Origin of the sequence: Streptomyces roseicoloratus (assembly GCF_004117935.1) — a bacterium.
GTDB classification, from domain to species: Bacteria; Actinomycetota; Actinomycetes; order Streptomycetales; family Streptomycetaceae; genus Streptomyces; species Streptomyces roseicoloratus.
Window position 1 is genome coordinate 100,477 of the sequence record NZ_SDOY01000175.1, and the last position, 57,671, is coordinate 158,147.

Genomic DNA, 57,671 nt, shown 5'->3' on the forward strand with positions numbered 1-57,671 from the left:
GGCCAGGGTCTCGCGCCAGTAGGCGAGCTGGCGTGCGGCGAGGCTGTCGGGGTCGGCCTCGTCGCCGAGGAGTTCGCGCTGCCAGAGCGCGTAGTCGGCGTACTGCACCGGCAGCGGCTGCCAGTCGGGCGTCCGGCCGTCGCGGCGGGCTCCGTAGGCGGTGGCCAGGTCCCGCAGCAGCGGGCCCATCGACCAGCCGTCGCCGGCGATGTGGTGCAGGGCGACGACCAGGACGTGCTCCTCGGGGGCGACTTCGAGCAGGGTGACCCGTACGGGAGGCTCGGCGGCGAGGTCGAAGGGGCGGCGGGCGGCTTGGTCGATGGCGGCGTCCACCGACTCGGGGGCGCAGTCGACCGGGTGCACGGGGAGCGGGGCGTCGGCAGGGGCGAGGATCAGCTGCCGGGGTTCGCCGTCGTGCTCGGCGACGACGGTGCGCAGGATCTCGTGGCGGGCGACCAGGTCGCCGAGGGCGAGCTCCAGGGCGGCCGGGTCGAGCGGGCCGGTGAGACGCAGCGCGAGCGGCATGTTGTAGAGGGCGCCGGGTCCTTCCATGCGGTCGATCAGCCAGAGGCGCCGCTGGGCGGAGGAGAGCGGGAGCCGTTCGGGGCGGTCGCCGGCGGTGAGCGCGAGCCGGGTGCCGCCGCCGTCCAGGCGCTGGGCGAGACCGGCCACCGTCGGCGCCTCGAACACGTCGCGGATGCCGAGCTCGGCGCCGAGCGCCGCACGTACCCGGCTGAGCAGCCTGGTGGCGAGCAGCGAGTGCCCGCCGAGGGCGAAGAAGTCGTCGTCGGCCGAGACCTGGCCGGTCAGGCCGAGCACCTCGGCGAACAGGCCGCAGAGGATCTCCTCGGAGGCCGTACGGGCGGTCCGGCCGCCGGCGGTCACCGCGAAGTCGGGGGCGGGCAGGGCGGAGCGGTCGAGCTTGCCGTTGACGGTGAGCGGCAGCGCGTCGAGCGTCACGAAGGCCGCCGGGACCATGTGGTCGGGCAGTGCGGCGGCCGCGTGGGCGCGCAGCGCGGCCGGGTCGAGCGGGGTGCGCGTGACGACGTGGGCGGCGAGGCGGGTGCCGGCCGCGCTGTCCGCGCCGTCGGTGTAGGGCAGCACCGCGGCCTGGAGGACGTCGGGGTGGGCGGTGAGGACGGTCTCGATCTCGCCGGGTTCGATCCGGAAGCCGCGCACCTTGACCTGGTGGTCGGTGCGGCCGAGGTACTCGATGCGTCCGTCGGGGCGGCGCCGGACGAGGTCGCCGGTGCGGTACATCCGCTCCCCCGGCGCGAACGGGTCGGCGACGAAGCGTTCGGCGGTCAGCGCGGGGCGGCCGAGGTAGCCGCGGGCCAGACCGTCGCCGCTCAGGTACAGCTCGCCGGGGACGCCGGGCGGCACGGGTCGCAGTCCGGCGTCCAGGACGTGGGCGCGGAGGTTGGGCAGCGGGCGGCCGATCAGGGGGCGCGGGTCGGCGTCGAGGCGGTGGTGGACGGCGTCGACGGTGCACTCGGTGGGGCCGTACATGTTGAGCACGACGGTGCCGGGGGCGGCGGCGAGGGTGGTCCACAGGCTCTGGCCGAGGGCCTCGCCGCCGACCATGAGGAGGGCGGGCGGACAGCGGTCGAGCAGGCCTTCCTCGACGAGGCGCTGGGCCTGGCCGGGGGTGGCGTCGACGACGTCGGTGCCGGTGGTCTCGGCGTGGCGGACGATCGCGGCGGCGTCGCGGCGCACGTCGTCGTCGAGCAGGTGGAGTTCGTGTCCCGCGACCATCCACAGCAGTGCTTCGAGGGCGGTGTCGAAGGACAGCGAGGCGATGGCGGCGAACCGGAACCTGCGGCCGGGGTGGGACTCCTGAGCGGCGGCGATGGTGACGTCGCGGTGGAAGGCGAGCAGGTTGGCGAGGCCGCCGTGGCGGACCACCACGCCCTTGGGCAGGCCGGTGGAGCCGGAGGTGTAGATGACGTACGCGGCGTGGGACGCCGTGAGGCGGACGGGCGGGGCGGTGGCGGGCCGGGCCGGGTCGTCCTCGGCGGCGTCGAGGACGGTGAGGCCGTCGAGGACGTCGGGCAGCGGCCAGCCGGCGGTGGTGAGCACGGCCGCCGGGCGGGCGTCGGCCAGCATGTGGGCGATCCGCTCCCGCGGGTACTCGGCGTCCAGCGGAAGGAACGCCGCACCCGCCTTGAGCACGGCGAGCAACGCGACCACGGACTCCGCCGAACGGGGCACGGCGAGCGCCACCACGTCCTCCGGACCGACACCGGAGGCGGTCAGACCGTGGGCCAGACGGTTGGCGCGGGCGTCGAGCTCGGCATAGGTCAGCCGGGTGTCCCCGAAGACCAGGGCGGTGTCGTCCGGGGTCGCGGCCGCCTGGGCGGCGAAGGCGTCCGGGACGAGGGTGCCGGTGCCGGGCCGGGTGGTGTCGTGCCAGGCGGCGAGCTCGGCGCGGCCGGTGTCGCCGAGGACGTCGAGTTCGGCGACGGGACGGTGCGGGTCGTCGGCGGCCTGGGCGAGGAGGCGGGTCAGGGCTTCGGCGAGCCGTTCGGCGGTGGTGCGGTCGAACAGGTCGGTGGCGAACTCGAGGCCGCCCTCCAGCCCGGCCGGGCTGCCGTCCGGGTGGTGGCGCTCGGAGAGGTTGAGGGTCAGGTCGAAGGCGGTGCTGGGCAGGCCGAGCGGCTCGTAGGAGGTGCGCGTGCCGGGGAACTCGGGGCCGCCGCCCGCGGTGTTGTCGAACGCGATCATGACCTGGAACAGCGGGTGCCTTGCCAGGGTGCGGACCGGGTTGAGTTCCTCGACGAGACGCTCGAACGGCACGTCCTGGTGCGCGTAGGCGGCGAGGGCGGACTCCCTCACCCGGGTGAGCAGTTCGGCGAAGGTGGGCCGGCCGCCGAGGTCGGTGCGCAGCACCAGGGTGCCGGCGAAGAAGCCGACGAGCTCGTCGAGGGCGGGGTCCAGGCGGCCGGCCAGCGGGGTGCCGACGGGCAGGTCGTCGCCGGCGCCGAAGCGGTGCAGGAGGGTGGCGTAGGCGGCCTGGAGCACCATGAAGAGGGTGACTCCGTGCGCGGCGGCCAGTCCGGCGAGCCGTGCGTGCAGTTCGGGGTCGAGCTCCAGTGGTACGACGTCGCCGCGGTGGCTCGCGACCGCCGGGCGCGGCCGGTCGAGCGGCAGCGGCAGCTCGTCCGGGAGGCCGGACAGGGCCTCGCGCCAGTAGGCGAGTTGGCGGGAGAGCGGAGATGCGGGGTCGGTGTCGTCGCCGAGCGTCCGGTACTGCCAGAGGGTGTAGTCGGCGTACTGGACGGGCAGCGGCTCCCAGGCCGGCGCCTCGCCACCGAGACGGGCGGTGTAGGCCTCGGCGAGGTCGCGGAAGAGCGGGCGCAGCGACCAGCCGTCGCTGGCGATGTGGTGCATGACCAGCAGGAGGACGTGCTCGCCGGGTGCGTCGGCCGATGCCGGCGCCTCGTGCCGCAGATAGGCGTGCAGCGGGATGTCGGCGGCGAGGTCGAAGGTGTGGCCGACGAGCTCCGGCAGCGGGCGGTCGGTGACGGTGAGCAGCGGGCCGGGGGCGGCGGGCAGGACGCGCTGGTACGGGATGCCGTCGTGGGCTCCGAAGACGGTGCGGAGCGCTTCGTGGCGGCCGACGACGTCGTGCAGCGCGTTCTCCAGGGCGGCCGGGTCGACCGGGCCGGTGAGCCGGAGGGCGAGGGTGACGTTGTAGGTGGTGGCGGGGCCCTCGGCCTGGCCGAGGAACCACAGCCGGCGCTGGGCGAAGGAGACCGGAAGCCGCTCGGGCCGGGGTTCCGGGCGCAGGGCGGGGCGGGCCGGTTCGGTGGCGAGCCGGGCGGCGAGGGCGGCGACGGTCGGGGCCTGGAAGAGGTCGCCGATGGCGAGTTCGGCGCCGAGTTCGGCGCGCGCCCGGCCGATGAGGCGGGTGGCGAGGAGGGAGTGGCCGCCGAGTTCGAAGAAGTCGTCGTCGATGGTGATGTCGTCGATGCCGAGGATCTCGCCGAAGAGTGCGCACAGGGTGTGCTCGCGTTCGTCGCGCGGGGCGCGGCCCGCGGTGTCGGCGGCGAGTTCGGGGGCGGGCAGGGCGCGCCGGTCGACCTTGCCGTTGGCGTTGAGCGGCAGGGCGGGCAGGACGACGACGGCCGAGGGGACCATGTAGCCGGGGAGTGTCGCGGCGGCGAACGCCTTGAGCTCGGCGTCGAGTTCGGTGTTCGCGTCGGACGCGGACTCGGGGACGGCGCAGTAGCCGACGAGGCGGATGTCGCCGGGGCGGTCCTCGCGCGGGACGACGATGACCTGGCGGACGGCCGGGTGGCGGGAGAGGACGGCCTCGATCTCGCCGGGTTCGATCCGGAAGCCGCGCAGCTTGACCTGGCCGTCGATCCTGCCGAGGAACTCGATCGCCCCGTCGGTCCGGCGGCGCACCAGGTCGCCCGTGCGGTACATCCGCTCCCCCGGCGCCGAGGGGTCCGCGACGAAGCGTTCGGCGGTGAGCGCGGGCCGGTTCCAGTAGCCGCGGGCCAGGCCGGCTCCCGCCACGTACAGCTCGCCGGGGACGCCGGGCGGTACGGGCCGGAGCCGGGCGTCGAGGACGTGGGCGCGCATGTTGTCGAGCGGGGCGCCGATCGGCGGCCGCGGGCCGGTCAGGTCGGCGGGCGTCAGCCGGTGGTGGGTGGCGAAGGTGGTGGCCTCGGTGGGCCCGTAGACGTGGGCGAGGAGCAGGTCGGGGCAGTGGTCGAGGACCCGCCGCATCAGGGTGCCGGAGGCCGCCTCGCCGCCGGTGCAGACGGTGCGCAGGGCGCGGAAGGTCTCGGGGGCCTGCTCGGCGACCAGGTCGAAGAGGGCCTTGGTGAGGAAGACGGCGGTGACCTGGTGCCGGGTGACGACGGCGTGCAGGGCGGCGGCGTCCGGGCTGCCGGGCGGGGCGACGACGACGGTGCCGCCGGACAGCAGCGGGGTCCACAGTTCGTAGGTGGCGGCGTCGAAGGCGTGCGGGGAGTGCAGCAGGATCCGGCGGTGCCGGCCGTCCTGCCAGCGGCGGTCGGCGGCGAGGTCGACGACGTCGCGGTGGCGGACGGCGACGCCCTTGGGCGTGCCGGTGGAGCCGGAGGTGAACATCACGTAGGCGAGCCGGTCCGGGTGGACGTCGATGCCCGGGTCGTGGTCGGGCGCGGCCGTCTCGTCGCCGGGCCGGACCACGGTGGCGGTGTGCGGGAAGCCGGGGTCGGCGCGGTCGGTGAGCAGGACGGGGGCGGCGGTGTCGGCGAGCAGTGCGGCCATCCGCTCCGGGGGCAGGCTCGCGTGCATCGGGACGTAGCAGCCGCCGGCCTTGAGGACGGCCAGGGTGGCGACGACCAGGTCGACGGAGCGTTCCATCAGGAGCGCGACCGGGGACTCCGGGCCGACGCCGGAGGCGATCAGGTGGTGGGCGAGCCGGTTGGCGCGGGCGTCCAGCTCGGCGTAGGTGACGGTGCCGCCGTCGTGGGCGAGGGCCGTGGCGGCCGGGGTGCGGGCGGCCTGGGCGGCGAACAGCTCGGGCAGCGAGCCGTGCGGGACGGGCGCGGCGGTGGCGTTCCAGTCCTCGCGGAGTCGGTCGTGCTCCTCGGGCGCGAGGACGTCGAGGGTGCCGATGGGCGCCTCGGGGTCGGCGGCCGCGGCGGCGAGGAGCCGGCCGAGGCGCTCGAAGAGGGTGGTGACGGTGGCGCGGTCGTAGAGGTCGGCAGCGTACTCGACGGAGCCGCTGAGGCCGGCCGGGGCGCCGTCGGCGGTGCGCCGTTCGGTGATGCCGATGTTGAGGTCGAACTTGGCGACGCGCAGGCCGAGCGGCTCGGGCTCCGTCTCCAGGCCGGGCAGGCCGAGTTCGCCCTCCTCGTGGTTCTGCAGGACGAGCAGGGTCTGGAACAGCGGGTGGCGGCCGAGGGCCCGGACCGGGTTGACCTCCTCGACGAGCCGCTCGAACGGCACGTCCTGGTGGGCGAAGGCGTCGAGCTGGGACTCCCGTACGCGGCGGAGGAGTTCGGCGAAGGCCGGGTCGCCGGAGGTGTCGGTGCGCAGCACCAGGGTGTTGACGAAGAAGCCGACCAGGTCGTCGAGCGCCTCGTCGGAGCGGCCGGCGACGCCGGTGCCGAGCGGGATGTCGGTGCCGGCACCGAGCCGGGTGAACAGCGCGGCCAGACCGGCCTGGAGGACGGAGAACAGGGTGGTGCGGTGCCGGCGGGCGAGCTCGGTGAGGGCGGCGTGCAGCTCGGGGCCGTAGTGGAACGGCACGGCGTCCGCGGCGCCGGTCGGCGCGGGCGGCCGGGGCCGGTCGACGGGCAGCTCCAGCTCCTCCGGCAGGCCGGACAGGGCTCCCCTCCAGTAGTCGAGCTGACGGCTCATCAGACTGTCGGGGTCGGTCTCGTCGCCGAGGAGGTCACGCTGCCAGAGCGCGTAGTCGGCGTACTGCACCGGCAGCGGCTCCCAGTCGGGGGCGCGGCCGCCGAGGCGGGCGGAGTAGGCGGTGGCGAGGTCGCGCAGCAGGGGGCCGAGCGACCAGCCGTCACCGGCGATGTGGTGGAGCACGACGAGCAGCACGTGCTCCGCGGGCTCGGCGGGCTCGGTCGGGTGCGGGCAGGGTCCGCCGGCGGTGGCGACGGCGGGTGTGGCGGTGGCCGTGGCGGCCGGTGTGAGCGAGAAGACCGTGACCCGGATGGGCAGTTCGGTGGCCAGGTCGAAGGTGCGGGCGGCGGCCCGGTCCCGCAGGTCCGGGTAGTCGCCGGCCGTGCAGCGGACCGGCGTGAAGGCGATCTCCGCCTCCGCGGACGGCAGGATCCGCTGCACCGGCACGCCGTCGGCCACCGGGAACACGGTGCGCAGGGCCTCGTGCCGGGCGACCACGTCGGCCGTGGCCGCGCGCAGCGCGTCGAGGTCGAGCGCGCCGCGCAGGCGGACCGCGAACGGCAGGTTGTAGAGCGCGGTCGGCCCTTCGATCTGGTCGATCAGCCAGAGACGCTGTTGTGCGTACGAAACCGGGATCACGGTGCTTCCTCTGCTCACGTCACGGCGTGGTGGGTGGTCGGATCGCCTCAGGCGGGGACTGCGGTCGGCGCGGTGGACGGGCCCGCCGTGCGCGCGGCGGTGGGGTCCACCGTGGGCCGGCAGTCCAGGAGGTCCACGGGGCGGCCCATCGCGACGGCGATCTTCCGGTCGCCGCGGTACGGGTCGCGGCCGTGCGCGCAGAGCACGTTGTCGACCAGCATCACGTCGCCGACCTGCCAGGTCTCGCGGACGGTGGCGGCGTCGTAGGCCGCGTTGAGGGCGTCCACGTCCTCCCGGGACAGCGGCTCGCCGTCGCCGAAGCCGGTGTTGAACGGCAGGCCGTCCGGGCCGAACTCGTCGACCATGGCCTCCCGGATGTCCGGGTCGAGCGACCACTCGTTCCAGAACGCCAGGTGGTTGAACCAGACCTCCTCGCCGGTGTGCGGGTGGTGGATCGTGGCCGAACGCAGCTGGCTCGTGCGGAGGTTGCCGTCGGTCTGCCACTCCCAGGAGATGCCGTTCTCCCGGCAGTACGCCTCGACGTCGGCGCGGTCCTCGGTGGCGAAGGCGGTGCGCCAGCCGAGGGAGACGTAGTCCGAGTAGGTGCGGGTGAGCGTCCAGCCGGAGCTCCGGCCGCGGGCCGCCAGGTGGTCGGGAAGCCCGGCGAGGACCTTGCGGACGTCGGCGGTCGGGGTGGCGCCGCCGCTCTCGGGCGCGGTGAGGCAGGCGAAGAGCAGCCGTCCGGGGAAGGTCAGCGTGTAGCTGTTCTCGTTGTGCATCCGGATCGGCTGGGCGGGAGGCAGGTCGGTGGACGAGAAGACACCGTCACCGAAGTCGCTGCGCGGGGTGGCCTTCTCCCGGTACGGGGTGGGCTCGGGTATCAGCACGTCGCGGACGGCGGCGACGTCGGCGGGCTGCGCGACCGGCAGGCCGCGGAGGAAGATCGTGCCGTGCTCGTGCAGGGCGGCGGTGAGCGCGGTCTCGTTCTCGCGCAGCCAGGCGCAGGCCTCGGCGAGGCCGGCGGTGGGCGGCACGTGGGCGAGGGCCGGGCGGCCGGGGTTCAGCTCCCAGGTCGGCATGGCGGCGCTCACCGCTGGTCGAGGGTGGCGAGCAGGCTCGCGGGGCGGATGTCGGTCCAGTTGGCCTCGATCCAGTCCAGGCACTCCTGGCGCGGGGCCTCGCCGTGGACGGTGGTCCAGCCGGCGGGCACGTCGATCCAGACCGGCCAGAGCGAGTGCTGGTTCTCGTCGTTGACCAGGACCAGGTAGCCGGCGTTGTCGTCCTCGAACGGGTTGCTCATGGTGGTCTCCGTAGGGTGATCGGTGATCCGGGGTGCGATTCGAAGGTAGGTGTGCCGGGGCGGCGGGAGCGGCACAAGCTCCGGCAGGTGAGCGGCAGTTGGCCCACTGCCGGAGGGTCCGGCGGGTGGGTCGTCCGCGGGGCGGGCGGCGTGGCCGGCGCACCGCTCGCGGGGCGGCCGGGCGGGCGGCACGTCGAGCGGCGGCTCCCCGGCGGAGGGCTCCCCGGCGGAGTGCTCATCGAGGGACGGCACGTCGACGGGCGGCTCCCCGGCGTGCGGCTCATCGAGGGACGGCTCATCGGCTGACGAGGCGCACCGGGAAGCGGTCGAGACCGAAGTTGATGATCGAGTGGTTGTGCTCGACCGGCCCGGTCGGCTCGATGCGGACGGTCTTCTCCAGGGCGGCCGTGTACAGGGCGCTGAGCTCGGCCTTGGCCAGCGGGGCGCCGATGCAGTAGTGGGCGCCGAGGCCGAGCGCCAGGTGCTTGTTGGGCGAGCGGTCGAGCAGGATCTCCTCGGGCCGTTCGAAGGCCTCCGGGTCACGGTTGGCGGACCACACCCACACCGCGACCCGGTCGCCGCGCCGGATCCGCCGGCCGCCCAGTTCGATGTCGCGGGTGGCGGTGCGCAGGGTGTGCAGGCCGACCGAGGTCCAGCGCAGCAGCTCGTCCACGGCGGAGTCCATGGACACCTCGCCCTGCTGGAGCTTCCGCCACAGGTCGGGGCGCTGGACGAGGGTGTACAGGCCCATCGCGGCGGTGTGGCGGACCGTCTGGACGCCGCCCACGACGATGTTGTCCAGGTTGAGCACGACGTCCTCGACCGGCAGGAGCCGTCCGCCGACCTTGTACGTGGCCATCATGGAGATCAGGTCGTCGCGGGGGTCGGAGCGGCGCAGCATCACCTGGTGCAGGAGGTACGGGATCAACTGCTGGTGGCCGGCCCGGCGTTCCTCGGGCGTGCGGCCGAGGAAGGCGACGTCGCAGACCCGTACCACCATGTCGCGGTCCTTCTCGGGCACGTCGAGCAGGTCGCACATGACGGCGAGCGGCAGCGCGGAGACCACGTCGACGAGGTCGGCCTCGCCCTGCTCGACGGCCCGGTCGAAGAGCTCACCGGCCCGCTCGGTGATGGAGCGGGCGGCGCCCCGCACCCCGTTCTTGGAGAAGAACGGATTGGCGGGGGCGCGCAGTTCGCGGTGGCGGGGCGGGTCGGTGAGGGCCATCATCCGGCCCGATCCGACGGGCACGTTGCCCTCGCCTGCGCCGAGGAGCGAGCCGGACTCCGAGCTGAACGCGGCGGCGTTGCGGAGCACGTCCGCCGACTCCTTGTAGGTGAGCACCGACCAGACGGGCCCGTCGTCGACGGTGTCGGTGAGGTGGACGGGTGCCTCGCGGCGCAGCTCGGCGACGAGTTCCGGGGTGTCGGGCCGGGCCCACAGGGCCGGGTCGGTGAGGTCGACGGCGGTGGTGGCGGTGAGGGTCGGCATCAGTGCTCCCTGGGGGCGGTGGCGCACGGGGCGGGGGTGGCGGACGGGGCGGGGGTGGAGGTGGTGGCAGGGCCTGCGGTGTTCTCGGAGCCGTGGGCGGCGGCGGGCGGCGCGGCGGCCGGGCGGGAGGTGGCCGCCGCCGGTGCGGAGGCCTGCCGGCGCGTCAGGAGTGAGGTCAGGAGGTCGACCGGTCCCGGTCGGTCGACGGTGGCGAGCAGGTGCCCGCCGGGTACGACGCGGTGGCCGAAGGCGCCTTGGGTGTGGGCGGCCCAGCCGGTGAGGCCGGTGGTGGCGAGCATCGGGTCGTCGGCGCCGGCCAGGGCGTGGAGGGCGGAGCGGAGCGGCGCGTGCGGGCGGTGCCGGTAGGTGGCGCTGACGGCGAGGTCGGTGCGGATGGTGCCGAGGGCGAGTTCGGCCAGGTCGGGATCGGCGCCGACCAGCTCGTCCAGGCCGGTGAGCCGGAGGAGTTCGGCCGCGTCCAGGCTGCCGGTCTCGCGTTCCTCCCACTCGGCGGGACTCGGCGCGCCGGCCACGACGACCAGCTCGGGGCGGCGGTCGGCGGGCAGGGCGCGGGCGACCTCGTAGGCGAGCAGGGCGCCGAAGCTCTGCCCGTAGAAGGCGAACCTGCCGCCCTCGCCGCCGGTCAGGTGCGGGGCCAGCGCCTCGGTGACGGCGGCCACCAGGGCGTCGAAGTCGGGCGGCATCGGGTGCCGGCTGCGGCCGCCCCTGGCCGGCGGGCGCAGCGCCCACACCTCGGCGGCGGGGGCGAGGGCGCGGGCCAGCGGGGTGTACGCGGTGGCGTCGCCACCGGCGTGCGGGAAGCAGAACAGGCGGACGGGGCGGTGCTGCTGGGGCGCGGGCACCAGCAGCCAGTCGCCCTCGACGCGGGGGCGGGCGGTCCGGGGAGCCGGCGTGCCGAACGCGGTCGTCAGGGTGGTCATCGGACGGCCGCCCGGCGGGCGGTGAGCGCGGGGCGCGCGGCGGCGGGACCGGCCGCGGCGGCGCGGCGGACGGCGGCGGTGAAGTCGGCGAGGTCGACGGCGTCGAGGAGGTGCCGGAGCTGGAGCTCCACGCCGAGCTTGCGGCGCAGGAGGTGGACGACGCGGAGGGCGGCGAGCGAGTGCCCGCCGAGGGAGAGGAAGTCGTCGGTCGGCTCGACGGCGGGCACGCCGAGCACGGTGCGCCAGACCTCGGCGACCTGCTCGTCCACCGCCCCGGGCGTGTCCGGTGCGGCGGCGTTCTCCGCGAGGGCGTCGGAGGGGGCGGGCAGGGCGCGGTGGTCGACCTTGCCGTTCGGGGTGAGCGGCAGGGCGTCGAGCACGGTCAGGGTGGACGGCACCAGGTGGGCGGGCAGGGTGCGGCGGAGCTCGGCCAGCAGGTCGGAGGGGCGGCGGGCCGCGACCGCCTGCTCCCCGCCCGCGGCGCCGGTGACGTAGCCGGCCAGGCGCAGGTCGCCGGGCGCGGCCTCGTGCACGGTGACCGCGGCGGCCGTGACGCCGCCGAGGGCGGCGAGCGCGTGCTCGACCTCGCCCAGCTCGATCCGGAAGCCGCGCAGCTTGACCTGGCGGTCCACCCGGCCGACGTACTCCAGCAGTCCGTCGGCGGAGCGGCGGGCCTGGTCGCCGGTGCGGTACATCCGCGCACCGGGCTCCGGGGCGAACGGGTCCGCGACGAACCGGCCAGCCGTCAGACCCGCGTGGCCGGGGTATCCGTGGGCGAGGCCGGGTCCGGCCAGGTACAGCTCGCCGACCGCACCGGCGGCCGTCACCGGCCTGAGCCGGTCGTCGAGGAGGTGCGCGCGGACGCCGGGCAGCGGCTCGCCCAGGTGCGGGCCGGGACCGGAGATGGGCGTGGTGATCGCGTCGACGGTGCACTCCGTGGGGCCGTACAGGTTGAGCGCGTCGATCCCGCCGTCGGCCAGCTCGCGCCAGGTGCGGGCGGGGACGGGCTCGCCGCCCATGAAGAGGCGCGGCACCCGGGCGCCGGCCAGCGGCTCCCGGAGCAGCTGCCAGTGCGAGGGCGTCAGGTCGAGGTCGGTGACGCCGTTCTCGGCGAGCAGCCGTACGAGAAGGGCGGGTTCGGCGCGCCGGGCGTCGTCGATCACCACGAGGGTGTCGCCGCGGCAGATGCGGATCCACTGCTGGACGGAGGCGTCGAAGGAGACGCTGGCGTTCCAGGCGACGACGCCCGGCTCCGGCCGGTAGGCCCCGCTGCCCTCCAGGGCGGCGGCGAGGTCCGCGACGGCGCCGTGCGACACCTCGACTCCCTTGGGGCGGCCGGTGGAGCCGGACGTGTAGATGACGTACGCGGAGTCGAGCGGGTGCGGCGTGAAGGCCGCCGCCGGTGCGCCCGCCGCGTCCGGCCGGATCACCGGGACGCCCTCCGGTACGGGCGGCGCGGCGTCGGCGCTGACCACGGCGGCGAGCCGCGCGTCGGCGGCCATGAAGCCGATCCGCTCGGCCGGATAGGCGGGATCGAGCGGCACGTACGCCGCGCCCGCCCGCCAGACGGCGAGCAGCGCGACGGGCAGGTCGGAGGTACGGCCGAGGTGCACCCCGACCCGGTCCCCGCGCCGCACTCCGGCGGCTCGCAGGGCGCCGGCCAGCGCGGCGGTGCGACGGTCCAGCGCGGCGAAGTCGAGGTCGCCGTCGACGGCGTGCACGGCGGGCCGCGCGGGATGCGCGGCGACCGCGTCACGGAGCCGGGCCAGCAGGTCGGGGGCGGTGGTGTCGGCGGCGGACACGGCGGCCGCGGCGGTGGCAGGCTCGGCGTAGGTGGTCATGCGAGGGCACTCCTTGGTGGTCGGTGCTGAGAGGTGAATGAGCGCGGAGGGAGGGACGTGGGTTGTTCGCGCGGGTGGACCCAGGGCCGGGTGGACCCAGGGCCGGGCGGTCCCAGGGCGGGCGGCTCGAGGGCCGGGCGTCCCGGAATCGGGGGCCCGGGGGCCGGGTGGCCGCCCTGGAGCGGGCCGCCGCGGGACCGGGCCGCCCCGGGACCGGGCGGTGCGCCCGGGATCAGGTGGCCCGGGGGCCCGGGGCCCCGGGATCGGGCGGACCGCCCGGGATCAGGTGACCCCGAGGGCCGGTGGACCCGTCGGGTCAGACGTCGTCCGCCAGGCGCCGTAGCGCTTCCTCGTACGCGTCCATGAACTCCTCCGCCGTCGTGTCGTCCACCACCGCGCGCTGGTGGTCGACGGCGAGCAGGACGCGGTCCGAGACGGGGTCCTGGATCAGGGAGGCGCCGAAGGCGAAGCTGTTCGGCTCGTGGCGGAGGGTGGGTTCGCAGCCGATGCGGGCGTCCTCGATGCGGGCGGCGCTGAGGCGGCCGAGGGCGTGGAAGCGCAGGTAGCCGAACTGGCTGTCGAGGGCGGTGTCGGCCATCATGCGGGCCAGGCGGGCGAACGGGACCCGGCGGTGCGGCATCACGTCCAGTTCCTCGCGGTGGACGTGGCGGACGAGCGCCGCCAGGTCGTCCCCGGGCTCGGCGACGAGGGGGACGGTGTTGAGGAACAGGCCGTACACCTCGGTGCCGCCGAGCCGTTCGAGCCGGCCGTTCATGGCGAGGCCGGTGGTGACCCGGCGCCGTCCGGTGATCCGGGCGAGGGCGTGGAGGTGGGCGGCGAGCGCGACCGACTTGACCGGGACGGCGAGGGCGTCGGCGACGGCGCGCAGCTGTCCGGGGGCGTCGGGCAGCACCCGCTCCACCGTGCGCGGCAGTTCGTGGACGTCCTCGCTGCCGGGCCAGAGCTGGCCGGTGGCGCCGTCGAGCCGTTCCCGCCAGTACGCGAGCGACTCCGGGTCGGCGGCGGCGTCGCGTTCCACGGCGACGAAGTCGCGGAAGGAGGTGCGGGGCGGCGGCGTGGGCGCGGAGGACGGGTCGGCGGCGAGCGCGGTGTGCCGTTCGAGGATCTCGGTGAGGAGCGAGGTGAAGCTCCAGCCGTCGAGGATGGCGTGGTGCTCGGAGATGGTGAGCTGGAAGGCGTCGTCGGCGAGCCGCTGCGCGGTGATCCGGAACAGCGGTGGCGCGGTGAGGTCGAACGGCCGGTCCCTGTGGTGGGCGAAGACGGCGCGGATCCGTTCGTCCTGCTGCTCCGGGCTCGCGCCGCGCAGGTCCGCGAACTCGACCGGTGCGGGGAGTGTGCCGTGGACGAGCTGGAGCGGCTCGCCGTAGCCGGAGAGGTCGAGTCCGGTGCGCAGGACGGCGTGCCGGGCCAGGGCCTCCTCGACCGAGCGGCGCAGGGCGGTCTCGTCGAGGTCTCCGCCGATGCGGTAGGAGTTGACGTTGTGGTAGCTGTCGGTGCCGCCGGCGACCTCCATGTGGAAGACCATGGAGAGCTGCATGGAGACCATGGGGTAGGCGTCGACGATCCCGGGCGGGAGGTCGGCCCGGTCCTCGTCGTCGATCAGCGCGAACGGCCGGCCGGCGTCGGGGTCGGTGGCCACCGGGCGGGCCAGTGGCAGGAGTTCGGCGACGGTGGGGGCGTTGAAGACGTCGCGCAGGGTGACCTGCCAGCCTCGGTCGTGCAGGGCGCCGGCGAGCTGGACGGCGCGGATGGAGTCGCCGCCGAGGTGGAAGAAGTCGTCGTGGACGCCGATGCCGGCGACGCCGAGCACGTCGGTCCAGACGGCGGCGAACAGCTCCTCCTCCGGGGTGCGCGGCTCGACGTGCCGGCCGCCGGCGGTGGCGGCCGCGGCCCGGTCGGGTGCGGGCAGCGCGGCCCGGTCGACCTTGCCGTTGACGGTGAGCGGGATCGCGTCCAGGACGGTGACGGTCGCCGGGATCATGTACGCGGGCAGGGTGCGGCCGAGGAAGTCCCGCAGGTCGTGGGGCTCGGCGGACGCGCTTCCCGTGACGTACGCGGCGAGGCGGTCCTCGTGGACGGTGACCACGCACGCGTCCACGTCGGGATGGGCGGCGACGGCGTTCTCGATCTCGCCGAGTTCGATCCGGAAGCCGCGCAGTTTCACCTGGAAGTCGGCGCGGCCGACGTATTCGAGACCGCCGTCGGGGAGCCGTCTGGCGACGTCGCCGGTGCGGTAGAGCCGGGCGCCGGGCGGGCCGTACGGGTCGGCGACGAAGCGGCCGGCGGTGAGGCCGGGGCGGCCCCAGTAGCCGTGGGCGAGACTGCCGCCGCCGATGTAGAGCTCGCCGGGGACGCCCGGCGGGCAGGGCCGCAGCCAGTCGTCGAGGACGAGGGCGGTGAGGTGGGGCATGGGTGCGCCGACCAGGCTGCGTGCGAAGCCGGCGCCGCCTTCGGCGACGTCGTGGACGGTGACGTGCACGGTGGTCTCGGTGATGCCGTACAGGTTGCAGAGCCGGGCGGGCGGCAACGGGTCGAGTTCGTGCCAGCGCTGGACGACCGCCGGGTCGAGCGCCTCGCCGCCGAGCATGATCCAGCGCAGTGCGGGCAGTTCGCGCGGGCGGCGGCGCAGCGCCGGTTCGAGCTGGCGGAGGGCGGACGGTGTGAGGCACAGGTGGGTGACCGCTTCCTCGTCGAGGAGTCCGGCGAACTCGTCGGGTGAGCGGCTGGTGAGGTAGGGGACGACGATCAGGCGGCCGCCGTGCAGGAGGGCGCCCCACAGCTCCCAGACGGTCCAGTCGAAGGCGTAGCTGTGGAAGAGCGTCCAGGCGGTGTCGGGCCCGAAGCCGAAGTGGTCGCGGCCGGAGTCGAGGAGGCGGCTGACGTGCTCGTGGGCGACGCCGACGCCCTTGGGGCGGCCGGTGGAGCCCGAGGTGAAGATGAGGTAGGCGAGGTCGCCGGGGCGGCCGGCGGCGGGCGGTCTGACGGCCGGGCGGGCGGCGGTCTCCGCGCCGGCGGCGGTGAGGTCGAGGGTCTGCCAGGGGCCGTCGGGGGCCCGGTCGGGCCGGTCGGTGAGGACGAGGGTGACGGCGGTGTCGCCGAAGACGAGGGCAGCGCGGTCGGCCGGGGCGGCCAGGTCGACGGGCACGTAGGCGGCGCCGGTCTTGAGGACGGCGAGGACGGCGGCGGGGACGGCGGCGGTGCGTTCGAGGAGCAGGCCGACCCGGTCGCCCGGGCGCACTCCGCGGTCGATCAGGGTGTGCGCCAACTGGTTGGCGCGGGTGTCGAGTTCGGCGTACGTGAGGGTGACCTGGCCGTCGCTCACGGCGGGCCGGTCGCCGTACGCGTCGGCGGCCCGCTCGAAGAGGTGGTGGAGGCAGTGGCCCGGGTCGAGCCGTGCGGAGCGGTGGGGCCGGTCTTCGGTGGTGAGCCGGAGGACGGTGGCGTCCGGGTCGCCGAGGGCGGCGTCGAGGAGGCCCGCGTAGTCGGCGGCGAGCCGGCGCACGGTGTCGGCGTCGAAGAGGTCGCTGCTGTACTCGGCCTCGCCGCGCAGTTCGCCCGGGCACCCACCGTCGGCGCCGGTGCTGTCGAAGACGGACCAGGTGAGGTCGAACTTGCTGGTGCCGTTGGAGCGGGCGCGCCGCACGGCGGTGGCGGCGCCGAGCACGAGTGGCCTGGGGTCCTCGGCGTGGGCACCGAACACCACCTGCACCAGCGGCGGGTGCTGCGGGTTGCGGGCGGTGCCGAGCAGGTCGACCAGCTGGTCGAAGGGGACGTCGAGGTAGCCGAAGGCGTCGAAGGCGCCGTCCTGGACGTCGGCGAGCAGCCCGCGGAAGGTGGCGTCGGGGGCGAGCCGGACGCGCAGCGGCAGCAGGTTGACGAAGTATCCGAGCAGATCGGCGAGTTCGGGCCGGTCGCGGGTGGTGACGGGGGTGCCGACGATCAGGTCGTCGGCACCGGTCCAGCGGTTCATCAGGAGGGCGAAGGCGGCGAGCTGGACGGTGAACGGGGTGACGCCTTCCTGTTCGGCGAGTGCGCGGACCCGGGCGGCGGTGCCGGGCGCGAGGTCGAAGGGTTCGGTGGCGCCGCGCGGGCTGCGCTCGGCGGGCCGCGGCCGGTCCCCGGGCAGTTCCAGGAGGGTGGGGGCGCCGTCGAGGCTGCGCTTCCAGTGGGCCAGGTGCTCTTCGTACGAGGTGTGCCGGCCTTCCTCTGCCCAGTCGGTGTAGCGGGTGGTGAGCACCGGCAGCTCGGGCACCCGCTCCGCGCCCAAGGCAGCGTGGAACGTGGCGAGTTCGCGTTCGAAGAGTTCGGCGGACCAGCCGTCCCAGACGATGTGGTGGACCACGAAGAGGAGGGTGGTGCGGTCGTCGGCGAGCCGGAAGGCGTCGGCGCGCAGCAGCGGTCCGGTGGTCAGGTCGAAGGGTGCGGCGGCCCGCTCGGCGATCAGCTCCTCGGCGCGCGCGGCCCGTCGGTCCTCGGGCAGGTCGCGGAGGTCGGTGACGGCGAGCGGCACGGCGAGGGTGGGGTGGACGCGCTGGCGCGGGCCGTCCTCGCCCAGCTCGAAGGTGGTGCGCAGCGCCTCCTGGCGGGCGACGACGCCGTCGAGGGCCCGCTGGAGCAGGGCGAGGTCGAGCGGGCCAGTGACGTCGTACGTCCAGGGTGTGGTGTACGTGGCGTCCTGCGGGTTCCACCGGTCGAGGAACCAGAGTCCGCGCTGGAGGCCGGAGACGGGCGCGGTACGGGAGGAGCCGGCCGGGGGCGTGTGCGGCGGCGCTGCGGGCAGGTCGGCGGACGGGCTCACGGCCTCGTTCCCTTCGGTCGGCGGGCGTGGCGTGGGGGCCTGCGGCTGGGCGGGGCGGGTCATCGGGCGGCCATCCGTTCCGCGATGGCGGCGATCGTCCGGCCGCGGAAGACCGCCTGGGGCGGGACGCGGCCGCCGGTCCGCTGCGAGAGCTGCATGGCGACCCGCACGGCGGCCAGCGAGTTGCCGCCGAGCCGGAAGAAGTCGGCGTCGGGGCCGGGGTCCTCGGTGAGCTTGAGGACGGTGCGGACGGCGTCGGCGACGAGGCGCTGGTCCGGGGTCAGCGGGTCGGCCGGAGCGGCGGTCGGCCGCGGGGCCGGGGCGGGCAGGGCGCGGCGGTCGGTCTTGCCGTTCTGGTTGAGCGGCAGCGCGTCGAGGACGTCGAGGGTGGTCGGGACCATGTGCTCGGGCAGCAGGCCGGCCAGGTGGTCGAGCAGCGCGTCCGGGTCGGGGCGCGCCGGTCCCGCTGCGGTCACGTAGGCGGCGAGCCGGCGGTCGCCGGGGGCCGGTTCGTGGACGGTGACGGCGGCTTCGCGCACGGACGGGTGGCGGGTGAGAGCGTCCTCGATCTCGCCGGGTTCCACTCGGAAGCCGCGGATCTTCACCTGGTCGTCGATGCGGCCGGTGATCTCCAGGACGCCTTCGGCGGTCCGGTGGCCGAGGTCGCCGGTGCGGTAGAGCCGCTCGCCGGGCGCGCCGAACGGGGAGGCGACGAAGCGTTCGGCGGTGAGGCCGGGACGGCCGACGTAGCCGAGGGCGAGGCCGGCGCCGGCCGCGTACAGCTCGCCGGTGGTGCCGTCCTGGACGGGCCGCAGCCGCTCGTCGAGGACGTGGATGTCCTTGCCGTGCAGCGGGCGGCCGATCGGGATGGAGGATCCGTCGGCGTCCTCGGGGGTGGCGCGGTGGCAGGTGGTGAGGCCGAGGCTCTCGACGGGGCCGTAGCCGTTGGCGACGACGAGCTCCGGGTACTGGTCGAGCGCCTTGCCGACGTGGGTGACGGAGGCCCGCTCGCCGGCGGTGAAGGCCACCCGCAGGTCGTCGTACGTGTCCGGGAACTCTTCGAGGAGGAAGTTGAACAGGCTGGCGGAGAGTTGGAGTTGGGTGACGCCGTGGCGCCGGGTCAGTTCGGCGACGGCCTGCGGGTCGGGCCGCTGACCGGGCTGGAGCACGCACGCGCCGCCGAAGGCGAGGGCGCCGTACAGCTCCAGGGCGAAGGCGTCCCAGGAGACCGGGGAGCACTGGAGCCACACCTCCTCGGGCCCGAACCTGGCGTAGTCCTGGCCGAGGTAGGTGGTGGTGAGGGCGCGGTGCGGGACGGCGACGCCCTTGGGGCGGCCGGTGGAGCCGGAGGTGAACATCACGCAGGCCAGGTCGGCGCCGGTGACGGGAAGGCCGGGATCGTGGCTCGGCCGGGCGGCGACGGCGGCGGCCTCGGCGTCCAGGTCGAGGTGGCGGGCGACCGGGAACGGCGGGCTCGTGCGGCGGTGGGTGACGAGCAGGGCGGCCGCGCTGTCGGTGACCGCGCCGGCCAGCCGCTCGGCCGGGAAGTCCGGGTCGAGCAGGGTGTAGGCGGCGCCGGTCTTCAGGGCGGCGAGCAGGGCGACGACGAGGTCGGGTCCGCGTTCCACCAGGACGGCGACGGTGTCGCCGCGGCCGATGCCGAGGTCCCGGAGGTGGTGGGCGAGGCGGTTGGCCCGCTCGTTGAGGGTGCCGTAGTCGACGCGGTCCGCGCCGGAGACCAGGGCGAGGGCCCGCGGCCGGCGGGCGGCCCGGTCCTCGAACAGGGTGTGCACGGGTGCCTCGACGGCCGCGGCGAGCGTGCCGAGCCACGCCTCGCACAGTTCGGCCATGGTGCCCGGGTCGAAGAGGTCGGAGTCGTATTCGAAACGGCCGGTGAAGTCGGTGCCGCGGTCGTCGACGGAGATCGACAGGTCGAAGCGGGAGACCGGATTGGAGTGGAGCTCGCGGGTGACCTCGGTGCCGCCGATCGTCAGGGGGCGGGTGTCCAGCGGGTGGAGTTCGAGGAGCACCTGGCAGAGCGGGTTGCGGTCCTCGCTGCGGTCGTCGGGCCGGTCCGCCATGACGGCGCCGGCGATGGCGTCGAAGGGAGCCTCCTGGTGGCGGTAGCCGTCGATGGCCACCTCGCGGACGTGCCGGACCAGGTCGCGGAAGTCCATGTCCTCGTCGAGACGGATGCGCAGCGGCAGCAGGTTGACGAAGTAGCCGATGAGGGCGTCGAGTTCGGCGCGGCCACGGACGCTCACCGGGGAGCCGAGGACGAGGTCGCGGCGTCCGGTGCGCCGGTGGAGGGTGAGCGCGAGTCCGGCGAGGAGCACCATGTACGGCGTCGCGTCCTCGCTGCGGGCCAGGGCGCGGACGGCCTCGGCGACCGGGCGGGGCATGGCGAAGCGGTGGAACGCACCGCGGAAGGCCTGGACCTCGGGACGGGGCCGGTCGGGGGCGAGGACCGGTTCGGTGGGCGCGTCGCGCAGCTGCTCGCGCCAGTGGTCGAGCTGCCGCTCGGCGGTGCCGTCCTGCTGCTGCCAGGCGCTGTAGTCGGCGTACTGGACCGGGAGTTCGGGCAGTTCGGCGGGGCGTCCGGTGGTGAGGGACTCGTACAGGGCGGCCAGCTCGGTCTCGAGGACGGGCAGCGATCCCTCGTCCCAGACGATGTGGTGGCAGAGCAGCAGCAGGGTGGAGGTCTCGCCGGTGCGGTAGAGGTGGGCGCGGACGAGCGGTCCGTTCTCCAGGTCGAAGGGCACGAGCGCGGCCTCGGCGATCAGCGCGTCCACGGCGTCGGCGGTGGTCTCCCGGACGGCGAACGGCACGTCCACGGAGGGGTGGACGACCTGCCGGGGGCCGTCGTCGCCGAGCTCGAACGTGGTGCGCAGCGCGCCGTGGCGGTCGACGACGCCGGCCAGCGCCCGGCGCAGCGGCTCGGGGTCGACGGGTCCGGCGAAGCGGAAGACCCAGGGCACGACGTAGGTCGGCGCGCCGGGGTTCCACTGGTCGAGGAACCACAGTCCGCGCTGGAAGTTCGCCAGCGGCGCCTCGGCGGCGCCGGTCCGGACCAGCTCCGGGCGCTCGCCGGCGTCGGACGCGGCGGTGACGGCGGCGGCGAACTCGGCGAGGGTCGGCGCGTCGAAGATGGTGTACGGGGAGATCATGCCGAACACGTCGAAGACGCGGCCGACCACGCGTACGGCGGTGAGGGAGTCCCCGCCCAGGTGGAAGAAGTTGTCGTCGGCTCCGACCTCGGGCACGCCGAGGACGTCGGCCCACACGGCGGCGATCAGCTGCTCGGCCGGGGTACGGGGCGGCCGGCGGCCCGGGGCGGGTGCGGCGGGCACGGCCCGCGGCTCGGGCAGCGCCGCGCGGTCGACCTTGCCTCCCGCGGTCAGGGGGAAGGCGTCCAGCGGGGTGACGGTCGCGGGGACCATGTGCTCGGGGAGCCGCTCGGCCAGGTGGGCGCGGAGCGCGGCCGGGTCGGGGGCGGGGGTGGTTCCGGCCGGGGTCACGTAGGCGGCGAGCCGGCCCTCGTGCGCCACGACGACGGCGCCGGCGACGTCCGGGTGACCGGCGAGCGTCTGCTCGATCTCGCCGGGCTCGACCCGGAAGCCGCGGATCTTCACCTGGTGGTCGGCGCGGCCGACGAACTCCAGCGGAGCTTCGGCGCCGGAGCGCCGGACCACGTCGCCGGTGCGGTACATCCGGGCGCCGGGCTCCGGCGCGAAGGGGTCGGCGACGAACCGGCCCGCGGTGAGGCCGGATCGGCCGTGGTAGCCGGAGGCGAGCAGCGGCCCGCCGAGGTACAGCTCACCGGTCGTGCCGGGCGCCACCGGCCGCAGCCGCTCGTCGAGGACGTAGGCGCGGCGGTCGCCGAGCGGTCGGCCGATGGGGACGGTCGCGGCCTGCGGGTCCTCCCCCGCGGCCGGGCCCGTCAGTTCGTGGACGGTGGCGGTGACCACGGTCTCGGTCGGCCCGTAGGCGTTGAGCAGCGGGACGCCGGTGGCGGCCCACCAGCCGGCCGCGGCGTCCGGGTAGAGCCGGTCGCTGCCGGAGATCATCAGCCGGAGGCTGCGCGGCGCCCTGCGGCCCTGCTCGCGCAGTGCGGCCACCACTTCCTGGAAGTAACCCGCGGCCAGGTTGGCGACGGTCACGCCCTCGGCCTCGACGAGGTCGAGGAGGGCGGCGGGCGCGAGGAGCTGCTCCTGGGGCACGACGATGCGGGCGCCGGCCCACAGGGCGGTGAGGACCTGTTCGACGGCCACGTCGACGGTCGGTCGGGCGAAGTGCAGCACCACGTCGTCCTCGGTGATCCCGAAGCGCTCGACGGCGGCGGCCAGGTGGCCGTTCAGCGCGGTGAGCGGCACGTGGACGCCCTTGGGGCGGCCGGTGGTGCCGGAGGTGTAGACGAGGTATCCGGCGGTCGCGGCGAGTGCGTCGGCCCGGCCGGTGTCGTCGGTGTCCGCGGTCGTGTCCGCGGTGTCGTCGTGCCCCTCGGCGCCGTCCGTCGGCCGAGAGCCGTCGGACCGGTCGGGCGGCCCTGTGGGTGCGGCGAGTTCGACGAGCCGGCCGTCGGTGTAGGCGAGGGTGGCGCCGGCGTCCTCGCGGATCCAGCGGTTGCGCTCCTCGGGCGCCTCCCGGTCCAGGGGGAGGCAGACGGCGCCGGCCCGGAGGGCGGCGAGCAGGCCGACCACGTGGTCGAGCCGGTCCCTTCCGGTGACGGCGACGGTCCGCCCGGGCGCGATCCGGGCGGCGACGGCACCGCTCAGCTCGTCGAGGTCCCCGTAGGTGACGGTCCAGGAACCGATCCGCAGGGCCGGCCGGTCCGGAAACCGTCGAGCGACGGATATGAAGGGAAAACCGCGAGATTCCATCATCCAACCCCGATGAATCGACGAAGCTACGGGCAGTGGTCGGTAGCGGATTCGACGATAGGGCGGGGTTCGGGGACCGATCGGCAGAATGCTCGGAAGTCCATCGGCAGTTTCAACTGCCGCTCGACCAGGCGTGTTGACGCAGAACAAGGCAGCCCGCCCGGGTGCGCGTGGGCGCCCGGGCGGGCTGCGGACGGGAAATCCAGGAAGGCTCTTCGATTATTCTCCGGCGGGAATTACCGGGAATTCCGGGGACCAGACGTCGTCCCGGTCCAGTGCGCTCGGCGCGTACTTTCCGAGCGCACTGATCAGCATCCGGAGTTCGAGTGCGAGGCATTCCGTGAACCGTACGAGGCCGGCCTCCGGGTCCTCGGCGGTGGCGAGGAGCGCCGCCCGGCCGAGTCCGACCGCGCGGGCACCGAGCGCCAGGCTCTTCACCGCCCGGCCGCCCTCCCAGATGCGTCCGGAGACCAGCAGGCAGGGCGGCGGCCCGGCGGCGGTGATCCGACGCAGGCACTCCGCCAGCGGCAGACCCACCTGGGCGGGGAAGGCCCCCGGCGCCCAGCCGGTGCCGCCTTCGGCTCCGTCCACCGTGACGGCGTCCGCCCCCGCCTCGGCGGCGACCCGGGCGGCCTCGGCGACGTCCCGGCCGGGGTGCAGCTTCACCCACACCCGGGCCCGCGGGAAGTTGTTGCGCATCAGCCGGACCTGCTGGCGCAGGATCTCCGCCGTGAACGTGCCGGGCGTGCTGGAGCGCAGCACCCGGCCGTCGCCGAAGACGTCGTCGATGCCGTAGCGGTCGCCGAGACGGCCGGCCGTCTCGGCGTCCAGGACCGTCATGCCGCCGAGACCCGGCTTGGCGCCCTGCCCGGTCTTCAGCTCGAAGGCCAGCCGCCCGGATTCGAGCAGCGGCAGCGCGGCGGGGTCGCTGTAGACCAGGTTCCAGACCTCGGCGTCCGCGTCCTCCGTGGACTGCTGGACGACGACGCCGCCCCGCCCGTCCGGGAGTTCCTCCGTGTACGCGCGGAGGCGGCCGAGGAGCGCCCGGTCGGCGGCCTCGCCGAGCCGTCCGTAGCCGTTCACCGGTACGACGTTCTCGCCGATCACCATGGGCAGGCCGAGTGATCCCGCCTGGCGGCTGAGGGCGAGGCCGAGGTCGCCGCCGGCGGCCCGGGTGGAGCCGAGCGCGGACACGTACACCGGCAGGGCCGAGGTGAACCCGCCCACGGGTGTGGCGAGTTCGACGTCGCGGTAGTCGGGCTCGCGGCCGAGGTCGATCAGCCGGGCAAGCCGCTGCGGCATGAAGACGGGCGGGGTGATCCGTAACGTGTCGAGCGGGTCGCGCTCGCCGTCCCGGTACGGATCGGCCCGGTCCGCGCCGAACAGGACGCGGCCGTACTCGCCGGGCGGTGGAAAGGCGGCCGCCGCTCCGGCCCGGGCGCGCTGCCGGACCTCCTCCTCCGGGAAGCCGGGTGCCGAGAGGTCGCTCACGGAGACACCACCCCGGCCAGCTTGGGGAAGGCGCTCGCCTGCCAGACCGCGTCCAGCCCGGCGACGTACCGGGTCAGCCGCTCGACGCCGATCCCGAAGCCCGCGCTGCCGGGCACGCCTTCGCGGACGAGATCCAGGTACCAGCGGTACTTCTGCGGGTTCTCGCCGGTCTCCCGCATGCGGGTGACGATCTCCGCGTAGTCGTTGGTGCGCTGGCTGCCGCTGCACAGCTCCCCGTAGCCCTCGGCCGCGATCAGGTCGAAGTTCCTCAGCAGGCCGGGCTGTTCGGGGTGCTCGCGGTCGTAGAAGCCACGCGATCCCTTCGGGTAGTCGGTGACGAAGAACGGCCGGTCCCGCTGCGCGGACAGCAAGGCCTCGCCCGCCCAGTCGAGTTCGGCGTCCGGGCTCTGCGGGTGTCCGAGCCCCCGCAGTTCGGCCACCGCATCGGCGTGCCGCATCCGGCCGAAGGATCCCTTGAGCAGCTCGGTGAAGGCGCCGACGTCCCGGCCGAGTTCGGCGAAGTCCTTGGGCAGCTCGCGGACCACGCTGTCGACCATGTGCACCACCAGCTCCTCGACCAGCCGGACCGCGTCGTCCCGGCTCGCCCCCGCCACCTCCACGTCCAGCTGGTGGAACTCGGCCAGATGGCGGCTGGTGCCGGCGGTCTCCAGCGGCTCCAGACGGACGTTCGGGGCGACGCAGAAGATCTTGTCGAAGGCGAGCAGCGAGGCCTGCTTGTACAGGATGGCGCTCGTCATCAGCTTGTAGCGGTGGCCGTAGAAGTCGACGTCGACCTGCTTGGAGCCGCGCGAGCCGGGATCGGTGACCGGGCCGATCACCGGCGGGAGCAGCTCGGTGAAGCCCTGCTCGCGGAGGAACTCGCGGGCGGCGGCGAGGAGTCGGTGCTGGATCCGGAGCGCGCTGCGGGTCGCCGGGGCGGTGAGGTGGCGGCCCGGGTCCGGGAGCGGTGCGGGGGCGGTGGGCCCGTCGGTGGTCATGGTGTGGTGAGTCCCAACTCTCGTCGTGGCGTGGACGTCGTGCGGGGCAGCGGTACGGGCGGGGTGTGCGCGGAGGACGGCAGGTCCGGGGGCGTCGGCGGCCGGGCGGAGGCGCGGGTGTCGTAGGCGCGCCGGACGTGGGAGAGCGCGGAGAGCAGTCCCGTCGAGCCGAGGATCGGCGGACGCGGGCCGCCGTCCGCCAGGCCGGCGATCGGCATCGATCCGACGCTCGACCAGTGCAGCCGTCCGTCGGGCCCGAGCGAGCTGCGGGCCCGGCCGGCGTTGTCGGGGTGCAGGCAGTAGGGGACGTCGAGGTGGCCGGCCGCGAAGGCCCGGACCAGCGCCCGGCCGACGTCGGCGTCGAGCGCGAGCACGGCGCCGATGAGCGCACGGGCCTCGGCCTCGATGCCGGTGTCCTCGGCGCCCGTTCGGTCGGGGCCGGGCGGGGTGCGCGGGTCGCCGGCGGTGCGCGGGTCCCCGGGGGTGCGCGGGTCGCCGGCGGTGCGCGGGTCCCCGGGGGTGCGCGGGTCGCCAAGGGCGTGCGCGTCCCCGGGGGTGCGCCGCTGCCGGGCGCGTTCGTCGGCGGCGGCCGCGGCGGCGGTTTCCAGGGCCCGTACGTTCTCGGCCACGGTCGGGATCCGGTGCGCCTCTGCGGTGGTCTTGACGATCAGCCGGGCCGCTCCCGCCCGTACCGCGAGCCGGGCCGCGTCCTCGAGGAGCAGCCGGGCACCGCCGGGCGTGCGGGGGAAGACGCCCATGTAGGCGTAGAGGACGACGTGGTGGTCGACGTCCGGCAGCAGTTCGGCGGCCAGTCGCCCGAGCACGGTGAGCGCTTCCTCGTCCTGGCGCGGATCGGCCTGCTGGGCGTAGCTGAGCGAGATGCCGCGCAGCCCGTGCTGCCGGAAGAACAGCGCCTCCAGGACGCTCACCGCGATCAGCAGGCTCGGCGGGCAGAGCTGCCCCATCAGGCAGCCGCCGAAGGTCTCCAGGTGCGGCCGCGCCCCGGACTCCGCCGCGGAGGCGAGGAGTTCGCAGCTGCGCCGCCAGTGGTCGACCGCCTCGCGCAGCGGCGTGCGGCTGTAGGGCAGGCAGTACGAGACCGGGCCGCCCTCGGTGGCGTCGAGACCGGCCGCGAGGAGGGCGCGGACGATGTGCTCGGGCTTCGCCGAGCCGTGCCTGACCTGCACCGGGAAGCGGGCGCCGGCGACGCCGCGCAGCACGGCACGGGTGGTGTCCGTGGAGTGGGTGGCGATCGGGTAGCCGTTGAGACCGACGCCGTCGGCGAGGGCGCGGCGGGCGGCGGCGAGGTCGCCGGTGCGGGTGTAGCTGTCGAGGGTGAGGGTGCCGACGGTGACGGCGTCCGCGTGCCGCGTGGCGATCAGCCCGTCGCGCATCCGCAGCGGATCGGCCATGCCCATCCTGGGCTGGACGACCAGCTCACCGGCCGCCCGGGCGCGGGCGACGAAGTCACCGAAGCCGGGGCGCGCGCCGGCGTCGGGGGCGGAGCCGGGGCCGGTCACCGGAGCGCTCCGGATCCGGTGGGCAGGGAACGCGGGCTTGCGGGCAGCGCGGCGAGGAAGGAGCGGAAGTCCACGACCGAACCGCCCTCCTCGAAGACGCCGTCGAAGCCCGCCGCCAGCAGCTCCCGCTGCCGGGCCGGGTCGCCGGGGCCGGAGATCCCGAGCTTCCCGCCGATGACGGTCGCCGTGCCGGCCAGCTCGGGACAGGCGCGGAGTGCGCCGATCAGCCGCAGTCCGTCGTGGAAGCCGTGCCCGTTGACGCTGCTCAGCACGATCAGGTCGGGCTCGATCCGGCGGCACTCGGCGACCAGCAACTCGTCCGGTACGCAGGCGCCCAGGTTGGTGACCCGGTGCCCCAGTTCCTCGAGCAGCAGCTGGAGGAAGACCAGGTTCCAGGTGTGCGAGTCCGAGGACATGGTCGTCACGACGACGTCCAGGACGGCCGGCTCGGGCGTCGGAACGGCCGGTCGGGCCTTTCCGTGCTGCTCCACGGCATGCTGCTCCACGGCGCAAACCTCTGTGTCGGTAGGTGGTGGGAGTCCAGGGAGTGGCGGGGCCTCCTGGTGCGGGGCCCTCGGGCCGTCCCTCCCGTGGACGGAAACGCTAGGGAGGCCGCGGGCGCCGGACCGGCAGCTCGCCCGGCAGGATGCGGGCAGTATCGGCACCCGGTCGGGCCCGGTCGCGGCGGTGCGTCAGCTCGCCGTCGCCAGCTGCAGGTGCGCGTGCGCGCCGGTGCCCGCGCAGAACCGACGGAAGAGGTTCAGGACGGTGAAGCGGACGCCGTCGCGGGCCGGGACGCTGCGTATCAGTCCGTTCGCGAGCAGTTCGTGCATCGCGGCGAGGCATTCGTGCGGCGGCCGGCCGCTCAGCTCGACGGCGTCCTCGCCCGACCAGTCCCCCGGTTCGGCGGCGAGGCGCTCCAGCAGGTCGCGCTGGCCCCGTGTCAGCCGGTCGAGCGCGGCTCCGAGTGCCGCGCCGACGTCCGCCCTGCCGCCGTACCCGGCGGGCGGGGGCGCGAGGTGGAAGGGGCCGTCCGCGAGGCGGGCGACGAGCTGGCGCGGCGAGAGCACCGTCGACCAGCCGGCCATGAGTTCCAAGGCGCCGGGAAGTCCGTCGAGTTGGCGGCAGAGAGCGGCGACGGCCGGGGCCTCGTCGGGCTCCAGGCGGTAGCCGGGGCGCAGCCGGCGCAGGTGGGCGAGGAGCAGTCGGACGGCGCCCACCTCGGCGAGGGCCACGGGGTCGTGGTCGAGCTCCGGCCCGGGGGTCGGCAGCGGGGCGAGCGGGATGACCTGGCCGCCGGGCAGCGGTTGCGCGACCCGGGCGGTGATGAGGACCCGGAGGCCGGGGCAGCGCAGGAACAGTTCGTCGAGGAGGACCGCGTCGACCCCGGTGTCGGCGCCGTCCAGGACGAGCAGGGTGGGCCGCTCCCCCATCACTCCGGGGTGGTCCGCGAGGGCGCGGGCGAGATCCGTACGGCGGACGAGTCCGGCGACGGGGAGCCGGTCGCAGTCGATCCAGCGCACGGACCACCGGGACGCGAGGTGGAGGCGTCTCGCGACCTCCAGGACCAGCCGGGTCTTGCCGACCCCGCCCAGGCCGGCCACGGTCACGAGCCGGTCGCCGTGGACGGCGAGGGCGTCGGCGAGCACCTCGACCTCCAGCTCCCGGCCGACGATCGCGCCGCGGGCGACCGGGGGTGCGGTCGGCTCGTCGCGCGGCTCCTCCGCGGGCGTGTGGCGTCGCGCCGCCACCTCGAAGGCGGACCTGTGGGGGCCTTCGAGGCGCAGCGCGTCGGCGAGGAGGCGGACCGTCTCCTGCCGGGGGCGCTGCACCCGTCCGCTCTCCATGTCCCGGATCGCCCGGACGCTCAGGGTCGCGAGATCGGCGAGCACCTGCTGGGTCAGGCCGATTCGCTCGCGCCAGATCCTGAGCAGCTCTCCGAAGCCCGCCGTCGACTGCGGCGACCGCACACCGTCCATGCCTCGTCCACCTTCCGTGGGTTGGCCAACAACCGGGGACGGGGGCCGGGGTGCCGGTACGGCCCGCCGGAGGCGGCGGCGACCGGTGGTGACCGTCGGGCCGCTTTCCCCCTGACGCCGATGGAACACGTCAGGGCTCTACGGCCGATCAACACCCGATCACCGCACGTTCACGAATCCTCCACGCACTAGAGCCCCGGGCCGTCGTACGCGCCTCGGTGCGGCTTCGCCGTCGGGGACACCGGGTTCGCCCAGTAGTCGCGGCCGCCGTTGCCGCTGATCACGGAGCCGTTGTCCAGGGCCGGGGAGGTGGCGCGCAGCTTGTAGCCGTCGACCGAGTGGATGGTGTCGCCGCCGGTGCCGGGGTTCACGAACCGCGGGTCGCCGGCGATGCCGTTGGCCGTCGGGCGGGGTACGCCCTGGAAGACGTTCCAGAGCCACCGGATTCCGGCTCCGGTGGGCAGCCTGGAGTCGGTGGTGCCCACCCAGATGTTGTTCTCGACGACGCTCTCGTCGGGAAGCGTGATGTCGAGTCTCCGGTCGGTGCAGTAGAAGACGTTGTTGTACAGGTGAAGGGCCGACCGGCCGGCGCTGACGCTGCTCATCCGGCAGTCGTTCTCGGAGATGTTGTAGCGGATGATCTGCTTGGCCCCGCCGATGGTTCCGCAGCCGTCGCAGTCGAGGAAGAAGCCGCCGATGTTGTCGCGGCTGAAGTTGTACTGGATCGTGCAGGTGCCGGTGTTGCCCCAGTCGCAGTCGAAGGCCTGGCTGTCGGCCGTCGACATCCGCGTGATGCCGTACACGGCGTTCTTCTGGATGACCGGATCACGGTCGCCGAGCACCCAGATGCCGGCGAAGTTGCCGCCGGAGAACGGGTACACGCCGTTTCCGACGCCGGAGGCGTTGTTGTACTGGATCATCGGCGCGTCGGCGTAGCTGGCGATGATGCCGTCCCCGCCGACGTCCTTGACGACGTTGTGCTCGATGAGCACTCCGCTGCCCTTGACCGCCATGGCGCCGACACGGATCTTGAGGCCGCCGCCGCCCGTGTTGCTGATCGTGTTGTGATGGACGTGGACGTCGTGGAGCGTCGAGCCGGTGCCGGTCGCGCCGGTGACGATGCCGGCGGACTGTACGAAGTCCTCGGTGGTGGGGCTGTTCTTGTTCGTCTGTCCGGCCACCCGGTCGACGACGAGGTACCCGATGTCGAACCCGCGGTGCGCGGTGCCGTCGGTGGCGGAGATCCGCAGTCCGGTGCGGCGGGCGAGGGAGGCGGCCGGGTTGGTCAGCTTGAGGTTGGCGATCCGCCAGTGGTCCTGGTTGGTCAGGGAGACGGCGTCGGGGGCGCCGTTGCCGTCGATGACGGGCAGCGCGCCGGTCCCGTACGAGGTGAGCGTGATGGGCGCTCCGGCGGTTCCGCTGCCGCGCGGGGCGAGCGCGCCGGTGCAGGTGGTGCCGGTCGCGAAGGCGAGCGTGTCGCCCGGGGCGTACGTCCTGCCGTTGGCCTGGCCGATGCTGTTGAACGGCGCCGCCTGGCTGCCGTCGCCGGCGGCCGGGCGGGAGCAGTCCACGTAGGTGGTGTTCCCCGCTGCCGGGGCGGGGACGTCGGCACGGGCAGCGGTGCCGGTGGTGGCGAGAGCGACGGCGGCGGTGAGCGAGAGGGCTACGGCGAGGGGCCCGCGGCCCGTCGTCCGGCGGCCTGCGGGGGGACCGATGGTCATGACGCAACACCCTTCTGGCGGTCTGGTGTCGCCAGAAGCTAGGGGTGGCCGATGATCGAGTCAATGCACCTTTGTCGAATGATCGAATTTCGATCAGACATTGCGCGATCGGCTCTGCCGTGGGCTGTCACCCGGCACGGTCGCTTCGGGACGGCTTTTCGCTCCAACGGCCCAGCGGGGACGTTTCCGGATGGCGCAGCCTCGGCGGCTGCCTCCTAGTGGTGTTCAGAACGCGCTTGCCTGCGCGTACTGATCCAGCCACGGTGGACGCCTCTCCCGGTGTCCGCGATCGGAGCACCACCTGTCATGACCCCCGAACCCATCGACATCAAGACCGCAGAAGCAGCAGACGACACGGGGGCTCGGGGTACGTCTCGGGAACCCGGCATCGCGGACCCCGACATCGTGGACCCCGGCATCGTGGACCCTGACACCGTGGAGCAGCCCGACCCCGTGGATCCCGGCTCCGTGGGGTCCGTTCTCATGGAGCGCGGCGCGCCCGGACCCGAGGACGCCGCCGCCGACCACGACGCGGCCCCGGACGGGAACCAGGACGAGGACCCGGACGAGGACGGTGACGAGGCGATCCGCACCCTGTTGTGGACCGCCGCGACCGAGCGGCCCGTACCGGAGGTCGCCGCGCTCGTCGCCCGGCTCAACGAGTCCGGCGAGCTGTCCCGGCCGGCCGACCTGGCACTGCGCGCCGCCGCCGTGTCCCGTCCGCTCGACGAGGTCCGGGAGCTGGTCTTCGTGCTCAACGAGGCGGGGTACGACCTCCGCCAGGCCGAGACCACCCTGCGCGCCGCGGCCGTGGGCAGGCCCATCGAGGACGTCGTCGCGCTCGTCGGCATCATCGGCGCCGACGCAGGCGGCTGGCGCGCCGTCGGCGCCGCCGAGGACCCGGCACGGCCGGCCCTGGCGGGCGCCCGGTCCACCGCCGCCTCCTCGTCCATAGCCCCGAACCCGTCCTTGACCCCGTCCTTGACCCCGTCCGCGTCCCCCTCCGCGTCCCCCTCGGCGTCGCGCGCCGGGCGCGCGCCGAAGGCCTCGCGCGGGCCGAGGACGTCGGCGAGGTCGCCCCTCGACCAGGCGCTCGCGACCGGGCCGGGCAGTCACACGTCCACTCCCGCACTGCGCTCGACCCTGCGCTGGCCCGCGGCGCTCGCGCTGCTCGCGTGCGGTCTGATCCATCTCCCGACCGACGTGGCGGGCCTGCGCTCCGGCGCCAACGCCTCGCTCCTGTCGGCCGTGGTCACCCTGTTCTGCCTGGTGTGCGGTGCCTGGCTGGTGCTGCGGGACAGCGCGACCGTGTGGGCCGCCACGGCGGCGGGCACGATCGGGCTCCTCGCGGTCCACGTCCTGGCCTCCGCCCGCGCGGTCGACGTGCTGCAGGACAGCCTCGGTGCGCGGTTCGCCTGGGCGCAGGCCCTCGCGGTCCTGGGCTGCGCGGCGGTGGTCGCCCTGGCGGCCGTGACGCTGTTCCGTCACACGAGGGCGACCGGCGCCGCCGACGGGACCTGACGGCTCCGCACGGCAGGCGGGCACCACTCGGCGATCAGGCCAGGACGAGGCCGGCGGCGGATTCGTTTCCGTGTGACCGGTGCGCAGGGACCTGTTCCGGTGCATGCTGTGCATCAGGTGGTGTCGAGTTCCTGTCTGGAGGCCGAACGAGTGCACGACGGCAAGGGGCGACGGCGCCTGACCAGGCGCGCCTCGTCCACCCGAAGCGACGCGGCACGCCGTCTGGCCGGGGCGCGGGGGCGCCTCGGCAGGGGCCTGGGCGGAGAGGTCCCCCTCGACAGGCTCACGACGCGTGATCGGCTCGCCTGGCTGAATACCGCCGCTTCGCACATCGGCACGACCCTGGACCTGGAGCGCACCGCGGAGGAGCTCACCCGGTTCACCGTGCCCGATTTCGCCGACGGCGCCGCCGTGGACATCCTGGAGAGCGTCCTGCGGGGCGACGAGGGCGAGCGGTGGACCGGTACGGGCATGCCGCCGATGCGGGCCACGGCGCTCACCGCCGTCGAGTCGCTGTCCTCGCTCGAACCGACCCCGGTGGGCGAGACCTTCGTCCGTGACGAGACGCATCACGAGACGTTGCTGCACCGCTACTGTCTGCGGCAGGGCCGCCCCGTCCTCGTGAGCCGCATCCGTGACGAGGACTTCGACCGGGTCGCGCCGACCGAGAGCGCCGCGGCGAAGATGCGGGCCGCCGGGGTCCACAGCTACCTGGCGGTGCCGCTCATCGCCCGCGGGCTGCTCCTCGGTTCCGCGGACTTCGTCCGTGGTCCCGGTTCGCCGCCGTTCACCCGTACGGACCTGGCACTGGCGGAGCAACTCGCCTCCCAGGCGGCGGTGTTCCTTGACAACGCGCGGCTGTACGGGCGGGAGCGCGAGCGGGTCGTCTCGTTGCAGCGGACCCTGCTGCCGCGCGCGACGCCGGTCACGCGGGGGCTGCGCGTGCACGCCGAGTACGCGCCGACCGCGACGCCCCACGGCGCGGGCGGCGACTGGTACGACGTCATGGCCCTGCCCGGCGGGCGGACGGCCCTCATGGTGGGGGACGTGATGGGCCACGGACTGCCGGCGGCCGCCACCATGGGTCGCCTCCGGGCGGTCGCCCGTACCCTGATGACCCTGGACATGGCTCCGGAACGCGTCCTGGCCCGGCTCGACCTCGCGACCCGTGACCTGGAGGACGAGCAGGTCGCCACGTTCCTGTGCGCGGTCTTCGACCCGGCGGACTCCAGCTGCACGCTGGCCCTCGCGGGCCATCTGCCCCCGTTGCTCCTGGACGGGGAGGGCTCCGCGCGGTTCGTCGACGTGCCGATCGGCGCGCCGCTCGGGGCCGGCGTCATCCCGTACGACGCGGTGCGGCTCACGGTCCCGGAGGGCGGCGGTCTTGTCCTGTACACGGACGGGCTCGTCAAGTCCCGGCAGGCGGACCTGAGCGAGCAGCTGGAGCTGCTGCGTTCCGCGGCGCGGGGTCTGAGTCCGGAGGACCTGGAGGGCGGCGGGCTGGTGAAGCGCGCGCCGGCCGGGGCCGACCGTTTCGACGAGGCCGTGGTGCTCAGCGCGAGGAGCACGCCGGAGAGCCTGGAGGACCTTCGCGTCTGGCAGCTGCCGCAGGACGGGCGGGCCGCTTCGGCGGCGCGGCACCTGGTCAAGGAGCAGCTGGCCGCGTGGCGGCTCGGGGAGCTGGCGGACGTGTGCGAGCTCGTCGTGTCGGAGCTCGTGGGCAACGCGCTCCGCTACGGCAACGGTCCGGGCGCGCTCCGCCTGCTGCGGGGCGATCGGCTCGTCGTGGAGGTCTCGGACACGGGTCCCGACCTGCCCCAGATCCAGCACGCGGACGTCAGCGACGAGGGCGGGCGGGGGCTCCAGCTCGTCAACATGCTGTGCCGGCGCTGGGGCTCCTGCCGTACCGCGACCGGCAAGGTCGTCTGGGCGGAACAGAACATACCTGTCTGAGGAACCCGGAAGGCGGGCCGGCCGGGACACGCGGGCCGCGGGCCCCGGCCGGAGAATTCTCGCTTCCCTTCCCTCCTCTTCCCTTCCCTCCTCTTCCCTTCCCTTCCGGACGGACGCCCTGGGGGCGACGCCGTCGTCAGGACGGCTGGCGGGTCCACTTCCGGTCGGCGCCGCCGGTGCAGGTCCAGATCTGGGCGCGGGTGCCGTCGGCCGGCGAGTTGCCCGTGACGTCCGGGCACGTGCCGGCGGCCGTGTTCACGACGTCGTGCGTGGTGGGGTCGTACGACCAGCGTTGTCCGCCGGTGCCGTTGCAGGCGTAGAGCTGCACCTTGGTGCCGCCGGCGGCGTCGAGGCACGTGCCGAGGGCCCGGACGCTGCCGTCGGCGGTGAGCGTCCAGCATGGGGCCGCCGAGCCTGCCGTGCGGGACGCCAGGTCCCTCGCCCTGCGCACCGGACCCCGCGACCCGGGCGCCACGCGGCCGGTCGGCCACGTAGCGTGGGGGCCATGACGGCCATATCCCCGCGCGAAGCACGGCGTTGCTACAACGCTCACCATCCCGTCCACGCGGCGTACTACTTCGCTCCCGAGCACGACGACGCCTTCGCCGGACTCGGCCTGGAACCGGGCCCCATGGCCTACCTGGCCGGCCGCGCCGCGCCGTTCGGCGCGGTCGGCGCCGGCGTGGTCACGGCGGCCTTCCACAACTTCCACCCGGACCTCGTCGCGCGGCACCTCCCCCGCGCCTGGGACGTCACGTCGCCCGCCGCCGTGCTGGAGACCCGGCTGCGGATCACGGACGCGTATCTCACCCGGCTCCTGGGACGCGAGGCGCTGGCCTCCCGCGAGATGGCGGAGGCCGCCGAGCTGGCGCTCCGGGCGGCCGGCGGGTGCGGCCGGCCCGGCCGGCCCCTGTACTCGGCCAACGCCGACCTGCCGGTGCCCGAGGCGCCGCACCTGGCCCTGTGGCACGCCGCGACGCTGCTGCGCGAGCACCGCGGGGACGGTCACGTCGTGGCGCTCACCGCGGCCGGTCTCGACGGGATCGAGGCCCTGGTGTCCCACACCGCCACCGGCACGAACTGGCGCCCCGCGTACCTGCAGTCGGCGCGTGGCTGGTCGCCGGACGAGTGGGCGGCGGCCCGGCAGCGGCTGGTGGAACGCGGGATCCTCGACGCCGAGGGTGAACTCACCGGCCAGGGCGCGGAGCTGCGCCGTGCCGTCGAGGCCGAGACCGACCGCCTGGACCTGGCACCGTACGAGCGTCTGGGCGCGGAGGGCACCCGCCGGCTGACGGAACTGGCCGGCGCCTTCTCCAAGGCCGTCCTCGCGGGCGGCGGTCTGCCGCTCAGGGACATCGGCAAGCGCTGAGGCAGCGCCGCGGCCCCCGAACGCACCGGGACGTCCGGTGCGTTCGGGGGCCGCGAGTCGGCCTCGAGGGGCTTCGGGAGCCCGGACTCACTCCTCCCGCGCGCCCTGCTCCTTCGCCGCCCGGGCCATCGCCGCGAGCACGTCCTTCAGGGCGGCCAGGGTCGCCTCGTCGTGGACCCGGCCGTCCGTGATCTTCGCGCCCGCGAGCGGGATGGGGAGCGATTCCGGGAGCACCTTCGCGCCCATCACCTCCAGGGTCTCCTTGACCCAGGCCTGGGCCCTGTCACCGCCGGTCATCGACGGCGACGCGGTGACGACGGCGACGGGCTTGTCCACCAGTTCTCCGCCGCCGACCACCCACTCCAGGCCGTTCTTCAGGACGCCCGACGTGCCGTGCGCGTACTCCGGGCTGGAGACGAGCACCGCGTCGGCGGACGCGAGCAGTTCGCGGAAGGCCATGACCTCGGGCGGCGGGCACACGCTCTCCACGTCCTGGTTGAAGAACGGCAGCTGCCCCAGGCCCTCGTAGACCGTCACGGAGACCGGCGGCAGGCACAGGTCGGCGACCGTGCGCACCACCGCGGTGTTGAGCGACCCGGCCCGCAGGCTCCCGGATAAGGCGACGAATTTCATCTGATTCCTTTCCTGCTTTCAAGCGTTCCCCAGCATCGCGCATGGATCGCGGGCTGTCGCGGTGTTCCCGGAAGGGCCAGCGCGGCGACCGCTTCCTCGCCGACGTCGAGGTCGGTCACCGTCCACGTGTCCGGGCCCGTTCCGGCGTCGCAGCGGACGGTGACGGTCCCGGTGCGGTCGGGGCTCACGTCGACGCGTCTCAGGTCCGTCGCGATGCCGACCCCCACCGCCTTCGTGACCGCCTCCTTGCGGACCCAGGCGCGGTGGAAGGCCCTCAGCCGCTCTTCGTGCGGAAGTCCGAGGACGTACGCCGACTCCCGCGGGGAGAGGGACAAGGCGGCCGTCTCCCGGACATCGAGGGTACGCAGCGCCTCCACGTCCACGCCCACCGGCCCCGACGGCGCCACGGCCACCAGCGCCCACGCCCCGGAACGGGAGAAGCCGAAGGTCAGGGGCGTGGGCGGATCGGCGATGCGCGGAGGCCCGTGGCGCTCGCTCCCGCAGCCGGGGCAGGGCGCGCGTCCCCAGACGATCGCACCGGCTCCGACGCCCAGGTGTTCGGCGAGGACGCGCCGCAGGGCGGCCCGGCCCGCCACGAACGACGCCCGGTCCCCCGGCCGCAGATAGCGGTCGGCCCGGGCGCGTTCGGCGTCGTCCAGGAGGGCGAGATCGCCGTCGCGTGCCGCGCCGGGCAGCGGCACCGACCAGACGACGACCTCGTCCGACGTCATACGGGGTGCCCCTGCGCGGTCCGGCGCGCCGCCGCGACCGCCGCGGTGATCCGCCGGGTGAGCGCGCGCCGGTGGTCCGCGAGGTAGAAGTGGCCGCCGTCGAACATGTTCAGGCCGAGGAAGCGTTCCGTACGGGCCGCCCAGGCGGCCAGCCGGTCCCGTCCGACCACGGGGTCGCCGGAGCCGCCGAACGCGGAGACGGCGGTGCGCAGCGGCTCGGCGTCGAGCTCCGGACGCCAGGTGTCGACGAGGGCGAAGTCGCTGCGGAACACCGGGCCGAAGTAGCGCCAGGCCACGTCCTCGTCGAGCAGCGCGTCGGGGGTGCCGCCGACCGAGCGGAGCCAGTCCCTGAGCTCGCGGTCGGTGAGCAGGTGGCGTGCGCGCGGCTTCCCCGGGTCGCGGTCCGCCTGCGGCGCGCCGCAGGCGGACAGGCCGGTCCAGACGGGCAGGGGGCGTCCCTCGGCGGTCAGGCGGCGGGTCAGTTCGTAGGCGACGAGGGCGCCCATGCTGTGGCCGAAGAACGCGAAGGGGCGGTCCGTCCACGGCAGGAGCTCGTCGGCGAAGAAGGCGACGAGTTCGTCGCTGTCGTCGATCAGCGGTGCGCCGCTCAGCCGCCCCCGCCCGGGGGCGTCGAGGACGCACACCTCCCAGTCGGCCGGGAACTCGTGCTCCCAGTCCCGGTAGAGGAGGTGCGAGCCGCCGGCGTGGTGGAACAGGAACAGCCGCAGCGCCGCCCCCGGCACGGGCCGGGGGCAGGTGACGGCTCCGTGCACGAGCGGACGGCCGGTCGGCGGGGTGGCCAGACGGGTCACCACGTGTGTTTTCACTTCCCCGCCGGTGCCAGGACGTCGGCGCCGGCGGTCTCGAGCGCGGCGTCCGCGTGCCGCCGCATCCGGGCGAAGTCGACGACCTGCGCGGCCATGGTCGCGAGCCGGCCGCGCACCTGCGGATCGGTGCACGTGCCGTCCGGGCCGAAGCCGGTGGTCTCGGTGTTCACGACGACGCCGAGCGGCGTGGGCCAGCCGCGCAGGGCGTGGGTCACGTCGCGGAGTGCGGCGAGCGTGGACACGCCGCCCTGCCAGCCCTGGGCGACGGCGACGCTGCCGACGGCCCGCCCGCTGAAGTACGGGCGGGTGTCCTCGCGCAGGTCCTCGACGTGGTCGAGGGCGTTCTTCACGAGTCCCGAGATGCTCCCGTGGTAGGCGGGGCTGGCGAGGACGATGCCGTCCGCGCCGGCTATCTCGGTCACCAGTCGGAGTGCCCGCGCCGAGCGGAGCTCGTCGCGGGGGTCGTAGAGCGGCATCACCAGCTCGGCGCCGCCGATCAACGACACCTCCGCTCCTCGTCGTTCGGCTTCGGCCAGGACGGCGCGAAGGGCCCGTTCGGCTGTCGAGTCCGGCCGGGGCGAACCCCCGATCCCGACCACCTTCACGGTCTGCTGCATAGGGATTCGCCCCAATTCCTCTCGCCGGTGTCACGGGCAGTGCGGCGGGCCGCCGCGGTCAGGCGGTGGCCTTCGCCGGGGTGGGCGCGGCGGCGTCGCCGCGCGCGCTCTCGTGCAGGTCGCGGCTGCGGATGGTGAGGAAGGCGATGGCCGCGCCCACGGCCGCGACCACGGCGCAGACGATCATGACGTCGGCGAGGGAGCCGACGAAGACGGAGCGGGCCGCCGCCGTCACCTGGTCGAGGACGGACGCGGACACCGTGTCGGCGAGTCCCGAGGTGCCGCCGGTGGCGACCTGCTGTCCGACGGCCTCGGCCTGTCCGCCCAGAGCCGTGCCCGCGGCCGAGGTGGTGAAGTCGTCGACCACCTTGTGGTGGAAGAGCGCGCCGAAGGCGGCGACGCCGACCGCGACGCCGACCTGCTGGAAGGTCTCGCCCATGCCGGAGGCCATGCCGGCCTTCTCGGGCCGGACCACGCCGATGGTGACCGCGGCACGCGGCGGGTTGAACAGGCCCATGCCGATACCGGTGACGATCATGCTGGGCAGCATCGCCGTCCACGAGTCGCCCGGGCCGACGAGCACCATCAGGCCCATGCCGGCCGCGATGAAGCCGATGGACAGGCCGATGAGCAGGCCGGGCGCCACCTTGGCGAGCAGGCCTCCGGTGACACCCGCGACGACGAAGAGGGTGAGCATCATCGGCATGAAGCGCAGACCGGTCTCCCACGGCGAGTAGCCCAGGACGTTCTGCACGTAGGAGATCTGCAGGAAGACGGCGGCGAGGCTGGTCGCGTTGGACAGCAGCGTGGCCAGGCAGACGCCGGTGAAGGTGGGTGTGCGCATCAACGAGAGGTCGAACATGGCCCGTTCGCCGCGCGCCTTCTCGATGACGACGAAGAGCACGAGCAGGACGACGCCTCCCGCGAACGCGCCGAGGATCGGCGCGCTGGTCCAGCCGGAGGACTCGCCCCGCAGGAAGCCGAGCACGAGCAGCGTGAGGCCGATGCCGAAGCTCAGCATGCCGAGCCAGTCGACGCCGTGGGCCGCGGGTTCCCGCGACTCGCGCAGCCGCAGGGCGCCCACGACGAGGGCCACGGCGCCGATCGGCACGTTGATCAGGAAGATCCAGCGCCAGGTGAAGGCGTCGGTCAGGAAGCCGCCGACCAGCGGCCCGAAGGCCAGCGCGAGACCGGCGATGCCGCCGAACAGGCCGAACGCCTTGCCCCGGTCGGCACCCCGGTACTCGTTGCCGATCAGGGCGGGACCGACGGAGAACAGGACCGCGGCACCGACGCCCTGGACACCGCGGGCGACGTTGAGCGCGAGGACGCTCTGCGCCAGGCCCGCGGCCAGCGAGGACAGCGTGAAGAGGACCAGGCCCGCGTTGAACACCCGCTTGCGGCCCAGCCGGTCGGCGAGCGAACCGCCGGTGAGGAGGAAGGCCGCCAGGGTCAGGGTGTACGAGTCGATGACCCACTGCAGGTCGGAGAAGTCCGCCCCGAGCGAGGTGCGCAGGTCCTGCAGCGCGACGTTCACGACGGTCACGTCGAGCATCAGCATGAACATCGCGACCGAGGCCAGCGCCAGGGTCCATGACCGCGCGCGGTCGGCCGGCGGCCCGTTCTCCGCCTGGGTGCCGACGGCTGCTTCGGCTGACATCACGTTCTCCTCATTGCTCCGCGGCACCTCGGCGCCGCTGTTGTCGGTCTCTTCGGTACGCGCCGCGGTCACACGGGCAGGCCGGTGCGGCTCGGTGCGGCTGCGGAACGCCACGTCCGTGCGTCCGGGTCGTACGAGCCCAGCTCCGCTCCCCGGATGCCGGACACGCGGACGAGGGCGCGGCCGTCCGGGCCGGCCAGGGCGCAGTGCCCGTCGCCGGACACGGGGTCGAACCAGTGGCGCAGCACCAGCCCGTCCGGCCGGCGGGCGGCCAGCTCGACGTCGTTGGCGGAGGTGTACAGGTCCACGGAGGCCAGGCCCGTGGGCACGATCACGGGCACCGCTGCCCGCCGCCTGCCGTCGAGGACGGACGTCCGGAGCAGGCAGTCCAGGGCGATGCTCGGCAGCAGGAAGCGGGCGTGGACGCCGCCGCCCGGCGGGAGGCTGAGCCGCAGGTCGGCGGAGCCGCCGTCGGCGGTCAGCCGGGGACGGTGCAGCGCTCCGAACACTCCGCTCAACTCGACGGGCGTGCCGGGGAGTTCGTACGTGTTGGGGGCGTCGTGGGCGTCGGCCGGGACGGGCGGGCACCAGGGTGCGGCGGGGAGTGTCCGGGCCAGGTGCACCACCATCCGCGAGTGCTCGCGCTCGGGGACGGGGCCGGCCGCGGGTGAGGTGATGCGCACGGAGACCCGGTCGCCGTCGCGTACGGCCGAGACGCGCAGGGTGCGCGGCCAGCGGTGCCGGGCGGCCCGGATGAACTGGGACAGGACGACGTCGGTGATCCGGGCCGGGATCAGGCCCGGGGCCAGTTCGGCCGCGGCTTCGGCCGCCATCTCGAGGATGAAGGTGCCGGGCACGGTCGGTCGTCCGTCGACGAGGTGCTCCAGGAGGTACGGGTGCTCGTCGAGCTCGACCGGGAACGTCCACGTCGCCGAGGCGCCGTCGCGCTGCGGGGAGCCGGTCAGGAAGGCGCGCCGGGTGGCGGCCGGTGCCGGCGCCGGCGTGCGCGGCGCCTCCGGGGCCCTGGCGGCCTCTTCCTCGCAGGCCGCGCGGAAGCCGGGTGCCCTGCGCTGCAGGGTCGTCCAGTCCGCGTCGCCGATCCAGGTGGTGGCGAGGCCGTGGCTGCCGCGGCCGCGGAGCTCGGTGCGGAAGAACTCCCGGCCCTGGGCGTCGGTCAGCTGGCCGATCTCGTTCTGGCGGGCCAGGAAGGCACCGCTCGGGGTGTCGGCCGAGGCCATGCCCGACTCGACCCACAGCCCGGAGGCCAGGGCGACCTCGTCCGCGCCCTCGGTCGTCCGGGCGTGCGCGGCGGCGAGCAGCAGGTACTCGTTGGCCGCGCCGTAGTCGGGCTCGCCGCGCAGTCCGGTGAACGCCGAGACGGAGCTGACGCTGCACCACAGCGGGGGGCGCCGGTCGCCGAGCGCGGCGCGCAGGTGCGCGTAGCCGCGGACCTTCACGTCCCGTACGGCCCGGAAGTCGGCGAGCTTCTTGCGGGCGATGCCCGCGGAGCGCGCCAGTCCGGCGCCGTGCACCAGCACGTCCACTCGGCCTTCCACGGCCAGGACCTCGTCGATCACCGTACGGACGGCGGCCTCGTCGAGGACGTCGCACTGCCGGTAGTGCACCCGGCCGGTCCCGCAGGAACGCTCCAGCTCCTCGAGCGTGCCGGCGCGTTCGAGCTGCTGCACGGCGCGGTCGTAGCGGCGGCTCAGCGCGGCGGGCGTCTCGGACGGGTGGAGCCTCATCAGCTCGCGCAGGGCCTCGGGCCTCGGCAGCCGGGCCAGGGCCGTCGCGGCCGGGTCGGGCGCGGGGCCCGTGCCGAGCAGCCAGACGCCGCGCGGTGCGCGGTCGGCCACGAGTTCGTGCACGAGGTGGGCGGTGAGTCCGCGGGCCCCGCCGGTGGCCACGATCACCGGGTCCTCGGGCAGGCCGAGCGGAGAGTCGTGCCGCGGCGCCTCGACCGGCAGGAGCATCAGCTCGTGCCGTACGCCCCCGGTCTCGTAGGCGACCGGGACGTGGCGGTGTGCGGCCGACTCCTCGGCCAGCCGGTCCAGGCCGGCCCGGGCGTCCGCTCCGTCGACGGCCAGGGCGAACACCAGGCAGCCGGGCAGCTCCTGGGCCAGGCTGCGGACGAGGCCGCCGAACAGGCCCACGGCCGGTGCCGGAGTCGTGCCGCGCAGGGCGTCCAGCGCGAGCACCGCGAGAGCGCCGGAGTCGTCGAGGGCCTCGGCGCGGTGCTTGGCCGCCAGGAACGCCAGGTCGTGGAGGTCCAGGACGTGCCGCGGCGCCTCCCAGTCGCCGGCCGCGCCGGCGCGTGATCCGAAGACGACGACGCGGATCTGCCCGAACGGCCGGCCGTCCTCGGCCAGCAGCCGCTCCAGTTCCTCCGGCTCGTCGAGGTGGACGACCGGGAACGGCAGCGTGGTGTCGCGCGGTGCGCTGCCGGGCGCGACGACCAGGCAGTCCGCCGGCACGCCCGCGTCCTTGAGGGCGCCGGGCTCGTCGGTCAGCACCAGGCTTCCGGCGGGCAGCGCCGCGACGCGGGGGCGGACGTTCCGGGCCGGGACGGGACGCAGCACGAGGGCGTGCCGCGCGAGGTGCCCGCTCAGCGATCCGGCGCCGGCCGCGGCGTCCTTCCCGAGGTGCGCGGCGTCATCCGCGACATCCGCCGGGGAGGCGTCGGGCGACGGCTGCGGGGTGACCACGAGGGCGGGCGTGTGGGCGTCCTCCAGCGGGCGGACGACCGTGTGCCCGCCCCGGGAGCGCAGGGCGCGCAGCAGGGCCACGGCGCCTTCGGCGCCGCGGTGGTTGCGTTCCCGTACCGGCTCGTCGGAGGGGGCCCGGCCGGCTTCGCCGCCCGTCGCGAGGTCCACTCGCCCGAGGACGGTCATGCCGTGCTCGCGGGCGACGCTCAGCCGGGTCAGGACGAAGCCGATGGCGGCTTCCGCGTTCTCCTTGCTCCCGTGGGTGGGAACGTGCTCGGTGGTGGCGTTGACGCCGATGACGACGGCCAGGTCCATCTCGCCGTCGCGCAGGTACCGGACGGCGGTGGCCAGGGCCGAGTTGGTGGAGTCCCGTCCCGCGTCGAGCGTCATGTTCGGCCCGTGCAGGTCCAGTCGCTGCACCACCCGGGCGGCGATGACGTTGGGCATGAGCCCGGGATAGGCGTCCTCGTTGACGGGCCGTGACATGCCGCGCACCGCGTCGTCGAGCGTCCCGGGGGCCATGCCCGCGGGGCCGGCGAGCCGGCGGAGCAGGTCCTCGCGGTAGCAGCGCAGGTCGGAGGCGAGGGCGGCCCGGGTCGGTCCGCTGTGGCCGACGAGCACGCCGGTGCGCGCGGCCAGTGCCTGGTCCTTCACCCAGTCGCCGGCGAGGAGGTCGGCGCAGCGCAGCGCCATCAGCTGGCTGCGGTCCATGGCCGCGATCGCCGAGGGCGCGAGCCGGACCTCCACGGGCGAGGGCAGGGGGTATGTCTCGCCGAAGGACGCCGGCCAGTCGGCGGCCCCTCCGGACAGCCAGCGGTCGACGCGCTCCTCGTCCGGGTCACCGGGGAGGTGGGTGCCCGCGGCCACCACGACCACCGGGTCGTCCGCCGTGCCCGCCGGCCGGCCGGCGGCGTCCGCCGCGCGGGCCGGGGGCCGGTCCGTGAGGACGAGGTGGCCGTTGGTGCCGCCGAAGCCCATGGCGGACACGCCGACGGTGCGCGGGCGTCCGTCCGTGGCGGTCCACGGCACGTCGTCGACCGGCACGTGCACGCTCGTCGCGACTCCGTCGGGGAGTTCGTCGAACTGCCGCTGCGCGGGGATGACGTCGTGGCGCATGGCGAGGAGCGCGTGGATCGCGGACACCGCGCCCGCCGCCCAGCCGGTGTGCCCGACCAGCGACTTGTTGGACGTCATGGTCCACGTCTTGTCCGGGCCGCCGCTGCTGGTCAGCGCGCTCATCTCGGTACGGTCGCCGGTCGGCGTGCCGGTGGCGTGCGCGACGATCCAGTCGACGTCCTCCGCGGTGACGTCGGCCGAGCGCCAGGCCCGGTCGAGGGCGATCGTCTGGCCCGCGGCGTTGGGTGCGTAGATCGCCTTGCCGCGGCCGTCGGACGAGCCGCCGAAACCGGCGACGAAGCCGAGGACGGGGTCGCCGTCGGCGAGCGCCCTGGCGTGGGTCTTCAGGGCCAGGACCGCGGCTCCGTCACTGAACAGCACGCCGTCGGCGCCGCGGTCCAGGGAGCGCACCCGGCCGGACCGGGAGAGGCCGCGGAGCTTGGAGAAGAGCACCAGGTTCTGGGCGCTGAGCGCGAAGGCCCCGCCGCACAGCGCCACGTCCGTCTCGCCGGCGCGCAGGGCCCGTACGCCCAGGTCGACGGCGTAGAGGGAGGACGAGCAGGCGGTGTCCACGACGACGATCTCCGTGGCGTCGGGGAGGTCGGCGGCGGCCGCGCGGGCGATGCGGTACGGCAGGACGTCCTCCGGGGATCCGGAGGCCAGCGGGAGCATCGTGTCGATCGCGTCCGGCACCGTCGCGCCCGCGTCGGCGAGGATCTTCCGCACCCCGGCCGAGACCAGGCTGTGCTCGAGGTGGTGGCTGCCGTCGGGGGTGAGGCCGACCGCGAACAGCCGGCGGTCGCCGGGCCGGACGGTGATCTTCTCCGTGGCGCCGAGCAGCGAGTGACGCAGCCACAGGGCCGTGTACTCCTCGCCGTCGAAGGCCCCGGACTCCAGTTCGTCCCGCAGACGCGGGTGGGGTTCGAAGCCGGTCATGAAACCGGACACGCGCGAGTAGGTCTTGTCCTCGGCGGTGTCGTCGGCCGACCAGACGCTGTCGATGTCCAGCCGGTCGCCGGGTTCGCCGAACACCGGCTCGCCGCCCCGCAGGAGATCCCAGAACTGCTCGGGCGTACTCGCCCCCGGAAGGGCGAGTCCCATGCCCACGACGACGACCGCGTCGTCGGCGGGAGCCGTCGCGGTCGGTGTCCCGGCCGGCGCTCCGCCCACCAGCAGCGTCCTGCCGTCGACGGACGACGCGTCGTCGGACACCAGGAACGCGACGAGCTGGGCGACGGCGTCCGCCGCGGACGGCTCCGCGTCCGGGCGCAACGCCACGGCGTTGACGCGGACTCCGTCCGGCGCCGGGGCGCCGGGATCGCGCACGAGGCCGGCGACCGCGTCCCGCGCGGGCGGGTCCGCGACCACGTGCACGATCGCGCCGTGTCCCTGCCGCGCGAGGAGCCCGACGGCCTCGGCCGTCGCCTCGCGGGCGGCGCGCAGTCCCTCCTCACCGGCCACGGCGGTCACGAGCGCGTCGACCGGGCCGGGCCGGTCGCCGGACCGGACGCCGGCGCGGTCGAGCGCGGCGCTGATCCGGGGCGCGTCGTACGCGTCGCAGGTCACGACGCGGGCGCCGAGCCCGGTGAGCCGCCGCGTCACGGACGCGGCGAGCGATCCGCCGGCGGCGGTGACCAGGACGGTGCGGCCGGAGAGGTCGAGGGACATGCTGGCTCCCGTTCTTCGTAGATCAGCGCGCGGACGGCTGGACGGAGGTGATGAGGTCGGCCAGGTCGGCGAGGGTGGGCTGGGCGACGAAACGGCCGTCGACGGCCGACTCCCCCAGACCGAAGTGCGCCGACACCTTCCCCAGCATCTCCGCACGCTTCAGCGAATCGATCCCCAGATCCGCCTCCAGATCCGCGTCACCGGTGATCACCTCCACCGGATACCCGAGCACCGACGCGTACAGCTCACGCAACTCGTCCAGCACGTCCGCGGCGGACGGGGCGGGCTTGGCGGGCGGGGCGGACGCGGCCACCGCAGCCGCAGCAGGGGCCAGTGCCTGGGCCGACGCTGCCGACGCTGCCGGCGTCCGAACGGCGCCGCCCTGGACCTCGGATATCAGGGCAGCCAGGTCGGCGAGGGTGGGCTGGGCGACGAAACGGCCGTCGACGGCCGACTCCCCCAGACCGAAGTGCGCCGACACCTTCCCCAGCATCTCCGCACGCTTCAGCGAATCGATCCCCAGATCCGCCTCCAGATCCGCGTCACCGGTGATCACCTCCACCGGATACCCGAGCACCGACGCGTACAGCTCACGCAACTCGTCCAGCACGTCCGCGGCGGACACGGCGGGAGCGGCGGGAACGGCGGGAACAGCAGGAGCAACGGGAGCAACGGGAGCAACCTCAGCGGGCGCCGGGGCCGTGGCCACCGCCTCCGTCGAGGCGGCCGGGAGCGGAGCGGACGCGCCGGCTTCGGCCGCCCGTCCCTGTGCCGTGCGCGTCGTGTCGACGTCGGGCACGCTGCGCCGGACGAGCCCGGACAGTCCCGCCCTTCCGCACTCGACGAAGCGCCGCGCGCCGTCGGCGTGCAGCTCGCGCACCGCGGCCATGAAGCGCACCGGAGTGGTGAGCTGCCGGACGAGCAGGGCCTTGAGGTCGGTGTCGTCCTGGAGGTAGCCGCCGGCCACCGGCGAGTACACCGTCGCCCGCAGCGGGTGCTGCCGGACGGCGGTGACCGCTTCGCCGAAGGCCTCGGCGGCGACCGCGAGCATCGGGCTGTGGAAGGGGAACGGAGCGTTGAGTCGGGTGGCCTGTACCTCCATCACCGAGGCGAGCCGTGCGACGACCGCGACGGCCTCGTCGGGTCCCGCGACGACCGTCTGGCGCGGCGCGTTGGAGACGGCGACGGCCAGGCGCCGGTCGGCGACGGCGCCCACCAGGTGGGCAGCGCGGGCGGCCGGGAGTTCCAGTGCCACCATGCCGCCGTCCGACGGGCAGTGGGCCAGGAGGGCTTCCGAGCGGTGGCACACCAGGCGCGCGCCGTCGGCCAGGTCGAAGGCGCCGGCCACCGTCAGGGCGGCGATCTCTCCCATGCTGTGCCCGACGACGACGTCCGGCGTGTGCTGTCGCCGTGCGATGCGGAAGCCGCCGACGGCCGCGGTGAACACGGCGAGTTGCAGGGCGAAGGAGTCCGACCGCACCAGGTCCGCCGCGGAGGGCGCGTCGGTGCGCGTGAGCAGGTGCGAGACGCCGCCGCGTCCGAACTCGGCCGCCACGCGGTCGGCCGTGTCGAGGACCTCGCGGACCTCGGGCGAGTCGTCTCCGGCGAACAGCCCCGGGGTGTAACCCCCTTGGCCGGGCAGGAGGAAGACCGTTTCCACCACCATCATGCGTCCTTTGCGTCCTTCGTGAAGTGAGTGACTGTGCGGGAAGACACCGGAGGTCACCAGGTGACGGGCAGTCCGCGGACGCCGTAGAGCACCATGTCGTGCCGGAACGGCAGGTCCTCCAGCGGGGCGGCGAGCCGGAGCGTGGGCAGCCGGTCGAAGAGGCCGGCGAACACGGTGCTCAGTTCGACGCGGGCGAGCGTCAGCCCGATGCACTTGTGGAAGCCGTGACCGAAGGCGACGTGGGCCTGCGGGTCCTTGCGATGGATGTCGAAGGTGTCGGGCTCCTCGAAGACCGCCGCGTCGCGGTTGGCGGCGTTGATCATCACCAGGACGCCGTCACCGGCCTTGATCTCCTGGCCGCCGACGGTGAGGTCCTCGGTGGCGGCGCGGGGCAGGCCCGCGTGGTTGATGGAGAGGTAGCGGAGCAGTTCCTCGATGGCCTGCGGGTACAGCGAGGGGTCGGCCTTGAGGTCGTCGAGCTGGTCGGGGTGCTCCAGGAGGGTGGCCGTGCCCAGGCCGATCATCTGGGCCATGGTGTCGTAGCCGGAGAGCATCAGCAGGGCGGCCAGGCCGACGAACTCGTCGTGGTTGATCCGGCCCGCCTCCTCCTGGGCGACCAGCCGGCCGAGCATGTCGTCGGTGGGCTGCTTCTCGCGGGCCGTGACGACCTCGTCGAAGTACGCCATGAGGTCGCGGGCGGCGCCCTCGGCCTGCTCGGGCGTGCTGCTGCGGTCGAGGATCGTGTCGGTGAGGGTGACGAAGATCCGGTGGTCCTCGTACGGGACGTCGAGGAGCTCGCACATCACGGTGGCGGCCATGGGCAGGGCCAGCTGCTTCACCAGGTCGGCGGTGTTGCCCTCGCGCGTCATCTCGTCGAGCAGCGTGTCCAGGATGGCCTTCATCCTGGGCCGCTTGGCCTCCATCTGGGTGATGAGGAACTCGCGGGTGACCAGACGGCGCAGCCGTCCGTGGTCCGGCTCGTCCTGGTTGAGGAAGAAGCCGGGCGGCAGCGGGGTGTCGCCGGAGATGTAGGAGGGGTAGCCGGGGGTCTTGGGGTCCGAGCTGAAGCGGGTGTCGGTGAGCACGGCGCGGACGTCGGCGTGACGGGTGACCACCCACACGGCCTCGCCGCGCGGGGTGAGCACCTGGAACACGGGCTGTTCGGCGCTGAGTTCGCGGTACTGGGGCGGCGGGTCCAGCGGGTGCCGACGCGGCATCGGGAAGGCGGGTGCGGCGGGAGCGGCGGGAGCGGTCATCACGCGGTCCTCCGGGTCTGGGTGCGGGCGGTGCCTGCGGGAGGGGCGGGCAGGAAGCCCGTCGAGACGAAGTAGTCGAGGTAGAGGTCGAACAGCCGGCGGTCGACCGGGCTGCACTCGATGCCGGAGCCCTGGAGCGCGGCCCGCAGGTTGCCGGTGCGGAACTCGGGCCTGCTGCCGAGGTAGCCGACCTCCTCGGCCGGCTGGTCGGCACCGAACAGCGGGAGATAGACGGCGAGTTCGTTCTCGTCGCCGCGTTCGACGGCGGCGGCGAGCTCGCGGTACCAGCTGCGGTAGTCGAGACGGCGCAGCGGATAGCCGTACGCCACGATGAGTTCGAAGATCTCGTTCATGCCGACGGAGCCGGCGCCGGGCACGTTGAAGACGGCTTCCTCACGGCCTCCGGACAGCGCGGTGTGCACCACCGTCGCCGCGCAGAAGTCCACGGGCACGAGGTCGAGGAGCAGGTCGTAGTCGAGGTAGGCGCCCAGCTGGACGCAGCCCTTGATCAGGTGGTTGATGAAGGTGTCGGGCGAGCAGGCGCCGGTGGTCTGGGAGCCGGTGATGGCACCGAGGCGGTACACGTGGGTGGGGACGCCGCGGTCGCGGGCCTGGAGCATCAGGCTGTCGGCGACCCACTTCGACTGCCGGTAGCCGCCGACGACGTGTTCGGCCTCGGTGAGCCGGGTCTCGGGCCAGCTCCGCTGTCCTTCGTGGCCCGGGTAGACGCCGATGGTGGAGACGAAGTGGACGGCCTTGACGCGCGTGCGGCAGGCGAGCCGCAGCACTTCCAGGGCGCCGAAGACGTTGACCGGTTTGATCTTGGCGTAGGGGACGATCCAGCTGGAGATCGCCGCGTTGTGGATGATCAGTTCCACGTCGGCGGCGAGCCGGTGGTACCGCGCCTTGGTCAGTCCGAGGTAGGGGCGGCCGGTGTCGCCGGGGACGCCGACGATGCGCCGTTCGTCCCCGTCGCGCAGGAGTCCGTAGTCGGCGAGGTTGGCGCGGACCCGTTCGTGGGCCTGCTCGGGTCCGTCGGCGCGCACGAGGACGTGCACGGTCGCGGAGGAGCGGTCGAGGAGTTCGCGGAGCAGGAAGGCCCCGGTGTATCCCGTTCCGCCGGTGAGCAGGACGGTGCCGTACGGGCCGGTGGTGGCCGGGAGGGCGCCTTCCTCGGGGACGACGTCGGCGGGCAGCACGGCGTCGGCCGTCATGGCCTCGCCGGCGACGCCTCGGGGGTTGCCGGCCCCGGTCACGGTCGGGTCGGCCTGGGAGCTGACCATCCGCGCCAGCCGGGCGACGGTGGGGTCCTCGAACATCCGGCGCAGATCGAGCCGCACGTCGTAGATCTCCCGTACCTGCGCGGTCATCTGAAGGACCGTCAACGAGTCGCCTCCCAGGTCGAAGAAGCTGGTCTCCACCCCGACCTTCGGCAGGCCGAGCAGGTCCTGCCAGATCCGGGCGAGCTGCGTCTCCACCGGTGTGCGGGGGGCGACGAAGGCGGCCTCGGGGGTCTCCTCGGCCGTCAGCGGGGGCAGGCTCTTGCGGTCCACCTTGCCGTTGGGCAGCTTCGGCAGGTCCGGCAGCACCACGAAGTGGGCCGGGACCATGGCCTCCGGGAGGTGCGTCCTGGCGTAGGCGCGCAGGGAGGAGCGCAGTCCGGCCGCCCAGGCCGAGGTGAGCGGGTCGTTGGCGAGTCGTCGGGTCGTGCTCATGCCTTGTCCTCAGCGTCGTCGTGGGCAGGGACCGGACTTCCGAACTCCACGTCGAACGTGGACAGTCGGCCGTCCTGCGGCACCAGGACCCGGACCGGTCGTCCGTGTGCGGCGGCCAGGTCGAACATCTCCTCGGGGTGGATCCCGGCCTCCTCGTCGAGGTCCCAGAGCAGCCGTTCCAGGTCCCAGGCGGTGGCCGTGCCGTCGGTCTCCTCGAGGGCGCGCACCGCGGCCGCGGTGCGCAGCAGCCTGCGGTTGGGGATGCCGGTCACGGCGAGGCCCCCGGTGCCGGCGGTCAGCCGCTTCCGCAGTCCGTCGAGGCCGTCGTCGAGCGTGTCCCAGGAGAGGCGGGACGCGGGTGTGGCGGGCGTCGCCCGGTCGCCGACGAGGAGGGTGACGTCGTAGCGGAAGAGTGAGAGTTCGTTGTCCGCGAGGCCGCGCTTGAGCTCGAGGCGGACCTCGGCGATGCCGTCGAGGTCGGTCGCCAGCTGCTGGAAGAAGGCCGGGGACAGGCAGAGCTCCCGTTCCTCCTGGAGGCGGCGGGCGACCGCGGAGCGGATCTCCTCGACGGTCTGGAGCGGTCCGGCCCGGTGGAGGGTCACGGCGGTCTGGAACTCGGGCAGCATCTCGACCGAGCGGACGTCGCCGACGAAGACCGCGCCTCCGGGGCGTACGGCGCGCACGGCGTCGGTGAGGACGGTGCGCAGGTAGTCGGTCCCGGGGAAGTACTGCGCGACCGAGTTGATCACCACCGTGTCCAGGCTTCCGGGCGCCAGTCGGGCCAGGTAGTCGGGGCCGGACTGCTCCAGGTGGACGTGCCCGGGCAGCGGGCGCCCGAGGGAGCCGGCCGCGGCGGTGAGCGCGGCGGGCGAGACGTCCACGCCGTGGTACTCCTCGACCTGGTCGGCCAGGTTGCGCAGCACGAGGCCGACGCCGACGCCGATGTCGGCGACCGCGGTGGGGCGCAGCGCGCGGACGCGTTCGACGGTGTGGCCGAGCCATTCGCGCATCTCGGCGACGGGGATGGGCTCGCCGGTGTAGCTGCTGAGCCAGCCGGCGAACTCGCTGCCGTCCGCCGCGGCGCCGTCCGCCGCCGTGCCGTCCTGTCCGTCGCCGCCCGCGCCGGTGTACGCGTTCTCCCAGAGCTCGCCCCAGCGGCGGACGTGGGCGTCCTGCACGGAGGCGTCGGAGAGGGAGTCCGCCGGGGACACGTAGGCGACGAGCTCGGTGCCGTGGGCCCCTTCGACCGCCGTGACGGCGACCGCGTCGAGCTGGGCGTGGCGCGAGAGGACGCTCTCCACCTCGTCGGGCTCGACCCGGTGGCCGAGGATCTTCACCTGTCGGTCGATGCGGCCGAGGAACTCCAGGCCGCCGTCGGCGCGGCGGCGCACCCGGTCGCCGGTCCGGTAGTACCGGCCGCGGCCGTCCGCGCCGCTGACGAACCGCTCGGCGGTCAGCTCGGGTCGTCCGACGTAGCCGGCCGCGACGCCGTCGCCGCCGATCCACAGCTCGCCGGAGACGCCGACCGGGAGCGGCCGGCCACGGCCGTCGACCACGAGCACCTCGGTGTTGGCGATCGGCCGGCCGATGGGAATGGTGTCGGCGGTCGCGTCGCGCGCCGGGTCCAGTTCGTGCACCGTGGACCAGATGGTGGTCTCGGTGGGGCCGTACATGTTGCAGATCCGCACGTCGGGCAGGGCTTCGAGGAGCCGCTGCGCGAGTCCGGAGGGGAACGCCTCGCCGCCGATCAGCAGGGCGCGCAGGCCCCGCAGGGAATCGAGCGCGGCGGGTTCCGCGGCGACGGCGGTGAACAGCGAGGGCGTGCCCTGGACGAGGGTGACCCGGTGCCGCTCGCAGAGCGCCGCGAAGGAGTGGGCACCCTCGGCGACCTCGGTGGCGTGGGCGTCGCGCAGCCGGTCGACCCAGGTGAGGCTGTCGAGGACGGCCTGTGCCTCGACGCCGAAGTCGACCAGGCACGCGATTTCGTCGACTCCGGCGGCGGCGAGCGCGCGCACGAGCTCGGCGCAGCTGTCCGGTGAGCCGAAGAGGCCGGAGGTCTCGAAGTACCGGTCGATCGCCATGTCGATGACGGCGTCGATCTGGTCCTCGGCGCCCATCTCCGGCAGGTCCTGCCCGGTGGAGGCGAAGAGGGTGCGCCACAGTTCGGTGGAGCTGCGGAGGTAGTCGCGGAAGGGTTCCCGTGCCTGCTGCCTGGCCCGCTCGGTGTCGTCCGACATGAAGGTGTGCACCATGACGGTGACCTGGCCGGGGCCGGTGTGCCCGGCGGCTTCCCGGGCCTGCCGGTACGCCTTGATCTTCTCCGCGAGGTCGTCGGGGTTCTGCCCGAAGAGGTGGGTGAGCAGGTTCGCTCCGGAGGCGCCGGCCTTCTCGAAGGTCTGCACGGTGCCGACGGAGGTGAGCCAGATCGGCGGCTCGTCCTGGACGGGCGCGGGGAAGATCCGTACGTCGACGGTCTCGCCGCTGCCGCCGACGCGCCGCACGGGCTCGCCGCGCCACAGCGTGCGGAACTCCTCCAGCTGCTCGGTCATCCGCTCCTTGCGCACGGGGAAGTTCTCCGGCCGCAGCACGAAGTCGTTGGAGTTCCAGCCGGCGGCGAACGCCAGTCCGACCCGGCCGTTCGAGAGGTTGTCGACGAGCGACCACTCCTCGGCGATGCGCACCGCGTCGTGCAGCGGGGAGACCACGCTGCCGCAGCGCAGGGCGATCCGGTCGGTGATGGTGGCCAGCGCGGCCGACATCACCGAGGGGTTCGGGTAGAGGCCGCCGAACTCGTGGAAGTGCCGCTCGGGCGTCCAGACGGCTTCGAAGCCGTGGGTGTCGGCGTAGCGGGCCGCGTCGAGGACCAGCTGGTAGCCCTCGCGGTGGGACTGTCCCGCGGAGGCGGCGAAGAAGAACAGGCTGAACCCGAGGGCCCGTTCCCGTGCCTCCGACTGCGGGACGAGGTTGCCGATGACGCGCTCTCCGGCCACGACCACCTTGGCGCCGTGGGTGAGCGGCCAGAGCAGTTCGAGGACCGAGATGTCGAAGGAGACGCTGGTGACGGCGAGGACGACGTCGTCGCCGTCGCAGCCGACGCGTTCGTCCATGCCGGCGAAGAAGTTGACGGCGTTGCGGTGCCTCAGGGCGGTGCCCTTGGGTTTGCCGGTCGAGCCGGAGGTGTAGATCACGTACGCCGTGTCGTCACCGGTCGCGTCGGTGCCCGGCGGTGTCGCGGGCGAGCGCTCGATGGCCCCGGCGTCGGCGACGACGTCCACCACACGGGGCGCGGTGATGCCGTCGGGCGTGCCCGGTCCCCTGACCAGGCAGCCGATGCCGGCGTCGGAGGCGATGCCGGCGAGCCGGCCGGCGGGGAACGACGGGTCCATCGGCACGTACGCGGCGCCGCTCTTGAGCACGGCGAGCAGGGTGACGACGAGGTCGGTCCCGCGGCGCAGGCTGACGCCGACCAGGTCTCCCCGTCCGACGCCCTGGGCGCGCAGGTGGTGCGCCAGGCGGTTGGCCCGGGCGTCCAGCTCGGCGTAGCTCAGCTCGTCGAAGCGGTGGGCCACCGCGATCGCGTCGGGGTGCGCGCGCACCTGTCGCTCGAACTGTCCGTGGATGGTGTCCGCGGTGTCGTACGCGACGGCGGTGTCGTTCCACGCGGCCAGCTGGGCGTGCTCGGCGGGGGCCAGGAGGTCGACCGCGGTGAGTCGTGTCTCCGGCTGCCGGGCGACGGCCGCGAGGGCGCGTTCGTAGTAGCCGGCGAGCCGCGAGCAGAACTCCTCGGGCAGGACCGCGAGGTCGCAGTCGAGCCACAGCTGGAGCCGGCCCAGCTCGGGGTCGATGAGGAAGTTGACGGCCAGCGGGTAGTTGGTCTCCGCGACGCCCACGGTGACGGTCATGAGGCCGTCCGCCGACCGGTGCCGGTCGCGGTGGAAGTCCATGAAGTTGACGTAGCTGTCGAGGCGGAGTCCTTCGCCGACGTCGTGCTGCATCTGGGCGAAGGGGTAGCGGCGGTGGGCCGCTGAGCGTCGCTCGTGGTCGAAGACGCGGCGCGCGGTGTCGAGGAGACCGGCGGAGGCCAGGTCCAGGCGCAGCGGGAGCGTGTTGAGGAAGACGCCGATGGTCTCGTCGCCGCCCTCCTCCTCGAGGCGGGCGTTGGCCACGACGCCGGTGAGCACCTCGTCGTCGCCGCTGACCAGGCGCAGCACGGCGAGGTGCGCGGTGGTCAGCAGCGATTTGAGGGGCAGCCCTTCGCGTCCGGCGAGGGCGCGCAGGGCCGCGGCCACCTCGTCGTCCACGGGCACGTCGTACCGGTGGTTCGCGGCGGGCCGGGTGCCTTCGGGGCCTTCCTGGCCGGTGGCGGTGCGGGGCACGAGCCGGGTGGGTTCGGCGCCGCGCAGCAGTGCGGTCCAGTAGTCGCGCGTCCGTTCGTCGGCCAGGGCGCGGCGCTCGGCGGCGACGAAGTCCCGGTAGGCCGAGCGGACCGGCGGCAGGGACAGCGCACGGCCGGCGAGCCGTGCCCGGTAGTGGTCGGCGACCTCTTCGAGCATGCGCATGTCGCTCCAGCCGTCGAGGACGACGTGGTGCTCGATGACCGAGAGTTCGAAGGCGTCGGGGCCGCAGGGGTGCGCCACGAACTTCAGGAGCGGTGCGACCTCCGGGTCGAAGCGGGTGAACTTGGCTTCCTCGACCCAGTCGGTGACGGCGCGCAGCCGGGCCTCGTCGTCCAGGTCTCCGAGGTCGAGTCCGGTCTCCAGGGGTATCTCGACGTGACCGTGCACGAGCTGCAGGGGCTCGGAGTAGCGGGCCAGGTCGAAGGAGCAGCGCAGGGAGGGGTGCCGGGCGGCGGTGTCGTCGATCGCGGCCCGCAGGGCGGCGGGGTCGAGCCTCGCCGCCACCCGTGCGCTGGTGACCACGCGGTACACGGAGGAGTCCTCGGCGTATGCCGCGTGGTAGAGCATGCCCGCCTGCATGGCGCTGAGCGGGTAGGCGTCGTCGAGCCCGTCGGGCAGCAGTCGCCGGTCCTCCTCGGACAGCAGCCCGAAGGGGCGGCGGTCGGAGGAGCTCTCGCGCTCCTCCAGCGGCCGGACGGCGCGGGCGAGTTCGCGGATCGAGGGTCGGGCGAACAGGTCGGAGACGTCGAAGGTGAGGCCGCCGCGCTCCGCCTCGGCGCGGACCCGGATGGCGTGCATGGAGTCGCCGCCCAGGACGAAGAACGAGTCGTCCACGCCGATCTCGTCGGCGTCGAGTACGGTGCGCCAGGCCTGGTGGAGCAGCTTCTCCTCGGCGGTCCGCGGCGGCGTCGTGCCGCGGGCCGGCCGGGCTTCCGGCACCGGCAGCGCCTTGCGGTCCAGCTTGCCGTTGGACAGCAGGGGCAGGGCGTCGAGGGCGACGAAGTGTGCCGGTGTCATGTACGCGGGCAGGCGCTCGCGCAGCCACTCCCTCAGCTCCGTCGCCGCCGGGGCGGAGTCGCCGGCGGGCACGAGGTGGGCGACGAGCTGGCGCTGTCCGTCGCTGCCGGCCGGCGCGGTCACGACCGCCTGCTCGACGGCCGGGTGGCCGAGCAGCGCTGACTCGATCTCGCCGGGTTCGATGCGGAAGCCGTGCACCTTGACCTGGTGGTCGAGCCGGCCGCGGTAGAGGACGACGCCGTCCTCGCGGAGCACGGCCAGGTCTCCGGTCCGGTAGAGCCTGCCCGGGCCGAAGGGGTTGTCGACGAAGCTCGCGGCGGTGAGCTCGGGGCGGTTGAGGTAGCCCGTGGCGAGCTGGACGCCGCCGATGTGGAGTTCGCCGGGGATGCCGGGCGGCAGCGGACGGCCTTCGCGGTCGAGGACGTACAGGCTGGTGTTGGCGACGGCACGGCCGATCGGCACCGGCCGGTGGGCGTCCTGCGGGGTGCAGCGCCAGTAGGTGACGTCGATGGACGCCTCGGTCGGTCCGTAGAGGTTGTGCAGGGCGGGGCCGTCGCCGTAGAGCGCGAAGTAGCGGCCCACGGTCTCGGAGCGGAGGGCCTCGCCGCTGCAGAAGACGCGGCGCAGGGCCGGCAGGTCCCTGCTGGTGGGCTCGGCGAGGAACAGGTCGAGCATGGACGGGACGAAGTGCACCGTGGTGATCCGGTGCCTGCGGATGACGTCGGCCAGGGCGCGCGGGTCCCGCTGGGCGCCGGGGGCCGCCAGGTGCAGCGCGGCGCCGGTGAGCAGCGGCCAGAAGAACTCCCACACCGAGACGTCGAAGGTGAAGGGCGTCTTCTGCAGGACGCGGTCGTCGGCCGTGAGGCCGTACTCCTCCTGCATCCACAGGAGCCGGTTGACGACGCCGCGGTGGGGCACGGCGACGCCCTTGGGCCGGCCGGTCGATCCCGAGGTGTAGATGACGTACGCCGTGTCGTCGGGCGTGGCGGTGCCCGGGAGCGGGCCTGACTCGGGCAGCGTGGGCAGCAGTTCGTCCACGGCGAGGACGCGGGCGGCGGTGCCCGTGAGGCGCCCGGCGAGGTCCGAGCGGGTCAGGACGGCCCTCGCTCCGGAGTCCTCGATCTGGAACTCCACGCGGGAGGCGGGAAGTTCGGGGTCGAGCGGCAGGTACGCGGCGCCGGACATCATGACCGCGAGCAGCGCCACGACGAGGTCGAGCGAGCGCTCGTCGTACACGCCGACCACCTGGCCGGCCGCCACGCCGTCGGCGCGGAGACGGGCGGCGAGGGCGCGGGCCCGGCCGGTGAGCTCGCGGTAGGTGAGCGCGCCGTCCTCCGTCTCGGCGGCGACGGCGTCGGGCGTCCGCGCTGCCTGTTCCTCGACGAGTGCGTGGAGCGGCCGGCTGAGGTCGAACTTCCGCAGGTGGGCGGTGGCTTCGGCCTCCACGAGGCCGCGCTCGGCGGGGGTCAGGAGGTCGATCGCGCCGAGGGGACGCTGCTCGTCCGCCTCGACGAGGGTCTCCAGGAAGGCGGTGAAGCGTTCGCGGTGCGCGGCCACGGTCGCGGCGTCGTGCAGCTCCGGGTTGGGGTCGAAGGACACCAGGAGGTCCGCGCCGTCGGCGCCGCCGAAGAACTCGATCGCGAGGTCGCGTACGGGTCCCGAGGACACCTGGCGGACGGTGCCGTCGAGGCCGCCGAAGCGCAGCCGCCCGTCGAACGACACGACGTTGACGACGACGCCCGAGGGCTCCTCGGCCGCCCCGTTCCTGCGGAGTTCGCGCTGCAGGGCCTCGCCGCGGAACCGCTGGTGCGCGAGCACCTCGCCCGCCCGGGCGGAGACCTGCTGCACGAGTTCGCGGAAGGGCATGTCGGAGCGCGGCGAGAGGCGCAGCGGCAGCACGTTGGCGAGCATGCCGGGCGTGGTGAGGGCGGTCCTCGTGGTCCGGGCCCGTACGGGCAGGCCGATGGCGATCTCGTCCTGCCGGGTGATCCGGTGGAGGTACGCGGCCGTCGCCGCGAGCACGACGACCGACCACGGGGCGCCGTACCTGGCGGCCATCTCGTCGACGCGGCCGACCCGGACGGGCGGCCGGAACCGCTCGGCGGGTCGCGAGGAGCCGGCGCCGCGGTCGCTCAGGCTGATGCGGTCGGGCCAGTCGGTGGTGGCGGCCAGCCAGTGGGCGCGGTCGTTCTCGTGGGCCGGCGAGGCACGGTACTCGGCTTCCTCGTCGAGGAGTTCGCGCAGGGTGCCCGCGCTCTTCTCGCGGACCGGCGTCCCTTGCTCCAGCGCCGTGTAGATCTGCGCGAGCCTGCGCCAGTAGAGGACCTGACCGTAACCGTCCAGGACGATGTGGTGGTAACGGAGGTGGAAGAGGAAGTGGTCCGGGGCCAGCCGGAGCAGGGTGTGGGTGAACAGCGGGTCTTCCGCGAGGTCGACCGGCGTGGCCAGGTCCGACCGGACCCACTCCTCGGCGGCGCCGAACGGATCGGCCTCCGCGCCGAAGTCCTTCGTGTGCAGCGGGGCGTCGGCATCGGCCGGAACCTGCCAGGGCGTGCCCTTTTCATCAGCAACGAACTTCACGCGTAACGCATCGGTCTCACCGACCGCTCGCCGCACGGCCTCGGCGAGGTGGGCCTCGTCGACGCGTCCTCGGATCTCGACGTATCCGGCGCAGTTGTGGAGGGCGCCGCCCGCGTCCAGCTGGTGGGCTATCCACACGTCGTGCTGCGCGGCGGACACGGGCAAACGCCCGGCAAAACTCTTCACGAGTCACTCCGTCTTTCGGTTCCAAGAAGGCGCACGGCTCCGGCCGCCCCGGCCGCACGACGGTGTGGGA

Annotated in this window: 28 protein-coding genes and 1 pseudogene; 4 read left to right on the forward strand and 25 right to left on the reverse strand. The window is 74.4% G+C overall.

The window, feature by feature from the left end; genetic code table 11:
* The 3 genes from ESG85_RS36460 to ESG85_RS32915 all read right to left on the reverse strand — a co-directional run.
* Positions 1–7,002, reverse strand: a 7,002-nt coding sequence (locus tag ESG85_RS36460) for a non-ribosomal peptide synthetase (RefSeq protein WP_246095503.1), incomplete at its 3' end; no start/stop codon positions are given.
* 47 nt (positions 7,003–7,049) lie between these two features.
* Positions 7,050–8,081, reverse strand: coding sequence for a TauD/TfdA family dioxygenase (locus ESG85_RS32910; protein WP_128984872.1), 1,032 nt, complete (start codon positions 8,079–8,081; stop codon positions 7,050–7,052).
* Between the two features lie 8 nt (positions 8,082–8,089).
* Complete coding sequence (locus ESG85_RS32915) at positions 8,090–8,302, reverse strand: MbtH family protein (RefSeq protein ID WP_128984835.1); 213 nt, start codon at positions 8,300–8,302, stop codon at positions 8,090–8,092.
* A gap of 87 nt (positions 8,303–8,389) precedes the next feature.
* Between ESG85_RS32915 and ESG85_RS32920 the strand changes: the two genes are divergently transcribed.
* On the forward strand, positions 8,390–8,608 hold the full coding sequence (locus tag ESG85_RS32920) for a hypothetical protein (protein ID WP_128984836.1): 219 nt from the start codon (positions 8,390–8,392) through the stop codon (positions 8,606–8,608).
* Here the strand turns inward: ESG85_RS32920 and ESG85_RS32925 are convergent.
* From ESG85_RS32925 to ESG85_RS32975, 11 genes are all read right to left on the reverse strand, one after another.
* Complete coding sequence (locus ESG85_RS32925; RefSeq protein WP_128984837.1) at positions 8,598–9,791, reverse strand: cytochrome P450; 1,194 nt, start codon at positions 9,789–9,791, stop codon at positions 8,598–8,600. The genes ESG85_RS32920 and ESG85_RS32925 overlap by 11 nt on opposite strands.
* The gene (locus tag ESG85_RS32930; RefSeq protein WP_246095504.1) at positions 9,791–10,732 is read right to left on the reverse strand and encodes a thioesterase II family protein; all 942 of its coding nucleotides are present in this window, start codon (positions 10,730–10,732) and stop codon (positions 9,791–9,793) included. The genes ESG85_RS32925 and ESG85_RS32930 overlap by 1 nt, the downstream gene beginning before the upstream one ends.
* Positions 10,729–12,573 carry a non-ribosomal peptide synthetase gene (locus tag ESG85_RS32935; RefSeq protein WP_128984838.1) on the reverse strand — a complete coding sequence of 615 codons (1,845 nt, stop codon included), beginning with the start codon at positions 12,571–12,573 and terminating at the stop codon, positions 10,729–10,731. Before ESG85_RS32935 ends, ESG85_RS32930 begins: the two co-directional genes overlap by 4 nt.
* A 316-nt stretch (positions 12,574–12,889) precedes the next feature.
* Complete coding sequence (locus ESG85_RS32940) at positions 12,890–17,392, reverse strand: amino acid adenylation domain-containing protein (RefSeq protein ID WP_246095506.1); 4,503 nt, start codon at positions 17,390–17,392, stop codon at positions 12,890–12,892.
* Positions 17,393–17,451: 59 nt separating this feature from the next.
* A complete protein-coding gene (locus ESG85_RS32945; protein WP_128984874.1) occupies positions 17,452–22,272 on the reverse strand; it encodes a non-ribosomal peptide synthetase in 4,821 nt (1,606 codons plus the stop codon).
* 219 nt (positions 22,273–22,491) lie between these two features.
* Positions 22,492–23,763, reverse strand: coding sequence for a glutamate synthase-related protein (locus tag ESG85_RS32950; RefSeq protein WP_128984840.1), 1,272 nt, complete (start codon positions 23,761–23,763; stop codon positions 22,492–22,494).
* Positions 23,760–24,761: an asparagine synthetase A gene (locus tag ESG85_RS32955; protein ID WP_128984841.1), complete on the reverse strand. Its 1,002-nt coding sequence runs from the start codon at positions 24,759–24,761 to the stop codon at positions 23,760–23,762. Before ESG85_RS32955 ends, ESG85_RS32950 begins: the two co-directional genes overlap by 4 nt.
* Positions 24,758–26,281: a methylaspartate mutase gene (locus ESG85_RS32960; protein ID WP_246095510.1), complete on the reverse strand. Its 1,524-nt coding sequence runs from the start codon at positions 26,279–26,281 to the stop codon at positions 24,758–24,760. The genes ESG85_RS32955 and ESG85_RS32960 overlap by 4 nt, the downstream gene beginning before the upstream one ends.
* Positions 26,278–26,787, reverse strand: a complete 510-nt coding sequence (locus tag ESG85_RS32965; RefSeq protein WP_128984842.1) for a cobalamin B12-binding domain-containing protein — start codon at positions 26,785–26,787, stop codon at positions 26,278–26,280. The genes ESG85_RS32960 and ESG85_RS32965 overlap by 4 nt, the downstream gene beginning before the upstream one ends.
* A 186-nt stretch (positions 26,788–26,973) precedes the next feature.
* Positions 26,974–28,260 (reverse strand): helix-turn-helix domain-containing protein, encoded by a 1,287-nt coding sequence (locus tag ESG85_RS32970; protein WP_128984843.1) that lies wholly within the window; start codon positions 28,258–28,260, stop codon positions 26,974–26,976.
* Positions 28,261–28,448: 188 nt separating this feature from the next.
* Positions 28,449–29,981, reverse strand: a complete 1,533-nt coding sequence (locus tag ESG85_RS32975; protein WP_128984844.1) for a right-handed parallel beta-helix repeat-containing protein — start codon at positions 29,979–29,981, stop codon at positions 28,449–28,451.
* A 306-nt stretch (positions 29,982–30,287) separates the two neighbouring features.
* Here ESG85_RS32975 and ESG85_RS32980 point away from each other — a divergent pair, with 306 nt between their 5' ends.
* Together ESG85_RS32980 and ESG85_RS32985 are read left to right on the forward strand one after the other, a co-directional pair.
* Complete coding sequence (locus tag ESG85_RS32980; RefSeq protein WP_246095512.1) at positions 30,288–31,502, forward strand: hypothetical protein; 1,215 nt, start codon at positions 30,288–30,290, stop codon at positions 31,500–31,502.
* Positions 31,503–31,652: 150 nt separating this feature from the next.
* Positions 31,653–33,455, forward strand: coding sequence for an ATP-binding SpoIIE family protein phosphatase (locus ESG85_RS32985; protein ID WP_128984876.1), 1,803 nt, complete (start codon positions 31,653–31,655; stop codon positions 33,453–33,455).
* Between the two features lie 136 nt (positions 33,456–33,591).
* On the opposite strand, the pseudogene ESG85_RS32990 reads toward ESG85_RS32985, so the two are convergent.
* Positions 33,592–33,870: pseudogene (locus ESG85_RS32990) on the reverse strand (ricin-type beta-trefoil lectin domain protein); the annotation flags it as partial.
* Between the two features lie 90 nt (positions 33,871–33,960).
* Here ESG85_RS32990 and ESG85_RS32995 point away from each other — a divergent pair.
* Positions 33,961–34,824 (forward strand): SCO6745 family protein, encoded by an 864-nt coding sequence (locus ESG85_RS32995; protein ID WP_128984846.1) that lies wholly within the window; start codon positions 33,961–33,963, stop codon positions 34,822–34,824.
* Positions 34,825–34,911: 87 nt separating this feature from the next.
* On the opposite strand, the gene ESG85_RS33000 is transcribed toward ESG85_RS32995, so the two are convergent.
* The 10 genes from ESG85_RS33000 to ESG85_RS33045 form a co-directional block, all read right to left on the reverse strand.
* A complete protein-coding gene (locus ESG85_RS33000; protein WP_128984847.1) occupies positions 34,912–35,457 on the reverse strand; it encodes an NADPH-dependent FMN reductase in 546 nt (181 codons plus the stop codon).
* Complete coding sequence (locus ESG85_RS33005; RefSeq protein ID WP_128984848.1) at positions 35,454–36,188, reverse strand: 4'-phosphopantetheinyl transferase family protein; 735 nt, start codon at positions 36,186–36,188, stop codon at positions 35,454–35,456. The genes ESG85_RS33000 and ESG85_RS33005 overlap by 4 nt, the downstream gene beginning before the upstream one ends.
* Complete coding sequence (locus ESG85_RS33010) at positions 36,185–37,003, reverse strand: thioesterase II family protein (RefSeq protein ID WP_181019182.1); 819 nt, start codon at positions 37,001–37,003, stop codon at positions 36,185–36,187. Before ESG85_RS33010 ends, ESG85_RS33005 begins: the two co-directional genes overlap by 4 nt.
* Before the next feature lie 8 nt (positions 37,004–37,011).
* Positions 37,012–37,632, reverse strand: coding sequence for an NADPH-dependent FMN reductase (locus ESG85_RS33015; protein WP_128984850.1), 621 nt, complete (start codon positions 37,630–37,632; stop codon positions 37,012–37,014).
* 58 nt (positions 37,633–37,690) lie between these two features.
* A complete protein-coding gene (locus tag ESG85_RS33020) occupies positions 37,691–39,292 on the reverse strand; it encodes an MFS transporter (RefSeq protein ID WP_128984851.1) in 1,602 nt (533 codons plus the stop codon).
* Positions 39,293–39,360: 68 nt separating this feature from the next.
* Positions 39,361–44,781: an SDR family oxidoreductase gene (locus ESG85_RS33025; protein WP_128984852.1), complete on the reverse strand. Its 5,421-nt coding sequence runs from the start codon at positions 44,779–44,781 to the stop codon at positions 39,361–39,363.
* Between the two features lie 22 nt (positions 44,782–44,803).
* Complete coding sequence (locus tag ESG85_RS33030; RefSeq protein ID WP_128984853.1) at positions 44,804–46,450, reverse strand: ACP S-malonyltransferase; 1,647 nt, start codon at positions 46,448–46,450, stop codon at positions 44,804–44,806.
* Positions 46,451–46,503: 53 nt separating this feature from the next.
* Positions 46,504–47,706 (reverse strand): cytochrome P450, encoded by a 1,203-nt coding sequence (locus ESG85_RS33035; protein WP_128984854.1) that lies wholly within the window; start codon positions 47,704–47,706, stop codon positions 46,504–46,506.
* On the reverse strand, positions 47,706–49,421 hold the full coding sequence (locus ESG85_RS33040) for a thioester reductase domain-containing protein (RefSeq protein ID WP_128984855.1): 1,716 nt from the start codon (positions 49,419–49,421) through the stop codon (positions 47,706–47,708). The genes ESG85_RS33035 and ESG85_RS33040 overlap by 1 nt, the downstream gene beginning before the upstream one ends.
* On the reverse strand, positions 49,418–57,574 hold the full coding sequence (locus tag ESG85_RS33045) for a non-ribosomal peptide synthetase (RefSeq protein ID WP_164986374.1): 8,157 nt from the start codon (positions 57,572–57,574) through the stop codon (positions 49,418–49,420). Before ESG85_RS33045 ends, ESG85_RS33040 begins: the two co-directional genes overlap by 4 nt.
* Positions 57,575–57,671 lie beyond the last annotated feature (97 nt).

What these genes read in the sequence shown, in the direction of transcription:
- ESG85_RS33005 (WP_128984848.1), bottom strand. Translation starts at nt 36,188, where the DNA reads ATGACGTCGGACGAGGTCGTCGTCTGGTCGGTGCCGCTGCCCGGCGCG.
- ESG85_RS32945 (WP_128984874.1), bottom strand. Translation starts at nt 22,272, where the DNA reads ATGGAATCTCGCGGTTTTCCCTTCATATCCGTCGCTCGACGGTTTCCG.
- ESG85_RS32935 (WP_128984838.1), bottom strand. Translation starts at nt 12,573, where the DNA reads ATGACCACCTACGCCGAGCCTGCCACCGCCGCGGCCGCCGTGTCCGCC.
- ESG85_RS32995 (WP_128984846.1), top strand. Translation starts at nt 33,961, where the DNA reads ATGACGGCCATATCCCCGCGCGAAGCACGGCGTTGCTACAACGCTCAC.
- ESG85_RS32925 (WP_128984837.1), bottom strand. Translation starts at nt 9,791, where the DNA reads ATGCCGACCCTCACCGCCACCACCGCCGTCGACCTCACCGACCCGGCC.
- ESG85_RS33020 (WP_128984851.1), bottom strand. Translation starts at nt 39,292, where the DNA reads ATGTCAGCCGAAGCAGCCGTCGGCACCCAGGCGGAGAACGGGCCGCCG.
- ESG85_RS32955 (WP_128984841.1), bottom strand. Translation starts at nt 24,761, where the DNA reads ATGACCACCGACGGGCCCACCGCCCCCGCACCGCTCCCGGACCCGGGC.
- ESG85_RS33025 (WP_128984852.1), bottom strand. Translation starts at nt 44,781, where the DNA reads ATGTCCCTCGACCTCTCCGGCCGCACCGTCCTGGTCACCGCCGCCGGC.
- ESG85_RS32930 (WP_246095504.1), bottom strand. Translation starts at nt 10,732, where the DNA reads ATGACCACCCTGACGACCGCGTTCGGCACGCCGGCTCCCCGGACCGCC.
- ESG85_RS33035 (WP_128984854.1), bottom strand. Translation starts at nt 47,706, where the DNA reads ATGACCGCTCCCGCCGCTCCCGCCGCACCCGCCTTCCCGATGCCGCGT.
- ESG85_RS32975 (WP_128984844.1), bottom strand. Translation starts at nt 29,981, where the DNA reads ATGACCATCGGTCCCCCCGCAGGCCGCCGGACGACGGGCCGCGGGCCC.
- ESG85_RS32915 (WP_128984835.1), bottom strand. Translation starts at nt 8,302, where the DNA reads ATGAGCAACCCGTTCGAGGACGACAACGCCGGCTACCTGGTCCTGGTC.
- ESG85_RS32910 (WP_128984872.1), bottom strand. Translation starts at nt 8,081, where the DNA reads ATGCCGACCTGGGAGCTGAACCCCGGCCGCCCGGCCCTCGCCCACGTG.
- ESG85_RS32980 (WP_246095512.1), top strand. Translation starts at nt 30,288, where the DNA reads ATGACCCCCGAACCCATCGACATCAAGACCGCAGAAGCAGCAGACGAC.
- ESG85_RS32970 (WP_128984843.1), bottom strand. Translation starts at nt 28,260, where the DNA reads ATGGACGGTGTGCGGTCGCCGCAGTCGACGGCGGGCTTCGGAGAGCTG.
- ESG85_RS33030 (WP_128984853.1), bottom strand. Translation starts at nt 46,450, where the DNA reads ATGATGGTGGTGGAAACGGTCTTCCTCCTGCCCGGCCAAGGGGGTTAC.
- ESG85_RS33000 (WP_128984847.1), bottom strand. Translation starts at nt 35,457, where the DNA reads ATGAAATTCGTCGCCTTATCCGGGAGCCTGCGGGCCGGGTCGCTCAAC.
- ESG85_RS33015 (WP_128984850.1), bottom strand. Translation starts at nt 37,632, where the DNA reads ATGCAGCAGACCGTGAAGGTGGTCGGGATCGGGGGTTCGCCCCGGCCG.
- ESG85_RS33040 (WP_128984855.1), bottom strand. Translation starts at nt 49,421, where the DNA reads ATGAGCACGACCCGACGACTCGCCAACGACCCGCTCACCTCGGCCTGG.